At 58.8% G+C, this 57,671-nt stretch carries 45 protein-coding genes and 9 pseudogenes (1 of these 54 running past the window's edge); 37 read left to right on the top strand and 17 right to left on the bottom strand.

The window, feature by feature from the left end; all coding sequences use genetic code 11:
• From tnpC (NKI67_RS24360) to NKI67_RS24350, 3 genes and pseudogenes are all read right to left on the bottom strand, one after another.
• A pseudogene (gene tnpC / locus NKI67_RS24360) lies at nucleotides 1-549 on the bottom strand (IS66 family transposase) (it extends 1,034 nt beyond the left edge of the window).
• 73 nt (nucleotides 550-622) lie between these two features.
• Nucleotides 623-967 (bottom strand): IS66 family insertion sequence element accessory protein TnpB, encoded by a 345-nt coding sequence (gene tnpB, locus NKI67_RS24355; RefSeq protein ID WP_096453731.1) that lies wholly within the window; start codon nucleotides 965-967, stop codon nucleotides 623-625.
• The gene (locus NKI67_RS24350) at nucleotides 964-1,344 is read right to left on the bottom strand and encodes a transposase (protein ID WP_352647310.1); all 381 of its coding nucleotides are present in this window, start codon (nucleotides 1,342-1,344) and stop codon (nucleotides 964-966) included. Before NKI67_RS24350 ends, tnpB begins: the two co-directional genes overlap by 4 nt.
• A gap of 133 nt (nucleotides 1,345-1,477) precedes the next feature.
• Here NKI67_RS24350 and tnpC (NKI67_RS24345) point away from each other — a divergent pair.
• Together tnpC (NKI67_RS24345) and NKI67_RS24340 are read left to right on the top strand one after the other, a co-directional pair.
• A pseudogene (tnpC, locus tag NKI67_RS24345) lies at nucleotides 1,478-2,189 on the top strand (IS66 family transposase); the annotation flags it as partial.
• Nucleotides 2,190-2,237: 48 nt separating this feature from the next.
• A complete protein-coding gene (locus tag NKI67_RS24340) occupies nucleotides 2,238-2,597 on the top strand; it encodes a hypothetical protein (protein ID WP_352647309.1) in 360 nt (119 codons plus the stop codon).
• Between the two features lie 68 nt (nucleotides 2,598-2,665).
• Here NKI67_RS24340 and NKI67_RS24335 read toward each other — a convergent pair whose 3' ends face one another.
• Nucleotides 2,666-4,786 carry a glycoside hydrolase family protein gene (locus NKI67_RS24335; protein ID WP_352647307.1) on the bottom strand — a complete coding sequence of 707 codons (2,121 nt, stop codon included), beginning with the start codon at nucleotides 4,784-4,786 and terminating at the stop codon, nucleotides 2,666-2,668.
• Nucleotides 4,787-5,173: 387 nt separating this feature from the next.
• On the opposite strand from NKI67_RS24335, the gene NKI67_RS24330 reads away from it, so the two are divergent.
• The 10 genes from NKI67_RS24330 (at nucleotide 5,174) to cysQ (ending at nucleotide 17,406) form a co-directional block, all read left to right on the top strand.
• Nucleotides 5,174-5,644, top strand: coding sequence for a hypothetical protein (locus NKI67_RS24330; protein WP_352647305.1), 471 nt, complete (start codon nucleotides 5,174-5,176; stop codon nucleotides 5,642-5,644).
• Nucleotides 5,645-5,925: 281 nt separating this feature from the next.
• Nucleotides 5,926-6,408 carry a hypothetical protein gene (locus NKI67_RS24325; RefSeq protein ID WP_352647303.1) on the top strand — a complete coding sequence of 161 codons (483 nt, stop codon included), beginning with the start codon at nucleotides 5,926-5,928 and terminating at the stop codon, nucleotides 6,406-6,408.
• A 515-nt stretch (nucleotides 6,409-6,923) separates the two neighbouring features.
• The gene (locus NKI67_RS24320) at nucleotides 6,924-7,733 is read left to right on the top strand and encodes a tyrosine-protein phosphatase (RefSeq protein WP_352647301.1); all 810 of its coding nucleotides are present in this window, start codon (nucleotides 6,924-6,926) and stop codon (nucleotides 7,731-7,733) included.
• Nucleotides 7,733-8,524, top strand: a complete 792-nt coding sequence (locus tag NKI67_RS24315) for a polysaccharide biosynthesis/export family protein (protein ID WP_352647298.1) — start codon at nucleotides 7,733-7,735, stop codon at nucleotides 8,522-8,524. The genes NKI67_RS24320 and NKI67_RS24315 overlap by 1 nt, the downstream gene beginning before the upstream one ends.
• A gap of 49 nt (nucleotides 8,525-8,573) precedes the next feature.
• Nucleotides 8,574-10,958, top strand: a complete 2,385-nt coding sequence (locus NKI67_RS24310) for a GumC family protein (protein WP_352647296.1) — start codon at nucleotides 8,574-8,576, stop codon at nucleotides 10,956-10,958.
• Nucleotides 10,924-12,105: a tetratricopeptide repeat protein gene (locus NKI67_RS24305; protein ID WP_352647294.1), complete on the top strand. Its 1,182-nt coding sequence runs from the start codon at nucleotides 10,924-10,926 to the stop codon at nucleotides 12,103-12,105. The genes NKI67_RS24310 and NKI67_RS24305 overlap by 35 nt, the downstream gene beginning before the upstream one ends.
• Nucleotides 12,102-13,418, top strand: a complete 1,317-nt coding sequence (locus tag NKI67_RS24300) for an O-antigen ligase family protein (protein WP_352647292.1) — start codon at nucleotides 12,102-12,104, stop codon at nucleotides 13,416-13,418. Before NKI67_RS24305 ends, NKI67_RS24300 begins: the two co-directional genes overlap by 4 nt.
• Before the next feature lie 343 nt (nucleotides 13,419-13,761).
• Nucleotides 13,762-14,667, top strand: coding sequence for a sulfate adenylyltransferase subunit CysD (cysD, locus tag NKI67_RS24295; protein WP_352451750.1), 906 nt, complete (start codon nucleotides 13,762-13,764; stop codon nucleotides 14,665-14,667).
• Nucleotides 14,668-14,669: 2 nt separating this feature from the next.
• Complete coding sequence (gene cysN / locus NKI67_RS24290; protein WP_352647290.1) at nucleotides 14,670-16,607, top strand: sulfate adenylyltransferase subunit CysN; 1,938 nt, start codon at nucleotides 14,670-14,672, stop codon at nucleotides 16,605-16,607.
• Between the two features lie 10 nt (nucleotides 16,608-16,617).
• The gene (gene cysQ, locus NKI67_RS24285) at nucleotides 16,618-17,406 is read left to right on the top strand and encodes a 3'(2'),5'-bisphosphate nucleotidase CysQ (RefSeq protein WP_352647368.1); all 789 of its coding nucleotides are present in this window, start codon (nucleotides 16,618-16,620) and stop codon (nucleotides 17,404-17,406) included.
• 272 nt (nucleotides 17,407-17,678) lie between these two features.
• On the opposite strand, the gene NKI67_RS24280 is transcribed toward cysQ, so the two are convergent.
• On the bottom strand, nucleotides 17,679-18,500 hold the full coding sequence (locus NKI67_RS24280) for a class I SAM-dependent methyltransferase (RefSeq protein ID WP_352647288.1): 822 nt from the start codon (nucleotides 18,498-18,500) through the stop codon (nucleotides 17,679-17,681).
• A gap of 445 nt (nucleotides 18,501-18,945) precedes the next feature.
• Between NKI67_RS24280 and NKI67_RS24275 the strand changes: the two genes are divergently transcribed.
• Nucleotides 18,946-19,191: a type II toxin-antitoxin system VapB family antitoxin gene (locus NKI67_RS24275; RefSeq protein WP_254820584.1), complete on the top strand. Its 246-nt coding sequence runs from the start codon at nucleotides 18,946-18,948 to the stop codon at nucleotides 19,189-19,191.
• Between the two features lie 147 nt (nucleotides 19,192-19,338).
• Here the strand turns inward: NKI67_RS24275 and NKI67_RS24270 are convergent, their stop codons facing one another.
• Entirely contained in the window at nucleotides 19,339-20,925 is a 1,587-nt protein-coding gene (locus NKI67_RS24270; RefSeq protein WP_352570795.1) for an adenylate/guanylate cyclase domain-containing protein, read from the bottom strand.
• Between the two features lie 323 nt (nucleotides 20,926-21,248).
• Between NKI67_RS24270 and NKI67_RS24265 the strand changes: the two are divergent.
• Together NKI67_RS24265 and NKI67_RS24260 are read left to right on the top strand one after the other, a co-directional pair.
• Nucleotides 21,249-21,484, top strand: a pseudogene (locus NKI67_RS24265) (hypothetical protein); the annotation flags it as partial.
• 117 nt (nucleotides 21,485-21,601) lie between these two features.
• A complete protein-coding gene (locus NKI67_RS24260) occupies nucleotides 21,602-21,835 on the top strand; it encodes a DUF6429 family protein (RefSeq protein WP_352647286.1) in 234 nt (77 codons plus the stop codon).
• A gap of 341 nt (nucleotides 21,836-22,176) precedes the next feature.
• Here the strand turns inward: NKI67_RS24260 and NKI67_RS24255 are convergent, their stop codons facing one another.
• From NKI67_RS24255 to NKI67_RS24230, 6 genes and pseudogenes are all read right to left on the bottom strand, one after another.
• Nucleotides 22,177-22,725, bottom strand: a complete 549-nt coding sequence (locus NKI67_RS24255) for a class I SAM-dependent methyltransferase (protein ID WP_156948240.1) — start codon at nucleotides 22,723-22,725, stop codon at nucleotides 22,177-22,179.
• A 124-nt stretch (nucleotides 22,726-22,849) separates the two neighbouring features.
• A complete protein-coding gene (locus NKI67_RS24250; RefSeq protein WP_352647284.1) occupies nucleotides 22,850-23,680 on the bottom strand; it encodes a PA3715 family protein in 831 nt (276 codons plus the stop codon).
• Nucleotides 23,681-24,200: 520 nt separating this feature from the next.
• Nucleotides 24,201-24,536 carry a GYD domain-containing protein gene (locus NKI67_RS24245; RefSeq protein ID WP_352647281.1) on the bottom strand — a complete coding sequence of 112 codons (336 nt, stop codon included), beginning with the start codon at nucleotides 24,534-24,536 and terminating at the stop codon, nucleotides 24,201-24,203.
• A gap of 72 nt (nucleotides 24,537-24,608) precedes the next feature.
• Nucleotides 24,609-26,909 (bottom strand): AGE family epimerase/isomerase, encoded by a 2,301-nt coding sequence (locus NKI67_RS24240; RefSeq protein WP_352647279.1) that lies wholly within the window; start codon nucleotides 26,907-26,909, stop codon nucleotides 24,609-24,611.
• Between the two features lie 12 nt (nucleotides 26,910-26,921).
• A pseudogene (locus NKI67_RS24235) lies at nucleotides 26,922-27,173 on the bottom strand (phosphomannomutase/phosphoglucomutase); the annotation flags it as partial.
• A 595-nt stretch (nucleotides 27,174-27,768) separates the two neighbouring features.
• Nucleotides 27,769-28,688 (bottom strand): annotated as a pseudogene (locus tag NKI67_RS24230) (metallophosphoesterase).
• A gap of 328 nt (nucleotides 28,689-29,016) precedes the next feature.
• Between NKI67_RS24230 and NKI67_RS24225 the strand changes: the two are divergent.
• Nucleotides 29,017-29,487 carry a Ros/MucR family transcriptional regulator gene (locus NKI67_RS24225; protein ID WP_023679941.1) on the top strand — a complete coding sequence of 157 codons (471 nt, stop codon included), beginning with the start codon at nucleotides 29,017-29,019 and terminating at the stop codon, nucleotides 29,485-29,487.
• Between the two features lie 158 nt (nucleotides 29,488-29,645).
• On the top strand, nucleotides 29,646-29,813 hold the full coding sequence (locus tag NKI67_RS33905; protein WP_352875123.1) for a hypothetical protein: 168 nt from the start codon (nucleotides 29,646-29,648) through the stop codon (nucleotides 29,811-29,813).
• Between the two features lie 53 nt (nucleotides 29,814-29,866).
• Here NKI67_RS33905 and NKI67_RS24215 read toward each other — a convergent pair whose 3' ends face one another.
• Nucleotides 29,867-30,085, bottom strand: coding sequence for a hypothetical protein (locus tag NKI67_RS24215; protein ID WP_352647274.1), 219 nt, complete (start codon nucleotides 30,083-30,085; stop codon nucleotides 29,867-29,869).
• A gap of 768 nt (nucleotides 30,086-30,853) precedes the next feature.
• On the opposite strand from NKI67_RS24215, the gene NKI67_RS24210 reads away from it, so the two are divergent.
• The 15 genes and pseudogenes from NKI67_RS24210 to NKI67_RS24140 all read left to right on the top strand — a co-directional run bounded on the left by NKI67_RS24210 (nucleotide 30,854) and on the right by NKI67_RS24140 (nucleotide 49,605).
• Complete coding sequence (locus tag NKI67_RS24210) at nucleotides 30,854-32,305, top strand: exopolysaccharide biosynthesis polyprenyl glycosylphosphotransferase (RefSeq protein ID WP_352647271.1); 1,452 nt, start codon at nucleotides 30,854-30,856, stop codon at nucleotides 32,303-32,305.
• A 3-nt stretch (nucleotides 32,306-32,308) separates the two neighbouring features.
• Entirely contained in the window at nucleotides 32,309-32,935 is a 627-nt protein-coding gene (locus NKI67_RS24205; RefSeq protein ID WP_352647269.1) for a transcription termination/antitermination NusG family protein, read from the top strand.
• A gap of 104 nt (nucleotides 32,936-33,039) precedes the next feature.
• Entirely contained in the window at nucleotides 33,040-34,134 is a 1,095-nt protein-coding gene (gene gmd, locus NKI67_RS24200; protein WP_023679936.1) for a GDP-mannose 4,6-dehydratase, read from the top strand.
• A 346-nt stretch (nucleotides 34,135-34,480) separates the two neighbouring features.
• Complete coding sequence (locus tag NKI67_RS24195; protein WP_352647267.1) at nucleotides 34,481-35,479, top strand: GDP-L-fucose synthase family protein; 999 nt, start codon at nucleotides 34,481-34,483, stop codon at nucleotides 35,477-35,479.
• A gap of 163 nt (nucleotides 35,480-35,642) precedes the next feature.
• Nucleotides 35,643-36,851, top strand: coding sequence for an O-antigen ligase family protein (locus NKI67_RS24190; RefSeq protein ID WP_352647264.1), 1,209 nt, complete (start codon nucleotides 35,643-35,645; stop codon nucleotides 36,849-36,851).
• 53 nt (nucleotides 36,852-36,904) lie between these two features.
• Complete coding sequence (locus NKI67_RS24185; protein ID WP_198023641.1) at nucleotides 36,905-38,095, top strand: glycosyltransferase family 4 protein; 1,191 nt, start codon at nucleotides 36,905-36,907, stop codon at nucleotides 38,093-38,095.
• On the top strand, nucleotides 38,092-39,936 hold the full coding sequence (locus NKI67_RS24180) for an ABC transporter ATP-binding protein (RefSeq protein WP_352647262.1): 1,845 nt from the start codon (nucleotides 38,092-38,094) through the stop codon (nucleotides 39,934-39,936). Before NKI67_RS24185 ends, NKI67_RS24180 begins: the two co-directional genes overlap by 4 nt.
• A 272-nt stretch (nucleotides 39,937-40,208) precedes the next feature.
• Nucleotides 40,209-42,050, top strand: coding sequence for an ABC transporter ATP-binding protein (locus NKI67_RS24175; RefSeq protein WP_352647260.1), 1,842 nt, complete (start codon nucleotides 40,209-40,211; stop codon nucleotides 42,048-42,050).
• 194 nt (nucleotides 42,051-42,244) lie between these two features.
• A complete protein-coding gene (locus tag NKI67_RS24170; RefSeq protein ID WP_023678668.1) occupies nucleotides 42,245-43,228 on the top strand; it encodes a glycosyltransferase family 2 protein in 984 nt (327 codons plus the stop codon).
• 162 nt (nucleotides 43,229-43,390) lie between these two features.
• The gene (locus NKI67_RS24165) at nucleotides 43,391-43,861 is read left to right on the top strand and encodes a class I SAM-dependent methyltransferase (RefSeq protein WP_023678667.1); all 471 of its coding nucleotides are present in this window, start codon (nucleotides 43,391-43,393) and stop codon (nucleotides 43,859-43,861) included.
• A 34-nt stretch (nucleotides 43,862-43,895) separates the two neighbouring features.
• On the top strand, nucleotides 43,896-45,137 hold the full coding sequence (locus NKI67_RS24160; RefSeq protein WP_198023595.1) for a glycosyltransferase family 4 protein: 1,242 nt from the start codon (nucleotides 43,896-43,898) through the stop codon (nucleotides 45,135-45,137).
• Nucleotides 45,138-45,499: 362 nt separating this feature from the next.
• Nucleotides 45,500-45,865: an SGNH hydrolase domain-containing protein gene (locus tag NKI67_RS24155; RefSeq protein ID WP_352647257.1), complete on the top strand. Its 366-nt coding sequence runs from the start codon at nucleotides 45,500-45,502 to the stop codon at nucleotides 45,863-45,865.
• Between the two features lie 99 nt (nucleotides 45,866-45,964).
• A pseudogene (locus NKI67_RS24150) lies at nucleotides 45,965-46,285 on the top strand (SGNH hydrolase domain-containing protein); the annotation flags it as partial.
• A 91-nt stretch (nucleotides 46,286-46,376) separates the two neighbouring features.
• Nucleotides 46,377-47,681 (top strand): polysaccharide biosynthesis/export family protein, encoded by a 1,305-nt coding sequence (locus tag NKI67_RS24145; RefSeq protein WP_352647255.1) that lies wholly within the window; start codon nucleotides 46,377-46,379, stop codon nucleotides 47,679-47,681.
• Nucleotides 47,682-47,730: 49 nt separating this feature from the next.
• Entirely contained in the window at nucleotides 47,731-49,605 is a 1,875-nt protein-coding gene (locus NKI67_RS24140) for a Wzz/FepE/Etk N-terminal domain-containing protein (RefSeq protein WP_352647253.1), read from the top strand.
• An 88-nt stretch (nucleotides 49,606-49,693) separates the two neighbouring features.
• Here the strand turns inward: NKI67_RS24140 and NKI67_RS24135 are convergent, their stop codons facing one another.
• Both NKI67_RS24135 and NKI67_RS24130 read right to left on the bottom strand, forming a co-directional pair.
• On the bottom strand, nucleotides 49,694-50,503 hold the full coding sequence (locus tag NKI67_RS24135) for a hypothetical protein (RefSeq protein ID WP_023678660.1): 810 nt from the start codon (nucleotides 50,501-50,503) through the stop codon (nucleotides 49,694-49,696).
• 52 nt (nucleotides 50,504-50,555) lie between these two features.
• Nucleotides 50,556-50,777: pseudogene (locus tag NKI67_RS24130) on the bottom strand (hypothetical protein); the annotation flags it as partial.
• A 449-nt stretch (nucleotides 50,778-51,226) separates the two neighbouring features.
• Here NKI67_RS24130 and NKI67_RS24125 point away from each other — a divergent pair.
• Together NKI67_RS24125 and NKI67_RS24120 are read left to right on the top strand one after the other, a co-directional pair.
• On the top strand, nucleotides 51,227-52,579 hold the full coding sequence (locus NKI67_RS24125; RefSeq protein WP_352647251.1) for a hypothetical protein: 1,353 nt from the start codon (nucleotides 51,227-51,229) through the stop codon (nucleotides 52,577-52,579).
• A 55-nt stretch (nucleotides 52,580-52,634) separates the two neighbouring features.
• A pseudogene (locus tag NKI67_RS24120) lies at nucleotides 52,635-52,782 on the top strand (transposase); the annotation flags it as partial.
• A gap of 19 nt (nucleotides 52,783-52,801) precedes the next feature.
• Here the strand turns inward: NKI67_RS24120 and NKI67_RS24115 are convergent.
• Nucleotides 52,802-53,744 (bottom strand): IS630 family transposase gene (locus NKI67_RS24115; protein ID WP_352647249.1). Its coding sequence is split into 2 segments (ribosomal slippage): nucleotides 52,802-53,408 and nucleotides 53,407-53,744, totalling 945 coding nucleotides; the frame shifts between segments, so codons are not numbered across the junction.
• 92 nt (nucleotides 53,745-53,836) lie between these two features.
• Between NKI67_RS24115 and NKI67_RS24110 the strand changes: the two are divergent.
• Nucleotides 53,837-54,430, top strand: a pseudogene (locus NKI67_RS24110) (IS5 family transposase); the annotation flags it as partial.
• A 93-nt stretch (nucleotides 54,431-54,523) separates the two neighbouring features.
• The gene (locus NKI67_RS24105; RefSeq protein ID WP_023678654.1) at nucleotides 54,524-55,387 is read left to right on the top strand and encodes a WecB/TagA/CpsF family glycosyltransferase; all 864 of its coding nucleotides are present in this window, start codon (nucleotides 54,524-54,526) and stop codon (nucleotides 55,385-55,387) included.
• A gap of 225 nt (nucleotides 55,388-55,612) precedes the next feature.
• Here NKI67_RS24105 and NKI67_RS24100 read toward each other — a convergent pair whose 3' ends face one another.
• Nucleotides 55,613-55,885 (bottom strand): hypothetical protein, encoded by a 273-nt coding sequence (locus NKI67_RS24100; protein ID WP_023678653.1) that lies wholly within the window; start codon nucleotides 55,883-55,885, stop codon nucleotides 55,613-55,615.
• Nucleotides 55,886-56,467: 582 nt separating this feature from the next.
• Here NKI67_RS24100 and NKI67_RS24095 point away from each other — a divergent pair.
• Nucleotides 56,468-57,328 (top strand): ParB N-terminal domain-containing protein, encoded by an 861-nt coding sequence (locus NKI67_RS24095; RefSeq protein ID WP_352647247.1) that lies wholly within the window; start codon nucleotides 56,468-56,470, stop codon nucleotides 57,326-57,328.
• The last annotated feature ends 343 nt before the right edge of the window (nucleotides 57,329-57,671 follow it).

Genomic DNA, 57,671 nt, shown 5'->3' with positions numbered 1-57,671 from the left:
GGCGGGTGCGGCTGCCTGGATGACGCCGTCCCAACCCTTGTAGGCATATTTGGGGCGACGCGTGACGATCACCCGGAACTTCGCCGGGGTGACATCGAGCCGCTCGGAGACGTCCTCGCCAATCAGGATCTTTGCCAGCCTTTCGCAGCCAGCAGGCGTTTCGGGCTCGATAACCACCTCGACCCGTTCGAGATGGGCCGCAAAGCCTTTGCGAGGACGCGGAGCGCGCTTCGCTTTCGAGCCGCCCGCAGACTTCTCCATCTGCGCTTCGATGGCCGCCACGCCGGTTTCGATCTCGTCGAAGACCAGCGCATACTGCTCCTCGCTCAGCGCGCCGGTCCGCAACCTTTCGGAGCGGCTGCCGAAGCGCGCCCGCTCCAGCATCTTCACGACCGCCGTCAGCCGTGCGATCCGCTCATCGGCGCTCTTGTTGACCAGCTCGAGATGGAGATTGCGCTCCTCCAGAAGGGCGGCCTTTTCAGCCATGGCAATAACCATCGCCTTGGGCGTGTCAACGTCGTCCGGGAGCGCGAGTTCGGGTGCCGACATGGCCAAAATCAGAGCATATTCGCGGGCAATTTTCCCGTGTTTTCAGCTCCCTGATTCATCATGCCGCAGGGTTTTACCCAACCGATTGCGGCCGCCTGACGGTCTCCGTTCGAACCCGTTTCCAGTCCATTCCGTCAACCAGAGCCATGAGCTGAGCATGATTGAGCTGGACCCGGTGGTGGCCGATCCGCGGCCAGCAGAACTTCGCGTCGTCCAGTCGCTTGGCATAAAGACACACGCCGCTGCCGTCCCACCAGACGATCTTGATCCTGTCCGCTCGTTTGGCGCGGAAGACATAAAGCGCGCCGTTGAACGGATCCGAACCGGCATCGCGCACCAGTGCCAGAAGGCCGTCAGGACCTTTTCTAAAATCGACGGGATGACTGGCGACCAATACCTTCACGCCGGCCGGGATCATGCCTGGCGGACCGCCCGGATAATCTTGGTCAAATGATCCTGGCCGACGTCGGCGCCGGCCCGAATGACCACTTCGCCCAAACAGATCTCCACTGTCGAAGACGCCGCTTGGGTGACCTCGACAAAGCCAAGCCGATCCGCATCTCGCTGCGGCGTGACCGCACCGCTCTTGATCGCCTTGCTCCGCCAGCCGAACAGCTGGGCTGGCGCCATCCCCGCTTGTCTGGCGATGGCCGACACATTCGCGCCCGGCTTCAGTGTCGCCTCGATTAGCCGCGACTTCGCCTCCGCCGACCAGCGTCGCCGCGGACGTTGCGGGCTTGCCTCCAGCCGGTTCGGGACCGCCTCAAGGACATGGAAACTTCTATCATCAGGCATAGGCGCAGACATAGAAATTGACACTGCAAGCTCCTCGGCTCCTTGCTTCAGTGTCACTATCTCTCGCTCATCACCTCAAGCCGCGCCAGATGGGGTCAGCTTGGCGCTTACGGTCAGCTTGGCGCTTACGCAGGAACATCCCGAGCGCCATCTCAAATCGTTCACCGGCATTCTGCAGGCGGACGCGTATAGCGGCTACAATCCGCTCTTCAAGGCAGATCGTGGCTCTGGTCCGCTGACCCAAGCGCTGTGGTGGGTGCATGCGCGCCGCAAGTTCTTCGTGCTCGCCGGCATCGCCACCACTGCCAAGCGCGGCAAGGATGCCGCGCCGATCTCCCCGATCGCGTTCGAGGCTGTCAAACGAATGGACCTGCTGTTTGATATCGAGCGCGACATCAACGGTCTTGCCGCCGACGAACGCCTGCAACGACGCAGTAGGAAAGCCGGCCGATCGCAGAGGCGCTTGAGGAATGGATCCGGAGCGAGCGGGCAAAATTGTCCCGAAGCTCTCCGGTTGCTGAGCCAATCGACTATGTGCTGAAGCGCTGGGACGGCCCTTCCTAAGCGACAGCCGGATTTGTCTGACCAACAACGCCGCCGAACGTGCGCAGCGCGGCTTTGCCCTCGGCAGGAAAGCTTGGCTGTTCGCAGGCTCCGATCGCGGTGCCGATAGGGCCGCCTTCATGGCGACGCTGATCAACACCACCAAGCTCAACGACGTCGATCCGCAGGCCTGGCTGGCCGATGTCCTCGCCCGCGTCGCCGACACGCCGATCACACCGCTCAAGGGCTTGCTTCCCTGGAATTGGAGCCCATTGACGATCGCAGCAGCTAAAGCTGCCTGAGCTGGCCCATTGGGCTCAACATGCAAACCAGATCGTTGAGGCCGCCAGATGGGATATCGCAATTCCGCTCTTTACACTCTCAAACATGTGGCCGAGATGCTCGAAGAGGACGAAGGCTTTTTGCGCGATTGCTCGATTGTGATGTTCTCGGAAGACGGTTGCCTACGCGCCTACGACGGCTATCCCGCAATCGAATTAAACAAAACTATCGTCGTCTTCACCGAAGACGGCATCGACAACCTTCGGCAAATCGTCGACGAGCGCAGGGCTAAGGCCTCCGCCCAAACCTGCCGCGGGAAATCTCCTGAGACCGTAGCCACCGCGGCCCTCGCCGTGTGGATGCACTGCAACGGCGACGGTCGAGCGCCCACCCGTCGCTTTCGCTCACCGAACGAAAGCGCTCTTTGAAGCCTCGTGGGCGGCGCCGAACACTGGACCGTGATGTTTCTCGCCGAAACTTAGCCATTAATCAAAGTTCAAAACTCGACGTAATCCAGGCTCACTGTCAGCCCTTCCAGCATCAAGCCCGAGCCCTTGTGGTCTGAATTCATAGCGACTATGTCGCCTGGATCCAAATAGCTGCCCGCTTGGCTTGCCCTGATACCGGCATCTCGACTTACGAACGCCGCCAAGCCCTTTGATGCCGTGTCAATCGTGACGATGTTGGTTGATGGTCCATTCCGGTATCGATTTAGTGAAAGAGTGCGATAGTTCCTCTCATCGGCTTCCGCCTCCTCTGCAACCAAATAGCGCGCACGGGTTATCAACGTCCTGCGTCGCGCCACGAAGACGCTCTTGTTAACGGCACCTCTCGCTGCCAAATCGCCGACCTTCGCGTCTACGCATTCGCCGTGAATGTATTTTTGGGCGTCCCCCTCCAGGATAATGGTTCCTCCGACGCGATTTTTTCTACCCCACAGGACTGAGTAAGGGCAGTCGAGATGATGCCAGAGCAGAGGCCCGTTAATCGGTCGCCAGACGACGGTCCCGTCTAGAATTCTTTCGTCGGTTCCGGTCGGCCCCCTGGAAAATCCCGAAACGCCAGCTGTCATGCAGACGTAATAACGGTCTTGATTCCTGCAGAGGTCGTCAACCAAGTATTTGCTACCGCCTGTCCACGCAGAGATCGATTCGCTGCCATCATCAGGAATGGCAGTGCCGATCCCAGACGGACCGCCAGACCGTCCCGACATACCGTCGACGGCGGAACGATAGAATCGGCCGTTATTGATGACAAGAGAGTTCCTTTTGTAGAAGGTCTGCCCTTTCCAAGTTGCAGTGCCCCTACTGTCACCCGCGATCAATACGTCCCCTTCGATGTCGCAATTGTCTATGACGCAGCGGGCTGCACGTGTGTGCAGCGACGTGAGAACCAGATCGGGATCTTTCCCGCCCAACGTGTTGTTGCCACGAGTGATGAGGCCGTTCACAACAGCACGCGACGGAGCAGATACCCTTAAGGCTCCCCGTTGGGCATTTTCGATCCTCATTTTGTCGATTTGGACATCGAGGTCTGAAAAGCCAACCTGATCTGTATTGGCCCCGGCTGAGCGCATATCGACGGCAGAAAATCCAGGCGCAGATATCACTGATCGTAGAGTGATGTTCTTGAAAACGAGACCTGAACCTTCACGAACAAAGACAAATCCAGTATCTTCCAAGCATATATTCTCAATTGTGATGTCTCTGACCGGTCCAGACCCCGCGTGGTTTCCGGCGGCCCAATCCCATCCGATGAATATAGCGGGATTGTTCACTCCATCGCCAATTTGGCTTCCCGTGACGTTGCTTACAACTATACGCTTTCCAACCTGAAAATTCCGTACCGGCGAATTGAGGAGATATTCACTGTATGTATCTGGTGTCGTTGTTTTATAGTTTATGGTAATGATGTTGCCGACGTTGTTGACCGAAAAATCACCAATCGATGCGTCGACCTGATCGTTCACGTCTATACACTGTTGCTTGCGCTTTGTTCCTTGGAAGACGCCATTGCGAATGACCGCCCGTTTTGAAGTCCCATCCAAGTCAATAGCTTCGGAGAAATCGCTAAATACGAAGTCTGTGATGACGATGTTTTCGCAATACCGAAGGTTGAACCCCCCCGTCACTCTATCATGGCGATGACCAGTTACCTGGATGTTCCGACTGTTCTGAATATGGGCGAAATACCCGTTTCGATTCCCGCTAGAATGTCCGATCGTGTGCAAAAACCGCAAACCGTCGATGCCAACGCCATATAGGAAGCGTTGGTTTGAATTAGCTGGGGAGGCGACGTTTGCGGGGTCGAACGCGATGTCTTTGAATGTCACATCCTTGATTGTTCCAACTGTCAAGTTCTTGTCCGTGGCGAAAATTGGCTGAACATCCGTGACTGCTACTCCGGGCCTGTTGACGCCGTGGAAAACGACTCCGTGGCCGGAAACCGTAAAATTGCTCTGGGTTAACGCGACCGCTCTGTAGACTTTGTTTCGAAGATTGCTGAGCGTAAACGGCGATTCGGATCCGGGGACCATTTGGTAAACCCCAGCTGGCAAGGAAACGCCTCCAAGCGCCATGTCGAGCTCTAGCTGAATCGCGGATGCGTCATTTGCCATGTTGAATTCCCGGGACCGCTTTCGTACCGGGCCAAATCAGAGCAAAAATGGACTTTTGTTGGACGGCTGCCTGAGATGCCCGGAAGCGATGCAGCCGTCGTCAACCGTGCTCCAAGCTTAATTCTATCCCGAGAAAAATCACTGGTTCCAGGTAAACCCAAGAAAATCACTGGTTTCCAGCTAAATTGCAGCGCTCCTGTAAACGGGTGAATGGTCCCACAGGGCGTCCGCCGTCGGCCGAATCTGTGATCGATCTGAGGCGCAAAGCTAACGGCGCTCGTGCTGATAATGCACAAGCGGCAAGTTGACAGCCGCCCTTAAGTGTTCCCACTAAAAGCGACAGCGCGGGATCGAGTGGGGTAAAATCAAAAGTGGTCGGAGGAGGCTATGTCGATCAAAAAGGTAGGGCTGCTTGGTCTGATCACGCTGGTGTTCGCTGCCGGCTTTCTTGGTCTCGTGACGGTTCAGAGAGATAGTTCGAGAGCGCCGCCTAAGGCTTCAATAACACCTGAGCGGCTTGAAGGGACGTTTTCCATCCAGACAATCGATGACCTCCGTATCGGCGGCCATAAGATATTGCTGTGCGGCGTTGCATTCAGCAGGCCCCAATTCATGCGGGCAATGCTAACGGATGCAGCGCGCCGGGACTATCAGGGGCTTGCCTTGACCTGTAAGCCTGTCGGCACAGGAACCCCCTGCGATGGCAATACCGCGCCAAGGCTGGGCGATGCCACAGTTGTACAATGTTTTACGCCAGATGGCTCGGACCTAGCCGCGAAACTAGTGGAGGGCGGTGTGCTGTGTGGGCAGCCAGCCCAAGCGGGTTCAACCTACAAACCCTGTTCTCCGGCATTGTAGTGCCTTAGGTCGCGTCGTGACCTATGGCCCAGAGTTGCCCCTATGCTGTGTCGATCATTTTGAGAGCGTCGACAGCTGTTTCGAAATCGCCAGTCGCGGTCGGTGCGGAAAAGGGTACATTCCAACCTGCTTATGGTGTGTTCAATCAACCACACCGAAACCAAAAATTATCTCGCATATGCGAAACGGGTTGGAATTGGCGCAGAAAGCTGTTACGCGCTTTTGAGTACCTTAGCGGTTGGGTGGGCCTCAGGTAACGTGGGACAGAAGGATTGATGCGGATGAACCTAGTTTTGAAAAGTGCGTTGGCCGGAGTTGTTGTGTTGGCCGGCTTCGCCCCGGTGTCCTCTTTTGCGCAGGATGGGTCGTGCACCTGTGCAACCGCCTATAACGGCGTAAATCCGATTGGATCGCTCGGCAGCGTCAATGGCGACGTGATGATCTCGCAGGTGGCTGGCTATGGCCCGGCGCAAGCGGGCGGCGCGCTTGATTTCGGCAGCCGTGTCGTGGTTGGCTCCAAGGGCTCGGCTTCGGTTCAGGTCGGTGGCTGTAATCTGAGCGTCCCGGCGAATTCGACCCTCGATATTTCGCGTGTCGAGAACAAGATCTGCCTCAATGTCCTTGGTTCTGAGAAGACCGCCCAGACGGGCAATACCAACAGCACCAACTACACGCCGGCCCTTATTTTTGGCGGCATGGCTCTTGGGGCTGGTGTTCTGGCTGCAACGGCGGACAAAGATCACGGCCACGCCGTTAGCGACTAAGTTGACCGCGTAGTAAATAAGGCAACGGCAGCAGAGGCGTATGGCGCGTCTGCTGTGTCTCTGTTGTTGGCGGTGGAGCGCACTTGGCGTGTATGCTGGTGTCGCGTCGGTCGGGTCGCCTAAGCCAAGGCGGCATGCGGATGTCTGAGGCTGGCGAACATGCCGGGATGAGGGGCGAAGTGCCGGTCTATCCAGGCAAGATGGTCGAATCGCAATCTGTTGCTGCTGCGTGTTGGTGCAAGTTTCGGATACGGCAAACGCGACGATCAAGGTCAATCCTGCGGAAGGGCGGCATGTGTGTAGCGCTCGAAACATCAGGCGCAGCTTTTGCCGCCGGTGCGGCGCTGATCATCGGCCTGCATAATGACGACGACTCTGTCCGCCAGTAGCCGGGACCTAGCATCCATCGTATCGCATGAACTTGACAAATGCGTCATTCGCTGTCTTGCGGATGACGCATTTATACTTTTTGGGGATGACGTCGCCACGTTGCTTCGATGCAGTCACAAACGCCCATGATCGATCTACATTCCCATATCTTGCCCGGCCTCGACGACGGCTCGCCCAGTCTTGCCGAATCACTGGAAATGGCTCGACTGGCGGTGGCCGACGGAACGACCCACATGGCGTGCACGCCGCACGTGACGCCCGGCGTATACGAAAACGGAACATCGAACATCGTTCGGGCGGTTCAAGAGTTGCACCAGGCGTTGCGCGGCGCCGCAATACCACTTGCTCTTTACGTCGGTGCAGACGTTCACATAGCGCCGGATCTTCCGGACCAATTGGCGGCGGGCAGCGTGCCAACCCTAAATGGGTCGCGCTATTTTCTGTTCGAACCGCCGCATCATGTTCTACCTCCACGGATGGAGGATCTTGCTCTACGCCTAATAAACGCCGGTTTCATCCCAATTCTTACTCATCCTGAGCGTTTGACCTGGATCAAAACGAATTACGACGTTATCGAGAGGTTGAATGCGGTGGGTTGTCTTATCCAGCTTACCGCAGACTCGATTGTTGGTGCTTTTGGACGCACGGCGCTTTATTATTCGGAAAAGCTGATTGACGAGGGCAGGGTGGACATCATCGCATCGGACACTCATAGCGCTACGCGCCGACGTCCTGGGCTTTCACAGGCGGTTGCTGCTGCCGCAAAGCGATGTGGCGAAGACGAGGCCCGCAATATGGTTTTGAAACGCCCAGGCGAAATATTGGCGAACCGACCCCTCGAGCCGGTCGGAAAAGTAAGCGCAAAAAAGCCAAGCACCGGCAATGGCAGCCGCTTTGGAGGGTTCGGCCGCTTGTTCAGAGGCGGGACAGTGTGATGGCCGTTTTTGGTTTAGGAAAAAAACCCGTAGGCGCGATATTCGTGATGCTTATGTCGCTCGCTGCGTCGGCATGCACGAGCACCTCGTCTGGGACGACGTCTTCGTCGAGCTCGGTCGATGCGCTGCAATTGGCATCATCATCGTCATCGACCCCGCTTTCGAGCGGCGGGGCTCTAAAGGTGGTAAAGGACCTCCCTGCGCCGCAAAACACCCAGAATGGCAGTGAGCAACCTTTGTCAGCGAACGATGTGCTCGAGGTAAATGTGTTTCAGGTCGACAATTTGAACAGAACGGTTCAAGTCGACTCCAGTGGTCAGATTTCTCTTCCGCTTATCGGCACTGTTACCGCAGCGGGGAAAACCGTCCGTCAGTTGGAGCAGGAAATAGAGACCGCTTACGGCGCCAAATACCTGCAGTCCCCTGACGTTTCGATTTTCGTCAAGGAATCCATCGGACAGCGAATAACCGTCGATGGCGAAGTCAATAAGGCTGGTATTTATCCGGTATCCAGCAATTCTTCTCTCATCGATGCGATTGCCCTAGCGGGAGGGTTCAATAACGTTGGGGATGCAAAAAAGGTATTCGTCTACCGTAATATCGGCCCAAACACGTTGGTTGCCAACTACAACGTCGAGGAAATCCGTGGTGGCAAAACCCGCAACCCGCGCATCTATGGTGGCGACAAGATTGTGGTCTTCGCCTCAAAATCGAAAATTGCGATGAACAATCTCAAGGACGCCCTCGGTGTCGCCTCAAGTGCAGCCCGAATTGGCGTGCTGGTTCCATAGATGCTTTCCCTTCAGCCAATACACAAGCAACCTAGGATAATCTAGCGCTATGCTCGATCGTAACAGGCAGCACCAAATTGCGGGACCCGGGCATAGCCAGGCGTTGTCCGCGGACCTCTATTATGACGGTGCGCAAAACTATAGCCCGTACGGCCGTGATACCTTGGAGTCGGATCATCGTTTCAGTCCGCTAAAGCTGCTCTTTTACGCTGTCCAGTATCGCTGGCTGATCGTCATCATGGCGGTCGCTGGGCTTGTCGCCGGCGTCATTATTACCATGATGCAGACTCCAAAGTATCAGGCAACAACGCAGTTGGAGGTGCTAGTTCCATCGGCCAAGGTGTTCCAGGACATCGAGGTGGTTTCCGAAAACAGCGACGTGCGCGCCTTTCTTACGGCCCGAGAAAAGCTGAGAAGCCGTGCACTGGCCCAGCGCGTTGTGTTTCAATTGGGGCTTAGTGAAAAACCAGACTTCTTGTTTCCGGTACCCGATTTCTCACCCATCAACATCTTCTATCGCGCCTTCGGAATTTCCAAGGCGCCTTCCATGGACGGGAAGACACCAGAGCAACGTGAGGCGATTGCGATTGATCGCGTGCTTAATGGCCTTACAGTCAACCTGGTTCCTAACACCAGTCTATTGTCCATTACCTTTATCGATCAGAAACCGAAGTACGCAAGCGATGTAGCCAATCAGGTTGCTCAAAGCTTCATCGATCAGCGTCTCGATCAGACCGGTGAAACCTCTGACCTGGCCCGGCAGTTCATCCAGGAACAGGTCTTGCAAGTGAAGCAAAAACTTCAGAAATCGGAAGAGGAGCTGGTCGCCTATGCTAAGGATGCTGGCATTACGGTAACCGGCGACGACAAGTCATTGATAGGCTCGAATATCGAGGCCCTGAACACTGCTCTCGCAACTGCGATTCAGGACCGTCTCGATGCCGGCCGAATCGTGGACCAGATCGATAAAGGTCGCGGATCAAGCCTCGCTCCCGTCCTGGAAAGCGAGGGTCTGCAGAAGCTCAGCGAGAAGTTGGCGGATCTGACCAGCCAATACCAGCAGAAGTTGGGCATTCTGAAGCCTGGTTTCCCCGAAATGCAGCAGCTTCAGTCGCAGATCAAGGAATTGCAAAGGCTCTACAACAATGGTGTCCTCGCGATAACCGATTCGCTGCGCCTAAAATATCAAGAGGCACAAAGCAAGGAGGCGGACCTTAAGAGCAAGCTTGCGGAGATGGAGAAGCAGCAAGCTATCTTCAACGACAAGAATATTAAATATACTATTCTAAAGCGTGAAGTCGATTCCAACCGATCACAATACGACAGTCTTATAGCTAAGCTGAACGAAGTTGGAGTGAGTTCTGAGCTTAAGACACAGAGCGCTGCCATCGTTGATTTCGCAGCCCTTCCTGAGTTGCCTTATTCACCGCGTCTCAGTCTAAATCTTGCTATTGCCTTGGCTCTGTTTATGACGTTATGCGCGTCGGTTATCTATGTGATCGAGTTGTTGAACAACACCTTCACCAGTCCCGAGCAGATTGAGAGAGAATTGGGGTTGGCAATGCTCGGTATCTTGCCGTACGTGGACGACCGGGAACTCACAGCCAGTATTGCCGATCAGAAGTCCGGACTGTCGGAGGCCTATCGGTCGCTTCGAACATCGCTGCAGTTTTCCGGGGCGGAAGGCGCGCCACGATCGCTGGTCGTCACGAGTTCGGAGCCTTCGGAAGGCAAGTCGACCACGTCGTTCAAACTCGGCCAGGATTTTGCTGCACTCGGCGCAAGGGTTCTCATTGTCGACGGGGATCTCCGCAAACCGAACCTTCATCGACTGTTTGGTCTCGACAATACGATCGGGCTGAGCAATCTGCTGACAAACACCGTTCGCAAGGAGGATCTCGCCAGCATCTTCAGGGCGACGAAATACCCCAATGTGACCGCTCTAACTTCTGGAACGATCCCTCCAAATCCTGCGGATCTGCTCTCTTCACCGAAGATGGCTCTGATCATAACCAATCTCGGCAAGCGCTTCGATCTTGTTATTATCGACGCGCCGCCGATCGTGGGCCTTTCGGATGCTCCCATTCTCAGCCGGCTCGCTGAGGGTACATTGATGGTCATCTCTACAAATCAGGTGACACGCAAGTCGGCCAAGACCGCGCTGAAGCGCCTGCGAGCCGCTGGCGCTAACGTGGTCGGAGCCGCGATGTCAAAGTTTGCGGTGAACAAGTTCGACTATAATTACGCCTACAAATATATGAACTATCAGTATTACAACTACGGAACAGACTCGAGTACTCCGAGGATTGAGGGCAAAGTCGATGATGGAGCAAGCCAGCCCGCTTATGCGAAGTCTCCGACATTCAGTCGTTTGGTTCGTCGCATCCGTTCTCGTATTGGTGGCTTCCTCGATCGGGCTAAGTCGATTTCTTGAAGCAGAAACACCAGCTGTTTCTCTTGCCCTGGATCCGCTCAATATCGACGCATTGATAGCTGAAATCAGCAGTGACCTGAACGACACGACTAAGGCTGCCGATCTTGATGCCTTGCTTGCCAAGGCCAAGCGCGCGCTAACGTTCGATTTGGCTGACGCACGTCTCTACAGCCTGATCGGCGAGATCAAATACCGGCAAGGCGAAAAAGACGAGGCCTACCAGCTTTTCGACCAAGCCCGAAAATTGTCCAAGACAGAGATCCATGCGCTGCAGAGGTCCATTGGCCGCAAGATAGAAACTGGTGATTTGTCGAAGGCCGTTGCTGAGATGGACATATTGCTGCGGCGATGGCCGGACCAATTTTCGGCGATTGCTGATGGCATACCAGCGATCCTCTCAAATCCCGAGGGCTACCAAGCCGTGCTGGCGTCCATCGGAGCAGAGGCGCCTTGGAGAGGCAGTCTATTTCTCTCTCTTAACAAAACCCCCGAAGGACTCGATTTAGCAAATCGGCTGCTTCTAGATTTGACTGGATCAAGCGCACCGCCGACGTCGAGCGAATTGGCTGCTGTGATGGCCGGCTATATCCGTCAGAAAGAATACGAGCCGGCATACCGGCTGTTTCTTTTCAGCCTTACTGACGAGGAACGAAAGTTAGGTGGATACATTTTCAACAGCACCTTCGAACCTACGTCCGGTGGCAAGCCCTTCGATTGGCAGCTACAGGATCAATCAGGCTTGGAAGTCACTTTCGCAACATCCCAGGACGCGGTGGAGGGCGAGGGCGGAGCGACTGTCCGGTTCTTGAACACACCGGTCAAGAACACTGCCCTTCAGCAATATGTTGCGCTCCCTCCAGGCTCGTACAAAATTTCCCTGGTTGCATCTGCACGAAACTTGAAGCTTCCAAAGGATTTGTTCTGGTCGATCAGATGCGTTGATCCGGCGGGAGAAATAGCACGATTCAATATCCCGGAAGGCACCTATAATCGTCAGAATCTTAGCGAGGAATTTTCAGTTGGGCCGACGGCATGTCCTCTGCAGTTGCTAAGGCTACAGACTGCCGCCATTGCCGAGAGCTGGCGGTTTCGATATGTCGGTACGTTGGTAATGCACAAATTGACCATTGAGAGACTTCCATCTTGAACGATCGGCCGTCGGAATGGGATAAATATGTTCTCGGCTCGGTCCTGTTTGTGTCGCTGCTGATCGGTGGCGGCACCGCAAGCGGCCTTTATACGGACACCTTGATCGAGGTCGCGGCGATTGTCTCGGCAGCGGCCGTTTTCACGCAGACCGCTGGGCAAAGAATCTCCCAGTCCGCTTTGTGGCTGCTGATCTTCGCGGTGGCTTTGATCGTTTTGCAAATCGTCCCACTGCCGGCGGCCATGTTCAACGGGTTGCGGCCGGAACTGCTGCTCGGAGATCCCTGGGTTGGAGAAAGCCGATTTCGCTTCATCAGCGTTGGGGTCGGCCGCACGGTCGAATGTTTGCTTTATCTTTTGGCCGCAGCCGCGTTTTTTTTAGCCGTATTGCGTTTGCGTGCCGAACAGGTCAGCGCGCTTCTTCCCTTTTTCTTCATGGGCGTTATCTGCAACGGCTTGGCCGGAACGATTCAATATTCGCTTTCCAACGACATCGCCATTGTCGGGCTCTTGCCTTTTACGATTAACGCAGGGCTTTTTGCCAACGCGAATCACTTTTCTGCTTTGCTTTTCGTTTCGATTCCCTTCATCGTCCACTACGGCCTGTTCCGCGGGCATCTTTTGTCCGGATCCTTCGGCTTAATCGCGCTTTTGCTGCTGCTTTTGGCAGCCGGTTCCCGAGCCGGTGCTCTGATTGGGTTGGCCATCACGGTGTTGTCCGTCATCTTCCTTTCAGCCCGCTCAAGGGCGAGTGGATTTAGCGTGCTCCTGGCTTTTGTTGGACTCTCGATTTACACGATAGGCGCCTGGACTAAGATAGATACACAGGTGCTCGATCCGGCCTTCGGGCGAGGAGAATTCACCCGAACCACCATCGAGGGGATCAAGGACAATTGGGCGACGGGTGTCGGATTCGGGAATTTTCAAAACGCCTACCAGATATACGAACGGGAGAGCATGATTTTCAAACAATACGTGAACCATGCCCACAATGACTACCTTGAAATGGCGTTCGAAGGCGGAATTCCCGCTATTTCACTTATGGTAGGCTATTTTGCACTGCTTTTTGCTGCATTGGCCAGGGTTCGCCGCGACCCGCTTCAGAAGGCCGCATTCCTCTCGGTATCGTTTCTTCTCATTCATTCTCTGGTCGACTATCCGCTGCGAACCGAGGCGTTGGCGATGACCTTTGCTTATATGAACGCCATCATCTTTCACAAAGGATTTGCGGAACGCTTGGGCCGCAAGAGCGAGATGATCGAGATCGATCACAACGGTGACAAGCTACTTGTTCCCATCGGAACTTCGTCTTAGCCATGCTCGTCGCCGCTGCTGGCCGTTGGCTGAATGAGGAGGACGACTGTCAGGCGAGCCGGCTCCTGGCTCTCAGCTTCCCAGCCCAGGGCAATATTTTCCTACCCCTTCCAAGCGCAATCGGTCGCTGAGCAGAAATTTCCCGATTTTCCCGGCTGTATGGAAAATTCATTCCCGAACCATTCAGCCGCAGGCTTGTCTTGCATTGTTCTGGACCGGAACGATCTGCTAGAACGCCCGCACGAGAATAGATTGTCCGGAAGTGCAGTTTGAATCGGGCGGCTGAAGGTCGCCTCCGATGCAGGCCCTTCCGTGGATCGGTACGAAAGAACGCTCGCAGTCCATGAACATCGCACTTACGCACCTTCAGCGGCTTGAGGCCGAATCCATCCATATTTTTCGCGAGGTGGCCGCGGCCTTCGCCAAGCCGGTGATGCTCTATTCGGTCGGCAAGGATTCGTCCGTGCTCATGCACCTGGCCATGAAGGCATTCTATCCGGCCAAGCCGCCCTTTCCCTTTCTCCATGTCGACACGACCTGGAAATTCCGCGAGATGATCGCCTTTCGCGACCAGATGCAGCAAAAGCTCGGTTTCGACCTCCTGGTCCATGTCAATGAAGACGGCGTGCGTGACAACATCAATCCGTTCGAGCATGGCTCCAACACCCATACACATGTGATGAAGACGGTGGCGCTGCGGCAGGCGCTCGACAAATACGGGTTTGACGCAGCCTTCGGCGGCGCCCGTCGCGACGAGGAGAAGTCGCGCGCCAAGGAGCGCATCTTCTCGTTCCGCAACGCCCAGCATGTCTGGGATCCGAAGAACCAGCGGCCGGAGATGTGGAAGATTTTCAACACCCGCATCGCTGCCGGTGAATCGATCAGGGTGTTCCCGTTGTCGAACTGGACCGAGCTCGACATCTGGCAGTACATTCTCCAGGAAGACATCCCGATCGTGCCGCTGTATCTGGCCAAGGAGCGGCCGGTCGTCGAGCGCGATGGCATGCTTATCCTGAGGGATGATGAGCGCATGCAGCTGCGGCCCGGCGAAACAGTGGAGAACCGGATGGTGCGGTTCCGCACGCTCGGCTGCTATCCGCTGACCGGCGCGATCGACTCGGAAGCCGACACTCTGGAGGCGATAGTCGGCGAAATGCTCACGGCGCGCACGTCCGAGCGGCAAGGTCGCCTGATCGACCGTGATGAAGCCGGCTCGATGGAAAAGAAGAAGCGCGAGGGGTATTTCTGAGCATGCGCCACATCATGGCCAAGAGCCTCGCCCCGACCGACGGTGTCCGCGACTATCTGGCGGCGCAGGAACGAAAGTCGCTGCTGCGCTTCCTGACCTGCGGCTCGGTCGACGACGGCAAGTCGACGCTGATCGGGCGCCTGCTTTCCGACACCAAGCAGATTTTCGAGGACCAACTGGCCACGCTCGAGCGCGATTCGCGCAAGCACGGCACCACCGGCGACGATATCGATTTCGCGCTGCTGGTCGACGGCCTCGAGGCCGAGCGCGAGCAAGGCATCACCATCGATGTCGCCTATCGCTTCTTCGCCACGCCAAAGCGCAAGTTCATCGTCGCCGACACGCCCGGCCACGAACAGTATACGCGTAACATGGCGACGGGTGCTTCGACCGCCGATCTCGCAATCGTACTGATCGATGCCCGCCAGGGCGTGCTGCGTCAGACCAGGCGGCATTCGATCATTGCCTCGCTGCTTGGCATCCGCCACATTGTGCTCGCCGTCAACAAGATCGATCTTGTCGGCTTCGACCAGGCGGTTTTTGAACGGATCGTCGCGGATTACGGGCAATTCTCACGTGAGCTCGGCTTCCAGACGATCGTGCCCATCCCTATGTCGGCCCGCTACGGCGACAACGTTACCGGCCGTTCCGACAGGACGGACTGGTATTCCGGCCCGACGCTGATCGAACATCTCGAAACCGTCTCGGTCGACGAGGCCGCGGTCGAATTGCCGTTCCGGTTTCCGGTCCAATATGTGAACCGTCCCAACCTCGATTTTCGCGGTTTCGCCGGCACCATCGCCTCCGGCTCGGTTGCGCCGGGCGACGAGGTGGTCGTCGCCAAATCCGGCAAATCCTCGCACGTCAGGCGTATCGTCTCGCATGGCGGCGATCTTCAGCAGGCTATCGCCGGCCAGGCCATCACCCTTGTCCTCGACGACGAGGTGGAAGTCTCGCGCGGCAATATGCTGGTGTCGCCGGCAGCGCGGCCGCAGGTCGCCGACCAGTTCGCCGCCAATATCGTCTGGTTCGACGAACACGCGCTGCTGCCTGGCCGCTCCTACATCCTGCGCACCGAGACCGACCAGACCAGCGCCACCGTCACCGACCTGAAATACCGCGTCAACGTCAACGACTTTGCCCATGAGGCGGCCAAGTCGCTTGAGATGAACGAAGTCGGCATATGCAACATCTCGACGCGGTCGCCGATCGCCTTCGATCCGTTTGCCGAAAACCGCACCACCGGCGCCTTCATCCTGATCGACCGCATCACCAACGCCACGGTCGGCGCCGGCATGATCCTGCATTCGCTGCGCCGCGCCGAAAACATCCACTGGCAGTCGCTCGATGTCGGCAAGCGCGCCCGCGCCGATATGAAGAACCAGCGGCCGGCCGTGTTCTGGTTCACCGGGCTTTCGGGCTCGGGCAAGTCGACCATCGCCAATCTGTTTGAAAAAAAGCTCTTCGCCACGGGGCGCCATACCTACATTCTGGATGGCGACAACGTCCGTCACGGCCTCAACCGGGATCTCGGGTTCACCGACGCCGATCGTGTCGAAAACATTCGCCGCGTCGCCGAAGTGGCGCGCCTGATGGCCGACGCCGGGCTGATCGTCATCGTATCGTTCATTTCGCCGTTCAGCGCCGAGCGGCGCATGGCACGCGAATTGATGGCCGACGGCGAATTCGTCGAGGTGTTTGTCGACACACCCTTCGAGGAATGCGCCAGGCGCGATCCGAAGGGCCTTTATGCCCGGGCGTTGAATGGCGAGATCAAGAATTTCACCGGCGTCGATTCACCGTATGAGGTGCCGGAAAAGCCCGAAATCCATCTCAAGACCCTCGGCAAATCCGCCGAGGAGATGGTGGACGCCCTGGAACACTGGCTGATAGAGCGCGACATTGCCGAAGACCAATATGATAGCGGCGGCGGTATCTGACGACGAAGCGATGCTCGCCGTCTTCGAGCACCTTGCCTTGGCGGCAGGGCGCGAGGTGATGCGTGTCTTTCGTGTCGGCTGTGCGGTCGACAGCAAGTCGGACAGTTCGCCAGTGACGGAGGCGGATCGCGAGAGCGAAAAGATCATCCTTGCCGGGCTACGCGCCGCATTTCCAGAGATTCCATGCGTGGCAGAGGAGGAAGCCTCTGCCGGCATCATGGCGCCGGATCTCGGCGACGCCTTTTTCCTGATCGATCCGCTCGACGGCACCAAGGAATTCGTCAACCGCCGCACCGATTTCACTGTCAACATCGCGCTGGTTCGCCATGGCGTGCCCGAGATCGGCGTCGTCTTCGCGCCTTGCACCGGCCGCTTCTTTTCCGGCCGGCCGGGCAAAGCGGAAACGATCGAGATCAATGACGACTACGAGATCGTCGATCGCCAGCCGATTTCGGCAAGGGCCGGTATGGTGCCGCTGACCGTCGTTGCCAGCCGCTCCCACAACACGCCGGAAACCGACGCCTATATCCGCGCGCTTGGCGCCGCCGAGATCGTCTCGGTCGGCTCGTCGCTGAAATTCTGTCTCGTCGCCGGCGCCGAGGCGGACGTGTATCCACGCTTCGGCCGCACCATGGAGTGGGATACGGCCGCGGGCGATGCGGTGCTACGCGCTGCCGGCGGCATGACGCGCACGCTGGATGGCGAGCCGCTCGCTTACGGCAAGCGCAACCAGAGCGATGACGAGGATTTCGCCAATCCGCATTTTATCGCCAGCGGCAAGGCTGCTCAATCCCCATAGACCTTGGTTGCGCAAATCAAAGGACCGCGTCAGACCTGACCGGCGTTCTTCGGATGCACGACCTATCGCCTCCGGTAAGCGCAGTTCCAGACCGGTGTGAAAGCGCAGGTGTGACGGTGTGACACTAACTGCTGGCCGCGATCAGAGCTTCTCGGATCGATGATCGAATAGGGAAATTGGCTGTCGGAATGTGCAGCGTGACGCGATCCGCGATGCGCTTGCCCACAGTAGCGATGATCGCCACCAAGGATGGCGTCGGGAACTTCGCGCTCTCAATCCGAATTGTGTTGCTCCGGCCGTTCGGCGATAAAGAGAGTATCGGGGAGAAGCCCAAGACGCTCGCGATCGGCGGCAGGTATACGGTCTGAATGTATTCGAGCGACCGTAAAACCCACGTCCTCGATACGCTCCTTGATATCGGGTCCGTAGGCTCGCGCGTGATCTGATCCGCCGAAGCGCTCGTCGCGCTCGCTCCGTGACATGGATGGCGTCGCTTCGAGCGTTTGACGATAGATAAGCGGTACTTGGATCCAGACCTGTCCTCGAGGCTTAAGGGATGACCAAACTTGCCGAAAAACATGCCGATCGTCAGGGACGTGCTCCATGACATGACACAAGACGACAATATCGAGATCGCTGGTGCCGTTCATGTTCATTAGGTCAACCTGCACGGTATCGGGGCCGTACCGTCCGGGCTCGATATCGCCTTTAATGAGGTTGCCCGCCTGAGATAGTCTCTTTGAAAGCCCCTTCTCGCTCGGCGCAATCTGGAGAATTCTAAGCGGTCCCGCCGGAAGCCCGAGAAGCTTACGGTCTAGAGCACAAATCAAAAACCGCTCACGATCCAGGGCATGACAAAGCGGGCAAATAAGCGTGTATCGCCCGAAACGGTAAAAAGCCGCCACACCGCGATCGCAAGCATTGCAGTGATGAGCCTTCCTCGTCGGGAGGAGTGTCAGGGTGAGGGCTCTCAGCCAATCTCCGTACGAATCAAGTTTGCGTGTGACCCGCCGCGTTGTGATACGATCAGCATAGCTGCGAAAAAGAGATAGAAGTCGGCTTCCTCGAGCGTTGTTCCACGATGGTTTCAGCATGTCGGCCTTCTAAGGTTTTTGACCCGAGGACCGATAATTAGCGCCCCCTGATATAACGTCGAGTCAGCGGAGCAGCAGGAGATTCGCCCCGTCATGGCATCGACCGTGATATCGAGCAGACCGGCGATCTCAGCCAGCGGCTCGTCAAGCACCGGTCAAGTCCAGACCCAAGCCGATCTCCAATCCCAATACAGGATCGGCAACCTCACAGATCGCGGCCACTCCCGAAAGGTATCCGGAAACGATCGCTTACCGATCAGATATGCTCGGGGTCTGTAAACAACAGGGTTACGGTCCCCATCCAGCCTGCGGCAAGCGAGGCGCAGCCGCCAACTCGGTCGGTTGGCGTGGCCGATTCCGTTGGTGACCCTTCCGGTCGACGCTCCCCGGACCTTCACACGGTGTGCTATATACCGATGCACTTGAACGGCTATACGAGCGAGTCATGGCGTTCCACATCAAAAATCCCGAGACCGACGCACTGGCCCGCCGGGTCGCCGCACTTAAAAGGACTGGTCTGACAGAGGCCGTCCATGCCGCGCTCAAGCATGAGCTTGAGCGCGAACAGGCTAGACCGTCCCTGGTGGAGATCGGCGTCAGGTTCTGCCGTGATCTGCGAGCCCGGGGCAAGCCTGATCACGGCAGGCCCGCCGACAAGGCGTTTCGCGACAGCCTGTACGAGAATGACTGATGTTCATCGACGCCTCGGCCCTGACGGCGCTGATGACCAACGAGGATGATGCGCGCGAACTCCTGGCCGGGACCCGGCGCGGCTGAACGGTGTTGAACCGGACTTTACTTGGCTGGCCACGGTCCAGATTGGATCACGTTCAAGAGCCTAAAATGCGGCGGGCTTGCTTCGGATGGTTAAGGCCAGGAGCGCCTCCGAAAGTCGTTTCTTCGCCCGCTCCACCCCGTTCTCGTCGATTGCCTCAACATCGAGGAACAAGTCGAGACCAGTCGCATGCTCGCTGATGACCTGAGGGCGCTGGGCGAGTTCACCCAGGAGGCCCTCGACTTCGTAGGGGACAACCTCCCGGCTGATCCCCTTCATGGCAATCGGTGCTAATGGACGCGCCCGGACAAGGTCGCGCACGAGCGCGTAAGTCTCATAGCTGAGGCAGATGCCGCCGGGCTCGGCAATCGACTGCAGCCGGGCCGCCAAGTTCGCCTCGGCTCCAATGATCGTGTAGTCCATCCGATCGTCGGAACCGAAGTTCCCAACATTGCAATAGCCCGTGTTGATGCCCATGCGAGCTCGGAAGGGCCGTTCAACTCCGCGGTCATGCCACACCCTGTTCAACTGCTCCAGCCGACGCTGCATGTCGACAGCCATGCGCAAGCAGGCTCTCGCGTCTTCCTCGACGCCTTGCGTCTCGGGGTCTCCGAAGAACACAAGAAGCGCGTCGCCGATGAACTTGTCGACGGTGCCGCCGTGTTTGAGCGCGATCGTCGACATCTCGGTGAAGTACTCGTTGAGGAGAAGCGTCAGGTCCTCAGGCTGGAGCCGTTCCACGATCGCGGTGAAATCCTTGACGTCGGAGAAAAAGATCGTGAGCTTCTTGCGCTCGGTCGCGATGGTGACGTCCTTCTGGCCGCTGAAGATGCTTTTGTAAATTTGAGGCGAAAGGTATTTGGCGATCTTCAATGAAATCGCGGCCAGGAAGTCGTTTGCCTCGGAAAGCTCCTTGTTGATGCCCTGAATCAACGCGGACTGCCGACGCTGCAGGAGAATGAACGTCAGGCCCGCCGCCGCCGCGAAACCGAAATATAGGAGCAGATACTTGAAGGTCAGCACATTCGCGGCGATAGGCTGATTGACTGATATCTCCTGGATCCCTCGGACATCCCCTACCTTCCAGTCCGTCTTGGGGCTGTCCGGGTGTGAGTTATGGCAGGTCACGCACACTTGTCCCATTATGACAGGGGCCGCGGCGCGGACCTGCCGGTCAAACAGTGAACCCGAGACCTCGATGATCGGCTCCTTCGGGTTGGCGCGCAAAGCCAAGATTGCATTCCGCTCGAACGCATCGAGCTGGTGGGGCGCGCGACCTTTGAAAGGCAGATCCGAGACGAACCGATATTTGACCGACCCGTCATGAGCGCTGATGCGCTTGCCGAGTTCGATCGAGAGGGTTGCTGGAATAGGGATCGCGCCTGGCACGTCCCGGTAGTTGTGCGTCGCAGTCACGGCGCCGTTAGCTTGCAGCACGCGTCCCACGACGTCGCTGCCGTAGAATCCGCGCATTTCGTCGATGATGCGGCTGATTTCGCTGGCTTGCCTGCGCAGCATCCGTTCCGACAGGTCTCGGAGGTCGAGCCAGGCTGCGACGGGCAGACCGATAAGGCCGATGACCACTGCCGCCACCAGGAGCGGTCCCATGGTGCGCTGCTGACGCGCAATCTGTTCTCCCAGTCCAGCCATTGTGCAGGCGCCCGGCCGTCTTATTATCTGAACTATAGCTCATTCCCGGCACGGTACCAGAGTCAGTCTTGGCTCGATGAAAACACATCAGCCCTGCAACGTCGGACCGACCTTGAGCGGTTGTTGCGAAGCCCCGACCCTCACAGCGGATTTCGCATTCTGGCGCCTGACGGACAGTGAATCAGTGAAGGGATGTCGCAACGTCGGTTATGGCCCGGAATGCGCTCCGCGATAACCGCTCAGGGGTCAAAAATTCACCTCTGGCAAGGTTGAGACTTCTGCGGTCGTAGAGCGGGTCGGAAAAGAAAGCGTCCCGCAAAACGTATCCGCGCTTCGGCCGCACTATGGAAAGGGACCCTGCGGCGGGTGACGCGGTACTGCGCGATGCCGGCAGCATGACGCGCACCTGAATGGTGCGCCGCTCGCCTGCGGTAAGCGCAACCAGAGCGACGACGAGGATTTCGCCAATTCGCATTTCATTGCCAGCAGCAAGGGCTGCCACGGCCGCTTAGGCACCATGATGAACTCGGATCCCATCCCGGCTCGTCCCCCCAAATGACGCCGTCGCGCATGCGACGCCTAGGTGAAGCATTTATTTTCAGGCGAACCGTTGCGCGAGGAATAACCCTACGGTGTGGATCGTGGCAGCGGCGCTTTCGCGTGTTAAACTGCTTGCATGGAGATCGACACCGACAAGATCGACGATGCCGTTATGGGCCTGCTTTGGCTGACGCTGCATGAAGAGAGGCGCGCCTGGAAGGGGTTGGATTGGAATGCTCTGGATCGCTTGCATGAGAAGGGGTTGATCGCGAATCCGGCAAACAAGGCGAAGTCAGTGGTTCTGACAGATGAAGGACTGCGGCGTGCGGAGGAGCAATTCCGAGCCCTGTTCACCCGCCCGGCGCCATGAGCCATGAGCGCTGGGCGTGCCTAAGAAATGATGGCGCACGTGGTTGAATTTCGATACCGGCGGCGCTGACGGCAGGCGGGACGGGCAGTGCCCTTGCCGTGGCGGCCAAACTCGTCTTCGTCACCTAGGCCAACGGGGGCATCCTGTCTGTTAAGGCAGTGGCAGAGAACACCGCAGTCGCGACGCTAAATCTCAACGGCATTGGCGCGAGGTCCATCCGCAAGATGCTTTCTGCCGGCGAATCGGCGCTTCCCGGGCCGAGTTGCAGGCAGGCAGCGGGTCTGCGCCCGCTGCTGGTACATGGGATGTTGAAGAGGCAGATTACCACAAGCAATGTGTCATCATGGCTGCGGATTTCCGAAGGCAGGTTTCTCAAGCACGAGCACATGACTACCAAGAGGCGATGTGTGAGTGCTCTTGACCTGGAACCCCTCGTCAGAGAGCGTTTCAATGAATTCGCCATCCGTTCCAGGCGGAACGCGGGCAACGACGTTTGATGTGCGCCTCACAATATTGGAAAGCACCCTTCGCGCCTTGCCTGGGCCGATGTTGCGCTGCATGTGCTGATAGACGGCCAGCAGCAGGACGATATCGTATTTCGGCAGAAGGATGTTGCCGAGGCGTCGGCTGCCGAGGTTTAGGCGATCGAACCGGGCATGCACCGGGGAGCCACTCAACAACATCTTTGCAGTCTCGATATGCGGCTTGGCAATGTCGATCCCGTGGATCGAACTGGGTTTCAGCTTGGATATCTCATAGGCGACAACACCCATATTGCAGCCAACATCGAGAATGGATTTTCCGGCGTAGTCGACCTTTGCGGAGAATAGCCCGTCAAGTCTGTCGTCCCACGTTCCTGCAAAACCCCTTTTGAATCTTGACCACCACAAATCATCAGCTCCTTTGGGAAGAGCCCCCTTGAGCGCCTCCTACCACGAGAGAATTAATGGTCGATACCCATTCAACTGGAATTGATCACATTGACGAACCAAGGCAGGGACGTGTGCGGCGGCATCACAACCCCATCACCCTGAGTGCCGCGGGAACCGGATAGCGGTTGCCGTCATAGCGCAGCCGGTAGGTCCGCTTCACAGACTTGGCGGGATGGGACTGGCATTCGCCATCTTTGTCGGGGGAGGGATTGTCGGTATCCGTCCGCTCGACCGCAATGATGTCACGATAGCCGTGATGGCGCGCCGGGCTCATCGCCAGGCTGACCTGGCTGGAATGAAACGATCCAGCGCAACTGGCATCGCCTTCGCCGCCATGGCCGGCCACCACGAGGCCGTCGAGTACCAAGCGCAGCGCATCGCTGGCGACGGCATAGAGCCGCAGGTCGGTTTCAGTGAAGGGAGTAGCCTGCGAATGGTTTGCCATTTCGATGCGCAGGCCGAAGGCGGTGACCTCAGGGGCCAGTGCATAGCGGCCGGTGTCGAATTCGACCATGCGGATGGGGATGGCATCATCGGTCATCAGTCCAGGCTGGAGCAGGCGCTGGCGCACCCGCAGGCTCTTTCTATCGACGACCAGTAGCTCGATGTCGCCGACATGCAGGTGGTCGCTGTTAGCGCTGTCGATCAGCGGTACCGCGACCAAAAGCAGGTCGTCATGTGCCGGCCAGATCTTGCAGATCAGGCCGAATGGCGCATCGCTCTCCGGGAGCGTTGAGGCGATGCTCGTGTGGGGTGCAAGCGTGAATGAGGCGCCGTCGGCGCTCTTTCGGGCCTCGGGATAGGCCTGCTGCACCAGCGCGGCGGCATCGCCGCAATCGCCGGCCGCTGCCCGGGCGGGCGACGGGCTGGCGAGGGCGGCGCCGAGCAACAGAATAGGCAACACTATTCGCATGGAGTTCTCGCGTCGCGGGGCCGGGTTCGGCCAGGGCCCTTCTACGCGAGATTGGTGGCGGCGCACAGGGAGTAGGGAAGTGACGGCTAGCTCCACCCGCTGCGTCAGGACCATAGGTATCCTGGAAAGTCGTAAAGTCCGAGCTCGCTTAGGGACGGTGATCGTGAGAACGCCGCCCGAGCGGCCAATTTTGCCAATGCTGTTCGAGCTACCTGAAAAACTGATACTGACAATGTGATCTCGATTGCCTTGTCGCGCTCCGATTAGATAAAGAAGCGCTCCGACAAGAAACCTCTACAAAACCGGACCTCGCCGATCCGTCAAGCGCACCTTCTAGGGTGTACATTCCAAAATTAACTCGGCATGACCTCCGTTTCTGACCGCCTGAGCCGGGCGCGTTCGCTGTCGGCGCGGTATTGAAGCAGAACCAGTGCCGCGCCTGCTTCGGCTTTCCGAAACCCCAGCTTGTCTTTCCTTGAGACTTGGCAGCACGGCGCGTTCAATCGGAACCGTGCTGCCTTCAATGTACAGCCAGTCCAATCAGCCGGCGAGCTTTGTCAACGCCAGCAGCCTTTTTGGCAGCTGCGAGCACCGCATTCATGTCGAGTTCTTCGAGGACAACGAGGTCGTTCACCCAGCCGCTTGCCCGCACCGCCAATGCTAGGTCCATGCCATCGGCCTGGTCCGGAACCTCAGCATTGATGACAATATCATAGGCGCCGCGAGTAAACATCATACCGGACACCTTGCCACCAACGCTTTCCAAAACCGCCTTGATTGCAGCTTCCCGGTCTGAGCCTTGTATCAATCCCTTGTAGGCATGAGGCGGACAGTTTCCCAGGATTGTCACTTTCATGGGTATTCCTCCCGATCTTGTACTAGTTTCGTTATTGATCGTTCCAACACGGAGCTAAGGCGGACAGTTGGGTCAGCCGTAACCCTGCATCGCAACGCTCTTGCTCGTATCCAAAGCTGGCAGCGGGAAAGGTTCGACCTGCCCTGCGGTCTTGTCCAGATACTGCATCAAGGCCGTCACGAGGTGGTAGAAAATGCTCGCGGGAACCTCCGTTGCCAGTGACCTTCCGCGCTCGTCAATCCTGTCGATCCACAAGCCAAGCGGTGCGGGATCGATATGCCATTTGAAGAGGCGGGCGACACGAGCTTCGATCTCGGGTTTCAGATCAGGCCCGCCGATGCCGTCCAGGGCGACGGCCGCCTTGACGGCTTCGCATTGTGGCCAGCTGCGGGAGAGCCGGTCGAAGGGAATTCCCTGCCGCGACACGGCTGCATAAGCCAGGCCCGTGGCCCGGTTCAATCCGCTGGCGATCGCCGACGAATAGAGCTTCCTGGCGTAGGCCGCCAAGTCTTTCTGCCCGCTTGCCCGCGCGAACTCGACGAGGAGCGAGGCCCATTCGAAATGGTGCCCTGGTTCGGTCCACTGTCCCTCCTCTCCCGGCAACGGTAGCCAATCGACGTCGAAATGTTCCCCAAGCGTCCAGCTCTCCTGATCGAAGAAATGGCACCGGAAGAGATCGATGACGCGTGCCGCCCGACGGAGATATGCACGCTCGCCGGTGACGCGATGCCAGGCAAGGAAGGATTCCAGCATGTGCATGTGCGGGTTCGAGAACCGCACCCCCTTCCAGCCGGGGGTCTCGAGGAAGCCGTTCAGGCTGACGTCCTCGAGATGGGTGTCGATGAAATGGAACGTCTCTTGTGCCAGCTGCAGGGCATCCTGATGGCCGCATCGGTGAGCATGGGCAAGCGCCAGGAGCACGCAGGAATGGTCGTAGGCGTCCTCCGTCGGGTCAGCCACGCTGCCGTCGGAATTGAGGGTGCGCACCCAGCCACCGCGTTCGGTGCGGCCGTGTTTGGCGATGAACTCGATGCCGTGGTCGATGAGCTTGTCGGCCGGTCCAACCCAGCCGCGTTCTTTGGCCACCGCGAACGCGTAAATCTGGCGAGCCATCGTGCGCATGCGCTTGGGTTTGCCCAAGGGCCTTGCATCGAAACCGAGAGCCTCGTGGAAGCCGCCATACGCATCGTCGACACCTGCAGTGGACCACAGCGGCAGGGTTTCGTTGAAGAGCCAGTGCTCGACCCGCTTGCGCCATGACCCGCTGATGATGACCCGGTCGTCCGACCCCGTGAACTTCGTTTCAAGGCGTCCGCTCTTCTCGAGTTGTTCGACCACTTTCTTCACGTTCTGGCTGCAGCTGACAGGAGCGACGAAAACCGCGTCCGGTGTCGTCACCACCGCCACATTTTTCATTCCGATGACTGTCAGCAGTCTGCCCTGGCTTCTGAGGTAGGAGTTGCCGCAATCCATGGCGACAACGTCGCCCATTACGACATTGCCGTCGGGGTCCGTCGGGCTGGCTTCCAGCAGCGATTGCCACGATCCAAGGTCGTTCCAGCGGAAGGAAGCCGTAACCATCGCAATACCGCGTGCATGCTCCATGACTGCGTAGTCAATCGACGTCGACGGGACAGCCGAATAGAAGCCCTGGGGCAGGTAGATGCCCAAGCCGTCAGTCCGTGCAGCCTTATAGGCCCGTTCCGCGGTGTCCCAGATGTCTGGCCGGAAGTCGAGAAATGCCTTCCGCATCGTGTCGGCACGAAACAGGAAGATGCCGGCGTTCCAGTAGAATCTTCCCGAAGACACATAGCTGCGGGCCGTCTCGGCATTGGGCTTTTCGACAAAGTGCGAAACGGCGGCCACTCCGTCACCAGTTGCCGCAATCTCGATGTAACCGTACCCGGTTTCGGGGTGCGTCGGCTTGATGCCGAACACGACAATGCTGCCTGAATCGGCGGCAGGCATGCCCGCCTCGACGGTTTCCCAGAATTGCGTTTCGGTCGATATCTGATGGTCGGAGGGGACCACGAGCACCAGCGCGTCCCCGCCATATTCGGAGATCGTGTGCAAGGTGGCTATGGCCACCGCAGCGGCGGTATTGCGGCCGACGGGTTCGAAAATCGGGCTGCCGCCGTTCAGGCCGAGCGGACCGATGTCCGAGATAACGCGGTCGGCATGCCGTTCGGAGGCTATCAGATAGATCGGCGTCTCGCCGTCCGACCGCGCCTTGAGGCGTCGGACAGTCTTAGCGAGCATGGAGCCGTCGCCCGAAAGGTCGTGGAATTGCTTGGGATTGTCTTCGCGCGAGAGCGGCCACAGCCGTGACCCGACGCCCCCGCTCATGACAAAACTTACGATCCGCTCCGGCATGGCCCAGTCCTCTCAAAATGTCTGGTTGTAGGCTCCGACCTCTGGATTGCGGCGCAGCACGGCATCGACAGCCTCGAACATCTCGCGACGTCGTTCCGGCGAGACTTTCCACGACGACAACAATTTCCGCCTTGTTCGACGAGGCCCTGACCAGACCCCACGTGCCGTCTTGGGCAACGACACGCACTCCATTCATGTGACGAGCTTGGCCAGCGGCTGGCCAGCGAACTCGATCCCGTCCGCCTTCATTGTCGTGAATTCCGCGTCTCTGCACCCATTCGGCGGGTCAAGGTGCCAAGCACAATGCCGATCTCTTACACGCCCATCAGGTTGAGTTCGGGCACTTCTCCGTGTCTGGATGGCCGAACCACCAGCGCGCCTCGCATTCCCGAAAGCCAGTGGCTTTGATGAGAGCACTGTTTCCGAAAAGGAATGTGTTCGGCTGGCCTGGTCGACTATACTCAGAGTCCCGGTTCTTCGATCCGCTATTCGCAACAGTTCTAGCACGCTGCCCGACGCAGGCCCCTTCAGCAATTGGAGTAGTCCTAACACGCTGGGTCGCGCCGCCTCGTCCAATAGGAGTATGCCCGCCGATGGCCGAAAGGAGGGCTCGTCCAAGCATGGCCGTCCCGAGAATGTCGAAGAAAGGTGTTTCGGACGCTTGGCTCGACTTCTCAAAGGCATTCTGGTGGAAATCGAGAGCTATCAGCCGGCCTCCGAAAAAGGATGATGGACTGTGCCGCGTTCGCCTTGTAGGCGATGGGAACTCGGCCAAACCCCGACCGCATGTACACGACGATCGATACCCTCACACGGAACGGTCAACCGCGAACGGCAGGTCTCTCTGCAACGGCAGATGTCATCCGTCGACAGGAAGAGAGAACGTTTTCGGGCCGATATCGACGACCATGATCTCCGGCGACACGCCGAAGCGCACCGGCAGCCACGATACGCCCAAACCCCCGGATACGATCATGTGCCGCCCACCCTCGACGATATGCCCATAGGCGAAGCGCTGTCCGTAGGCTGAATTGATGATGGGGGGCCGATGAATGGCAAGCGCACCTGTCCGCCATGTGTACGGCCGCATAACGTCAGGCTGACACGGTCAGGGACAGTAATGAAGATGTCCGGTTCATGCGCAAGGAGCAATATCGGATTGCCGTCGTCGGGTATTCCAGCCATTGTTCCAGGCAGATCGTCGACGCCCTGGTACACGCCGCGAGAAAACTTCTTGGCCCACTGGTCGCCAAGACCCGCGAGCCAGAACGCTGGGCCATCCTGCGGCCGAATAAGCGTGGCGGTGTTCTCGAGGACCGGAATGCCATTGTCGACGAGGGCTGCGCGGACGCTATCGACACCGTGCCACCAGTCGTGGTTGCCGAGAATGGCGTGGCAGCCGAGTGGCGCGGAAAGTTTCGAAAGTGAATTGCCCCAAACAGTGTCGGGCACGATCCCGGTGGCATAGCGAGGCAGCACGCCCATCACATAGTCGCCAAGGAGAAGGATGATGTCGGGCTGCAGGCTATTGGAAACAGCGACGATCTCATCGATCCTGGAAACCGGCATCCAAGGCTCGCAGGCGTGGATGTCAGCGACCACGACGATGCGCAAGGGCCTGGCAGTCGTCGGCCAGCGCGGCGGAAGGAGCTTGTAGTGAGTGACACGCAGTCGAAACCGAGGCTCAATCGCGAGGGCATAACTCGCCAGACCGAATGTCGCGAGCGACACGGCGCCAAAGAGCTTCAGGAATGAGCGCCGCGACGTCAGCACTTGTATTTCCCAGCAGAACGAGGTCGGTTTTAGGGAGCGCCACGAATTCAGCTGCGGCAGCCCGATCTCATATGCGCGGCGCCGGATGCGTTCGTGTTTGTCCTCTGACATGGTCGTTCCTCCTGTCGGTTTACCCAACGCGAAGGAGCGTCGGAACGATCCGATCCTACACGCCGATTTCGGACAAAAGAGGAACAAACCCCGGCAGCCTGGCTTCCGGAGGACCTGCGCAGCGGCCGGCCAATGATCCCGAGTATTTCGTTCTGTGGACCTGCTTCTTGCGCAATCCGACTTTCCCCCATACGAAAGCGGAATAGCAATAGGAGTTTGATGAATGACCGAAGAGAACAATCGCCAGAATGCAGAATTGATGGAATTGACCGCGGATATTGTTGCGGCGTTTGTCCAAAATAACGCAGTGCCAGTAGCAGACCTGCCCGATCTTATTTCTTCGGTGAACTCCGCTCTCGTTAGCTTAGTCAAGCCATCTGTGGTTGAGCAGCCAAAACAGACCCCGGCGGTCAATCCCAAAAAATCTGTGTTTCCCGACCACATCATTTCTTTAGAAGACGGGCGCAAGTTCAAGTCGATGAAACGGCACTTGGGCTTGCTTGGGATGACGCCTGACGAGTATCGAGCCAAGTGGGGGTTGGCGCGGGACTATCCTATGGTAGCACCAAGCTACGCAGCACAGCGATCGGAGCTAGCAAAAGCTAGTGGGTTGGGTCGTAAGGTGAGTGCAAAAATGCCCACCAACAAGAAGGCGCCAACCAAGAAGGCACCAGCCAAGCGGGTGAGTGCCTAAGAACACCCTGCCTCAGGCAAGCGGACTAATGCGATGACACGCCAATCCATTGCCGAAGAGCTTGAAAGCGCTGCTGGTCGCATCGCAGACATTTCGCGTGCGGATTTGCAGATCATTCTGCGTCGCGCCGCATTGATGCTATAGGAACGTCGCCGGCGTTGCCGCTGGAGCCAGCAACCGAGGACGCTCTCAACTCCATTGCTGCCGAAATGAAAATCGGCCGGGCGGACCTCATTCAGATCGTGCTGCGGGAATGGCTGCAAACGAACGCCTATTTGCCCGTGCGCGAAATCGATGAGGAGAGTGAAACGGACGGGAGCGCGTAAATGCAAACTTCCGCGATCACGCTGTGCACGGCGAAGCTGCGACTCAACTATCGCTAAGGCGCGGCGGACCTGATGGCTCGTCCGGGCTGGCGCCTTTCAGGCAACCTCCCACTGAAAGGCGCCGGCCTGTCGTATTCGTCGACGGCCATGGTACGAGCGATAGGAACCATTGGCAGTTCCAGCTTCTTGGCCGTCTGTCGCACTTTGAGGTCGACGATCTCGTCATCCCGCCTGGCGATGCGGCTTTCGAGATTGGCGATGCGCTCCGTCAAAAAGTAGCGCCCGACCAGGAAGCCTCCGCCTCCAAAAAGGACCGCGAACGAAGCAAAGGGGCCTGGGTTGGCTAGCACCAGGGCCGAGTTGGTTTGTAGAAATCGATCAAGTCCTGCATCTTTCCAGCTTCCTCGGCAGCCTGTGAATCTCCAGCCGAACCGGCCCGCCCCTGTCGCAACTCGTACAGAGCAGCGCCCTCTCGACCGTGCCGAACAGCGCGCCTTTGCCATACCTGCGGATGAGTGCGGCCGACTTTACCTCGGCATGATGCGAGCAATTTCTGCACCATGCCCGCAGCGTATGCCACTCCCGCTGTCGCTTGGCAGTTGAACGTAAGAATGCGCCGGTTTTGCTAAGGGTTGGCATTTAAACGTAAGAATCTTGGGCGGTGGATTCTCAAATTAAGTGCATCCGGCTGCTTCAGCGCCTTCGCCAGCGGCATGCGGAATACCCTCCCACGGAACCACCGCATTCAGCGTTTCCAGCGGCGAACCTTCTCCGTAAGTAGTAGACGTATACGCAATTCGGCTGCGAACGAATCAATTGACAAGCAGACAATGTTAACCAACAATAACCATGAAATGTAATACGTTTTTTACGTTCGCGAAATTAAGATGTTATTTTTTTTAATAGCTTGACGCCATGTGAGTCAGTTTGTTTGGCCGTACGTACAAAAGACCTTGTTTATTCCAAGATCGACCAAAGAAATCTTTAAGAAGCGGATATCCGCTCGCGCAGGCACGGGCTTATCATTGGAATTGCGTCGGATGACAGAGATTATCCAAACCATTCCCAAGAAGTCGGTAGTTTATGGGCGTGCCGCATTTCATTTTCCGCAAGCCCTTCTAGTGGGGGTCTGCATGGTCGCTGATTTCGTTATTGTTGGGCTGAGTGTGCATGCGGTCATTCTTTTTTATCAGCCGCATATCCTTTACGATTTGCGCGACCCCCAGGTCCTGATGGTGACCTCCCTTGCTGCAACGTTCTTTGTGGTTTTCGAGAGCCTTTCTGGCGCATACACAACCGGGTTATATCTTGAGCCGATGGCCAGCGCTCGAAACGCGCTATTGAGCTGGCTCATGGTGGCCTTCGTGTTTGCCTGGATCGGCCTCCTGGTCGAAACGATAGGTGAGCTGTCGCACGAGCTGCTAATCACTTCGTTTGCAGTCGGTGCGGCAGCGATTGTGCTTGTCCGGGTGGGGACGGTGAAGGCCTTGCGCGTCTGGCTTGGACGCGGTGCCATTGCGATTCGGAGAGCCCACCTCATCTGCTTTGGAGACCAAGCATCAGCCGGAGTGCTCAGCGAAGCGCAGAACCGCGGCATACAGATTGTTGGCGTGTCGATCCTTCCGGCGGACAAGGTGACCGGTCGGGCGTTCGCTAGAATGTGTGAGGACCTAGTGCGGGAGCTCCGTGACGCCCTCCAAAGGGTACCGTTTGACGAGATTTACCTGTTTTTCCCTTGGGACAAGCGCAGGCAGCTCCGCAACCTAGCGACCGCACTGGGACGCCTTCCGCTGCCCGTGTTTCTGTTTGCGGATGCAGCAATGGAACGGCTGCTGCAGACATCGGCGCTACGTTTCGGCCCCTTCAAGGGCTTCGAGCTCCAGCGGGCCCCGCTGTCGTGGGCCGAACGCGCAATGAAGCGATCCCTCGACGTGAGCATCGCGCTCGCGGGACTCGTCTTGCTGGCGCCTTTGCTGATCGCCGTCAGCATCGCCATCCGCGCTACGTCCGGCAGCCCGGTTATCTTTCGCCAGGAGCGCCAGGGCCTCTGTGGCAGGCGTTTCCAGATCTACAAATTCCGTACGATGCGGGTATGCGAAGACGGCCCGACGATCGCGCAGGCCACGGCTGACGATCCGCGCGTTACGCCCTTCGGGTCGCTGCTAAGGCGCACGAGCATAGACGAGTTACCGCAACTGTTGAACGTGTTAAGGGGCGAGATGTCGATTGTAGGACCTCGTCCGCATGCAGTCGCGCATGACGAATACTACTCCGCACTTATTGCTTTTTACGCGCGTCGTCAGAATGTAAAGCCAGGGCTCACGGGATGGGCGCAGATAAATGGTTTTCGTGGCGAAACACGAGAATTGAACGCGATGGCCGCACGCGTTAATCATGATTTATGGTACATTAATAACTGGAGCATTTGGCTTGATATCTATCTTATATGCCGAACTGCAGTGAAAATACTTACTGACAGAAAGGCTCATTGAACTATGGTGGGGCACGTGTCGGAATCATCTGTTCCTTTGACGTCCCGGCTGGGCATGGACGCGGCCCGACATAATCCGATGCGGGCCGGTTGCAGCCAGGCACCAGAAGGCACTACTGCGGCCGCCGAGTCGAGAACGGCACGCTGGTTCGCCGTCTTCTGCCTTCCCAATCAAGAGGCAAGGGCGGAATGCGAACTTGGGAATCAGTCGTTCTCCACGTTCCTGCCAAGGTTGCAAAGAACCATACGACACGCCCGCCAGATGAAAGTCGTAATGGGGCCGCTGTTCCCGTGCTACCTGTTCGTGAGACTCGATCTGCGCCGGGACCGCTGGCTCAGCATCGATGGAACATATGGCGTGGCCCACCTTGTTCGGTTCGGAGAAATGCCAGCGCAGGTTCCTGAAGGTGTTGTTGAAGCACTCATCGAGGCGACTGACAGGCACGGCGTAATACATCTCGACAATCTGCTTCGGCCTGGTCAGGTCGTGCGTCTAGTGTCGGGGCCATTTGCAGAACAACTTGGCAGGTTAGATCGGCTGGACGGTACCCAGTCTGTTCGCATCCTGCTCGAGATCATGGGTCGATGCGTCGAGGTGAAGACGCATCGGAGGAGCGTGCTGCCGGCCTAGGCGTCGCAGCACCGTCGAGCCGGTTCACTGGGTTTGATTTCACCCAGACTGCGGTAGCGTGGGCGAATTCCTGCTCCATGCGATTGCACCGCAGTCGCACAAGCATGGGAACAAACATGACACGACAAAAAACCGCTCTGATAACCGGGGTGACCGGACAGGATGGCGCGTACCTTGCTAAGTTTTTGATCGGCCAAGGATATCTGGTCCACGGCATAAAGCGGCGCTCATCGTCTTTCAATACCGGCCGCATTGAGCATCTGTACCAGGATCCCCACGAGGACAACCCCAGACTCATCCTGCACTATGGCGACGTGAGCGACTCTACCAACCTCATCCGCGTCGTTTCGGAGGTTCAACCCGACGAGATATACAATCTCGCTGCGCAAAGCCACGTGCAGGTAAGTTTCGAGACACCGGAATACACCGCCAATACGGATGGCTTGGGGACGCTCCGCTTGCTGGAGGCGATCCGACTGCTGGGGCTTACTGAAAAGACGCGCTTCTACCAAGCATCCACGTCCGAACTTTACGGCCTAGTACAAGAAGTCCCGCAGCGCGAGACCACCCCGTTTTATCCCAGGAGCCCATACGCGGCCGCGAAGCTGTATGCATACTGGATCACCGTAAACTACCGCCAAGCGTATGGCATTCATGCTTCAAACGGCATCCTTTTCAATCACGAGAGCCCCATCCGCGGCGAGACGTTCGTGACTCGCAAGGTGACCCGAGCTGTTGCGGCTATTCATCATGGGCTGCAGGACAGGCTCTACCTAGGTAACCTCGATGCAGGGCGTGATTGGGGCCACGCGCGCGACTACGTCCGAGGCATGTGGATGATCGTCCAGCACCCGGAACCGGACGATTTCGTGCTTGCCACGGGCGAGGTTCGGACGGTGCGCGAGTTCGTTGAGAAGGCATTTTCCTGCGTGGAGATGCAAATCGAGTGGCATGGAAAGGGGTTGGAAGAGAAGGGTCGGGATGCGCGTTCGGGTCGAATCCTGGTAGAGATTGACAACCGGTATTTCCGGCCGACCGAGGTCGAACTCTTGGTCGGCGACCCGAGCAAGGCTCGGGTGCGCCTGGGGTGGCAGCATGAGACGAGCTTCGATTCTCTGGTTGAGGAAATGGTGCTTGGGGATCTGAAGGCGATCCCGATGGAGCCGCATTGGCAGAACGCTCGCGCGGCGATCTGGTAGCGGCGAACGGCACAGACGGACATGGCGGTTATCACGACAAGGTGGTCTCAGGCGGCAGCACAAGGCCCGGTCGGTCTTGCGCAGAGCGCCCGAGGCAGTGCCCTAGCCATGCCGAGCAAGATGTCATCATCTCAAGAGGCGGCATCTTGGAAAGCTACCAGTTCGATCTGACGGACCGGGGAATTGACGCATGCCCCAGACGATACGGCGCACGTTGTACCATCCGGTCCGGCTACCGCTTGAACCGATCGAGGTTCAGGCCACGAGCTGTCGCCCGGAAGCGATACGACCAAGCACATACAACCGCTCAACCGCTTGATAGGGCACCCTTACCGGAGGGACATTCATGGGACGGGAAATCTTTTCTCTCGACGGCAAGCGGGTTTGGGTCGCCGGTCATCGAGGTATGGTGGGCCAAGCACTGACGCAATGCCTTAGGCAGGAGGGCTGTCACCTCGTATCGACCGGCACCCAGAGGGTGGACCTGCGTCGCCAGCAGGATGTAGAGCAATGCTTGGAGCAGATGCGCCCGCACGTTATCTTCCTCGCGGCGGCCCGCGTGGGCGGGATTCTTGCCAACGCTTCCTTTCCGGCGACCTTCCTCTATGACAATCTGATTATCGCGGCGAACGTCATGGAGGCGGCCCGCGTTCAGGGTGTTGAGAAGCTCCTGTTTCTCGGTTCAAGCTGCATCTATCCCAGGATGGCACCACAGCCCATCCCGGAGGAGGCACTTCTGTCGGGCCCGCTCGAGCCGACGAACGAATGGTACGCACTCGCCAAGATTGCCGGAATCAAGATGGCACAGGCCTTCCGCCGACAGTACCGCGCGGATTTCATCTCCGTTCAGCCCGCCAACCTCTACGGTCCCGGAGATAATTTCCATCCCCTGCACTCGCATGTTCCGGCCGCGCTTGTTCGGCGTTTCCATGAGGCAAAGGTGGAAGGAAGGACCTCGGTGACGGTGTGGGGGACCGGCGCGGCGAAGCGCGAGTTCCTCTACCTCGACGACTTGGCGGATGCATGTGTTTTCCTGATGAAGAGGTACTCGGACGACCTGCCGATCAACGTTGGCACCGGTGAGGACATAACAATCGCGGATTTTGCCGAAGCGGTGGCACAGACCGTCGGGTTCAAGGGCCGCATCTGCTTCGACTCTTCAAAACCGGACGGGGCGCCGCGCAAGCTCGTCGATGTCGGCAGGATGGCAGCCCTGGGCTGGCGGGCCCGCACCGGGCTGCGTCAGGGGCTGAAGCGCTTCTACGAGGCCCACCTTGCCGCAGAGGGAGGCTCGGGTGCGCGCTCGGCGCCCGTCGGCGTGGAGATCGCCACGACGGCTGAGTGACTTCTGGTTCCGACCGTCGCACAGATGTATTCGGCAGGGCTGACGCTTAATGTCTTCGACGACGAATGAACGCGACTGGCACGGAAGATGGCTGACGGGACCAACTGCTCTTCTCCATCCGCGGCGGCAGCGTCCCGCAGCCGGGAGCTGGGCGTTCACCATATTGCTTCTCGCCATCTGCCTGCTGGGCGGTGCGGGACTGAAGGCGCTCGGTGCACCTCTTCTTGCCTTCATCCTTCTACTTTCGCTTGCCTACGCCGGACGGACTCTCCTATCGCCGCAGAACATTCCCGCTCTGCTTCTTACATGCTGGGGGCTACTTTACGTCGGCCTGTCCTATCTGGAGCTTCTTCCCGATGGCTGGACCCGATATCACCAAGCCGGCATCATCGTCCAGCAGTCCTCCTTTGTGTTCCTTCTGCTTCCCGTCATAGCCGCATCGCAAAAGTGGTGGGAAGACAAGGGCATCGATCGGCACCGTGACGCGATCCTCGTCGGCACCGTCATTCTGGTGTTCATTGTCAGCATTCCCGCGCGCTTGTACGTCTTTGGCGACATAGAGACGCCTCTGGACCCGCCGAAGGCCTTTGTCACCTTGCAGAACGATGTGATGATCGCTCTGGTGGGAATAACCTACCTCGCCATGGTTCGAATGAATCCAATCGTGGGCGGCTTTCTTTTGATGCTCGTATTTATCCTATCCGCTACGATAGAGTTCAGACTTCAGAACGTCCTGGCCTATTTCGTGGCCATGGCTGCTTCTTTTCTTTGCATGATCGGTTTGCATTTGGAACGAACGCTGGCCAACATCCTTATGCTAGGTTTGGTGGGTTTGGCGATCTTCGGAATACTCGACCCGATCAGCTTGTTTGTTTTAGATCCTAACACCGGATGGCGCGTCACATTCTGGCGGGATGCCTTGGAGGCGCTGGCAGAGACCTGGGGGATCGGCGTCGGCTTCGGCACCGAGGCGCTGCGGAATGAATATACCATGGTCATTGGCCGCCTCTTCTTCTTGCCGGAGGAGGACACATCCTTCCTGCTGATCGGCACCCACAATGCTTTTTTCGACATCATCCTTCGTTTGGGAATGGTCGGGCTCGTGCTTTGGAGCGCCGTTATCATTGGCTGTTATCCGAGCTCCAAAATGCCCGTACGCGTGCGGGCGCATGCGGCGGTGGCGTTCTTCACCCTCTTCATCTGCGTCTTCTCGAACGTGGCGCTGCAGAGTCCGCTCTATGTGATCGGCGTCGCCTTCACGATTGGTTATCTGCAGTCGCTACGGGGCGCTGCGAATCTCGTCTACCTCCGGAAGTCAGGGCCCGCCAGCCGCCATGCGACTGCCTTGGGCGAAATAGCCGCTGCAGAATGAACCGGAGCGACCAGGACGCGTCAGCAAAACGTTGCCGGAAGGAGCAGGAGATCATGCCGAAACATGCCGTCCTAATGATGGTGCAGCTACCACCGCCAGCACATGGCGCGGCCATTACCAACCAGCGGCTTGCCTCCTCCCGGCGAATCCGCGACGAGTTCGACCTGAACGTACTGCCTGTTCAACTTGCGCGGTCCATCGACGATACAAACAGGTTCGCACTAAGCAAGATCATTCGACTTTCCGGTCATGTTGTACGCCTGCTGTTTGCTCTCGTCTTCCGCCCCCCCGGCGTCGTCCTCTACACGTTGCCGTCGACGGGGTACGCGTATCTGGGAGGCATCGTGCTGCTCGGCGTGGTCAAGGGGCTCGGCTTTCCGCATATTCTGCAGATGCGCTGCCGCGGCATCCGCCGCACTGCCGAGCGAAGCGCCCTCCACCGGGCCCTGTGCCGTTGGGCCTTCTCCAAGGCCTGGGTGATACTGCTGTCCCCCCGCGTCTTCGACGACGTATCGGAGTTCGTGCGGGACGAGCAGGTCTACTATCTTCCGGATGCGCTCCCCGACCCTTGTCGGGAAATCCGGCTACCTGACCGCCCGGCTCGCCGAATCCCACACATACTGTTCCTGTCTCACCTGTTTGAGACCAAAGGTCCGCTGGTGTTGCTGAGTGCGCTCGAAATACTGAAACGCCGGGGTGTGCCTTTCCGGGCCACCTTCGTCGGAGAACCGGGCGACATCGCCTTGCAAGTGTTTCGGGAGCGGATCGACGCTCTCGGCCTGTCGGAGGAAGTGCGCTACGCCGGCCCCGCTTACGGAGCTCGAAAAGCAGAGTTCATGCTGGATGCCGATATCTTCGCGTTCCCGACCTTTTATCCTCAGGAAGTCTTTCCCGGTGTCCTCCTCGAAGCGATGGCATACAGCCTGCCGCTCGTGACGACCGGCGAAGCGGCGATTCCGGAGATCGTGGATGAGGGCTCGAGCGGGTACATGGTCGCGGCCCGCGATGCCGGTGCGTTGGCCGACGCGCTGGAGAAGCTCGCGCGCAACCCGGATTTGCGCCAACGGCTCGGGCGGGCGGCCCGTGCGCGTTTCCTGGCGAGGTTCCAGTTCGATCGGTGCGAAAGCTGCCTGGCGGAAATTCTCCGCGACGTGCTGCTACGCGCCGCGACCGCCCCTGTCGAGCGAACAACGCTGAATCAGGCCGGCGGCATCTCCATCACGCGGCACAAGGCCGATACATGAGCATCGCCCACACACTTCGAGACATCACCGGGCTACTGGAGCCATCAGAACGCATCCGAGCAGCGCGGCTGGTCGGTCTGTTGGCCGTTCTGGCAGCCGTGGAGGTGGCTGGCGTCGCTTCCATCGCTCCCCTGCTGCTGATATTGGGCGATCCCCAAATAATTACGACAAACAAAATCATTAATAAACTGTTTGTCGATCTAGGATTCAGTTCTTATAATTCCTTTATCATATTCTTTGCCATAGGGACGCTTGTTTTTATATGCTTGATTGCCGTATTCAGAGCTGTCCTACACTATGTAAAGTTTCTATATGCAAATGAGCACCGCCACCGAATCGCGACACGACTTCTGAACGCCAGCCTGGATCGCGACTACCGGTATTTTCTAGACAAGAATGTGGCCGAACTGACAAAAACAATACTGGTCGAGGTCGATGAGCTTGTTGAGAATGCCGTCGTACCTGCCTTAGTATTGGTCGCGCAGGGCCTGATGGCCCTGGCGGTTGTATTGTTTCTGTTGGCCATAGACCCGCTTCTGGCGCTGCTGCTCACGGCGAGCGCGGGCGGTATGTTCGCGCTGATTTATGTCTTCACGCGCGAGGTGCTGGGACGCATCGGTCGTGAGCGGCTGAAAGCCAATGGAGAGCGTTTCAAGGCTTCGACGGACGTGTTGGGCGGGATCAAGGAACTGAAGGTGCTAGGACGGGAGGGGACGTTCCTGGCGGCTTACTCTCGCCCATCGAAGCGGTATTGTGCTTATCGGACCCTGAGCGGCGTGTTGGCGGAAACGCCAAAATACGTGATCGAGGCTGTTGGGTTCGCCTCAATTCTCCTGATTTCCATCTACTTGGTGGTGCAGCAGGAGCACCTTGCGAGCGCACTGCCTGTGATAGGGCTATATGCCTTTGCGGGGTTCCGGCTGCTGCCGGCGTTCCACAAGGTCTATTCCTCGGTGGCGCTGCTGCGCTTTGCCGCGCCTGCGGTGGGCGCGATCGCAGAGGAACTGCGGCAGGCCCCTGGAGGCGGGGGACGGCACGGGATCGGTACGCGTGGCGAGGAGCGCCTGTGCCTGCGCCGGTCGATCGAGCTTGAACATGTCAGCTTCCGTTATGATGGCGCCAGGCCCGCGGCCATATGCGATCTCAGTCTGACCATCGCCGCCGGCAGCGTGACCGGCATCGTCGGTCCGAGTGGGGTCGGCAAGAGCACCCTGGTCGATCTGCTGCTGGGCCTGCTGCGCCCCGACGAGGGGCGCATCCTGATCGACGGGACGCCCCTCACGGAGGCCAATGTCCGGGCCTGGCAGAACAATATCGGCTACGTGCCGCAACACATTTTCCTCGCCGACGACACGGTGGCGCGCAACATCGCCTTCGGCATCGAGGCCGAGGCAATCGACCGGCAGGCGGTGGAGCGGGCGGCAAGGCTGGCGCAGATCCACGACTTCATCGTGCAGCTGCCGGACGGCTACGCCACCTGCGTCGGCGAGCGTGGGGTGCGCCTGTCGGGCGGCCAGCGCCAGCGCCTCGGCATCGCCCGCGCGCTCTATCATGAACCCGACATCGTGATCTTCGACGAGGCCACCAACGCGCTCGACCATGAAACCGAAGCCAACCTCCTCGCCGCCGTCGAAGGCCTGGCCGGGCAGAAGACAATCATCATGATCACCCACCGCCTGGCCACTCTCCACAAGCGAGCTCGCATCGTCGAGCTCTACCGCGGACGGCTGCGCAAAGCGGATACCGTCCCGGTTGAGCATGCGGAGGCGGTGCTGGCAGTGCGCGAGGCTCCTCAAGCTGCCGCGGTGGGCGCTGTGCACTCTGTCGCCCCTGGCCGCTAGGACTTTCGACGGCTAACCAGGCTCGTGCTGGTCCGCAACCTAATCACTTGATCCCGGCAAGCTGCTTACACAGCGGGGACTCGCATCATCCGCATACACAGCCACGCACCACATGTAACGGCGCTAGGCAGCGGGTGTCGAACTCGCCAAGCTTCGAGGTTCATGAGGGTGCTTCTGTTTCGTACGGGCGGCTTCTCCAAGAATGCTCCGGACTAGCTCGCCCGTCCAGTCGGACCGCCAAGCGTACTGTTGAACACGCGAAAGCACAGGATATGCTCAACAAGACTCTCCGCGCGCTGATCGCAATCCTCACTCCGTCTGACCTCGTCCGCGGAGGCCTGCTGATCATCTTGCTGGCGGCCACGGCCGCTGTCGAGGCGGCGGGAGTAGCTTCGGTGGCGCCGTTTCTGGCCGTGCTCGCTAACCCCGACGTCGTCCATAGCAATGCCTACCTCAGGGCCGCATACGACGAGCTCGGGTTTGTCGACAGTTGGAGCTTCCTGCTTGCGCTCGCCATCTTCACGCTCGTCATCGTCCTCTTGGTCTCCGCCCTGCGAGCGGTGGTGCTCTATGTAGAGCTCAAGTTCATAAACACACGGCGACATCAGATTGGCGTCGAACTGGTGTCGCATTACCTGTCGCAGCCTTATCGGTTCTTCCTCGACCGGAATACATCGGAAATGTCCAAGACGGTGGTGTCAGAGGTCGACGAGGTCATACGGTGCGGCGTCGCTCCAGCTTTGGCCTTGGCGGCGAGCCTCAGTCTGGTGGCAGCCATATTCGCTCTGTTGCTGGCGATAGATCCCATTGTTACCTTGAGCGTACTTTCTGCGGTGGCTGCACTCTATTCCGTCGTCTACGTCAGCGTGAGCGGGTTCCTTGGACGCAGCGGCGAAGGTCGCCTTCAGGCAAATCGCGAAAGATATCAGGCGATGTCCGAGGTTCTCGGCGGGATCAAGGAACTGAAGGTGCTCGGGAAGTCGAGCGCCTATCTTGCCGCCTTCGAGAGCCCGTCCAGACGATTCTCTCTTCACAGCGCAGCCGGCGAGGTCGTCTCGCAGCTGCCGAAGTTCCTGGCCGAAGCGGTAGGTTTCGCGGCCGTCTGCCTGATCTCGGTCTACATCCTGATGAGAAGCGGCAGCATCGGCAGCGCACTGCCTGTGATAGGGCTATATGCCTTTGCGGGGTTCCGGCTGCTGCCGGCGTTCCACAAGGTCTATTCCTCGGTGGCGCTGCTGCGCTTTGCCGCGCCTGCGGTGGGCGCGATCGCAGAGGAACTGCGGCAGGCCCCTGGAGGCGGGGGACGGCACGGGATCGGTACGCGTGGCGAGGAGCGCCTGTGCCTGCGCCGGTCGATCGAGCTTGAACATGTCAGCTTCCGTTATGATGGCGCCAGGCCCGCGGCCATATGCGATCTCAGTCTGACCATCGCCGCCGGCAGCGTGACCGGCATCGTCGGTCCGAGTGGGGTCGGCAAGAGCACCCTGGTCGATCTGCTGCTGGGCCTGCTGCGCCCCGACGAGGGGCGCATCCTGATCGACGGGACGCCCCTCACGGAGGCCAATGTCCGGGCCTGGCAGAACAATATCGGCTACGTGCCGCAACACATTTTCCTCGCCGACGACACGGTGGCGCGCAACATCGCCTTCGGCATCGAGGCCGAGGCAATCGACCGGCAGGCGGTGGAGCGGGCGGCAAGGCTGGCGCAGATCCACGACTTCATCGTGCAGCTGCCGGACGGCTACGCCACCTGCGTCGGCGAGCGTGGGGTGCGCCTGTCGGGCGGCCAGCGCCAGCGCCTCGGCATCGCCCGCGCGCTCTATCATGAACCCGACATCGTGATCTTCGACGAGGCCACCAACGCGCTCGACCATGAAACCGAAGCCAACCTCCTCGCCGCCGTCGAAGGCCTGGCCGGGCAGAAGACAATCATCATGATCACCCACCGCCTGGCCACTCTCCACAAGCGAGCTCGCATCGTCGAGCTCTACCGCGGACGGCTGCGCAAAGCGGATACCGTCCCGGTTGAGCATGCGGAGGCGGTGCTGGCAGTGCGCGAGGCTCCTCAAGCTGCCGCGGTGGGCGCTGTGCACTCTGTCGCCCCTGGCCGCTAGGACTTTCGACGGCTAACCAGGCTCGTGCTGGTCCGCAACCTAATCACTTGATCCCGGCAAGCTGCTTACACAGCGGGGACTCGCATCATCCGCATACACAGCCACGCACCACATGTAACGGCGCTAGGCAGCGGGTGGATCACGCACCCTGTCTTGAGCCGATACGTCAATCATGCACCAAAGGAGAAGGCGCCGTGAATATATCAGTTGAAGTCATTGATAAGTCATTTCCGCCTCAAGAGGCCACCGACGAGCTTACCGTCGGAGTGATCATAACGACTTTCAATCATGCTCATTTCCTCGATGACGCCATCGGCAGCGTTCTGGCACAGATTCGCCTGGCGGACGAAGTGATCGTCGTCGATGACGGTTCGACCGACGATCCCTCGCAAGTCGTCCAGCGCTACCCGTCCGTGCGGCTTATCCGGCAGGACAACAAGGGGCTCGCAGCAGCCCGCAACTTCGGGTGGAAGAACTGCAGGACGACACATGTGGTCTTCCTTGATGCGGACGACCTTCTCCTGCCACACGCCCTAGAATGCGGCGTGAATTTCTGGAAGAGGCAGCCACACTGCGCTCTGGTCTACGGAGGGCATCAATACGTAACGGAAAGCTTGGCACCAATGGGCGGTGACATCTTCATCAACATAGGCGAAGACGCCCATCATGACTTCATCCTCAGCAACTGCATCGGGATGCACGCTACCGTTCTCTATCAGCGCAAGTGCCTGGAGGAGATCGGTGGCTTCGATGAGGCGCTTCAGCGCTGTGAGGATTACGACCTCTACCTACGTGTCGCAAGCAGGTTCCCTGTTGCCGGATATCCCGTCACAGTCGCCCAATACCGCCGGCATGCAAACAGCATGACAGCAGACCGGGACCGGATGCTTCGGGCCGTGCTTTCAGTGCTGGATCGGCACGAGGAGCGCCTCGGAAACGATCCGTCCAGGCGCGCCGCCATGAGGGAGAGCAGAGCGAAATGGCGCGCGCTATATGCAAAGGAAATGCTCGTCGCCGCGCGCGCGGACTGGCAGTCCGGCAAGCGTTTCGCTCCGGTTGTGGGTCAAGTCGCGCGGGCAGTCGCATGGTCGCCTGGAGGCACGACGAGAGCCGTGACGCGCGAGTTCGGGCGGCATCTGCGGGAGGGGATGGTTTGGATGCGAAGGGAGAATAAGTAGAGCGCGCCTCGGTCCACCCGCGGCGGGTGGGGGTTTGATCGCGGAACGCCGATTGATCGCCACTACATTGAAGGCTTCCTCGCCAGGAATTCCGGAGACATCGGCGGCCGTGTACTGGAAGTCGGAGACAACCACTACACGTTACGCTTCGGCGGACCCGCCGTGGAGAAAAGCGACATCCTCTTCGTCGACGACAGCAACCCCAATGCCACGATAATCGGTGATCTGGCCGATCCTGAAACCCTCCGGGAACTGCAGTTCGACTGCATTGTCCTGACACAGACACTGCACCTGCTGTTCGACATGCGAGCCGCCCTTGCAACCCTGCACCGGGCACTGAAGCCCGGCGGTATCCTGTTACTTACCGTACCCGGGATCAGTCCAGTGGGTCGGGAAAGCGACTGGGGCCATACTTGGTGCTGGTCGCTTACGGCTGTGTCCGTCCGGCGCCTTGTCCAAGAGCAGTTCGAGCCGGGCAGTATCCATGTGGAAGCACATGGCAATCTCGAAGCCGCCATTGCATTTCTTCAGCAACGCGTGCTCGACGACGTCACTCGAGATGCGCTCGACCAGCATGACCCCTCCTATCCCGTCATCGTCGCCGCGCGGGCGAAAAAGTCTGCGGTTAAATGACTGCGGAATGATCTACCAACGGGGTCTAAGACTCATGGACGATACTGCCTCTTCGCTGCTGAAGAAATCCGCGCGCAGCCCGCAGCAGGCGCCTGCGCCTGCGCCCGGCCCAACCCTGCGTGCGTCCGGAGAGATCTCTCCCTCGAAGGAGGAACTGAGGGTCGTTATCTTCTCTCCATTATTTCCGGAGTATGCGGCGCGTCTGGCTGCGTCCCTCGCCAATCATGGCTCCGTCCGACTGATTACGGATAGGACGGGTTACGAGAAGGAATGCGGACTGCATCTTGGCAGCCCAGAGCCTTCCAAACTGCAGACCCGCTTGTACCAGCTCTTTCTGCGAAGGTCCGGGATGTTCGCCTATATCCGCGACCTTCTGCGCGCGTTGATCGACATGTGGGCATTCAAGCCGCACATCGTGCATTTCCAGGAGTGCCCGAACTTCGCCCACTATATTATGGTCCTTCTGATGAAAGGCTCCGCAAGGATAGTCGTCACTGTGCACGACCCACTGCCGCATTCAGGAAGCGATTCCAAGGTCGATCGTCCCAGGATCCGCAGCCGGATAAGAGCCGCAGCAAACCTTCTCCTTGGTCATGGTCACCACTGCTGCACGGAGCTTGCCCGACTCACCCGCGCGAATGGAACCGAAGTCCGCGAGACGACGCATGGCGTGCTGTTGTGCCCACCTGCAGCACTGCAGCGTGAGCCCATACCAGGACGTGTGCTTCTGTTCGGACGAATGGAACAATACAAGGGGCTGGCCGTCCTGCTCGATGCAGTGGAGCTCCTGGGTCGACGCGGCCTCCCGTTGTCGCTGCATCTGGCTGGGCGGGGCTCTGAACTGGATCGCCTGGCCGGACGCTGCCGGGGTGCTACCAATATTACGGTCAGGGACAGCTTTCTCACGTCGCTGGAAGCCGTTCAGGAGTTTCAGGAGGCGTGCATCGTCGCCTTGCCCTATCTGGACGCCTCGCAAAGCGGGGTGGCTTCTGCGGCGTTCGCAAACGGGCGGCCGGTCGTGGCCAGTCGGGTCGGCGGACTGACGGACGTGGTGATCGATGGCGTGAACGGGCTGTTATGCGAGCCGGGGCAACCGGAGTCTCTGGCCGACGCACTGGGGATGGCATTGAGCTCGCCGCGCCTTGTGAGGCGCCTGCGGCAAGGCGCCATGAACACTGCCGCCACCAGTATGGATTGGGGCACAATCGCTTCGCGAACGGCCCAATACTACGGAGAACTACTCAAGAGACCGCGCGTCAGCTTGCCTAAAGCTTAGCTCGAACAACAGGAGAGCCTGGGCCGCGCCGGCGCAGGCACCCGCACGCCGGCCGAAAGTCTCCTTTGCCGGACGAGGTCCGGTGGACGGTGTCCCGAAATCTTCAAGCCCGTGATCCACGAACCAGGACGCTTGCAACATGCTCTCATTACCCATCGTGCCTACTCGGGCTTGAGAACTCGGGATCGGGGCGGCACTCGCACTTACCGCTACCAAATGGAATCACGTGGGCGGAGGGGCGACACAGGCAGCCTCGGTCTCGGGGATTGTCATGATGTTCTATGCCGTCTTCACGTTCGACGAGACAGTGCCCTTTCCCAGCTTTTGGGCTCTCGTTCCAGTGCTTGGGACCGCCCTTGTGATTGCGTTCGCGAGACCCGAAAACTTGGTCGGAAGGCTCCTCAGCGCTCGGCGACAGCCACGCTATGTCGCTTAGCCATGCCCTCGCTGGCGCTCTCTCGTGTGTCGGTCATGGCCTGAGAGAACTAAGCGTCGGCCGCTGCCCGCCATTTGTGGGTTCTTACCGTTCTGACCGTGAGGACGAGTGCGCGACCTACAACAAACTGGTGCAGGAGTATCTTGTGGCCAGCGCGGAACTCAAGACGGTCGTCGTGGTTGCCCGCTGGACTTTCTACTTTGACGGGAACCGTTTCAACAAAGGAGGGCGGTTTGGAACACGGCAAGCCCGTTCTCTATCTTCCCATTGGACAGGCACGGGAGTCCAATGAGCATCCCTCCCGGATCGACAAGCTTGGCGCCCTTAATCGCGCTTCGATCCAGCATCTGCTGGACAGCGGAAAGCAGGTCCTCCTCGTCTATATGATCCCCGATGTCGGCTGGGACGTGCCGCGGCATTTGCAAAGGAGTGGCACTTCGGGATCCAACGGGAAGAGTGGCTGCCGACGAGCTACAGCGTCTTCGAAGAGAGGGTTGAAGGCATACACCGCCAACTGGACGCGATCCCCGACCATCCGAACTTGGTGCGAATCAGGCCGGAAAGGATTTTCTGCAGCTCCTTCACCCCGGCCCGCTGCGTAGCCCTGCTTGGGCAGGATCCGCTCTATTTCGATGACAATCACCTCAACAGTATCGGTGCAGCCATGCTGGCGGAAGCGATCGTCAACGCAATGGCTGTGCAAGGCCGCTGATCTGCTCCCCGACGCACATCGTCTGCCGGTTTGACTCTTTTGGGCGCGGGGAGTCCGCGATCGCACAAGCGCTAAGTGGAGTGTGAATGATATGTCGAAGAGCTTGGGAGTTTTTCTGACGAGGTGCCTGAAGCCAACAGTAGCTGGGCTGGTCCTTCTGATCTGCTTCGGCAACACGGCAGTGGCAGAGGAGTACCTGTTGGCAAAGGGTGACGTGCTTGAGTTTCAGGTGCTTGGAATTCCCGATCTGCGCCAGCGGTCGCCTATTGGCATGGACGGGACGGTTCTTTTACCGCTCGTCGGCGCGGTGCAGGCTGCCGGACGAACTGTCAGCGCGGTTCGGGACGCGGTCGTGGCCCAGGCGCCGCAGAAGGGTTACCCGGTCCAAGGCGTCGGGGGAGACGTCTGGCAGTTCGTGCATCCCGAGGCGGTGGTGCTGCAGGTGGTGGAGTATCGTCCCATCTACCTGACCGGCGATGTTGCAAATCCTGGCGAACAGCCCTTCCGCAGCGGAATGACGGTACGCCAGGCAATCGCCGTCGCGGGCGGCTACGATTTGGTCAGGCTACGGATCGACAATCCCATCTTGGAGCTGACGGACCTCAAAACTCAGTACAACACGACCTGGCCTCGTTTGGCGGCGGCGCAGATCCGCGTGGCAAGGCTCAGAGCCGAACTCGAGGGCCGCGATGAAACCAGCCTGGCCGTTTCCGCTGACGGGGGCCTTTCGGCGGGCCTGCTGCCGGAAATCGAGCAGGTCCAGGGCGAGCTCCTCGCCAACAGGGTCGATGACCACAGCAAGGAGAAGCAGGCCGTCCGCGTTTCTCTCCAGCACATCGAGCGACGGCTTGATCTATTGAGCCGGCGTCAAGAGAACGAGCAGACCGCCAAGGAAGAAGACACCATTGAGCTTGAGCGGGTCAGACGACTCCATGAGAAAGGACTGGCCTCGGTAGCCCTTCTGAACGACGCGCGCAGGGCCGTGCTTCTGTGGTCAACGCGGGCATTGGAATCATTCGCGGAGGCTTCCCGGATGGAGCGAGAGCGCAATGATCTGCAACGCAATCTCGTCAGGATTGAAGATTCCCGTCGCATCGAGCTTCTTGGCGAGCTGACGGCTGCGATGTTGGACGTGGCTGACCTGAAGGCGCAGCTGCAAGGCAATGCGGAGAAGCTCGTCTATGTCGGAGGACTGCGCTCGGAACTCGCACGCGGCGGCCGGCAGTCGCCGCCGGAGATCACCGTCGTCAGAAAATCTGCCGACGCCGTCGACCGGATCAGCGCCAATGAAGAAACCGACTTGTGGCCCGGAGATGTCGTGGAGATCACCCTCAACGTCGACTGGATACTCGCTCCCTCTCTCCGCCCCTCGATTGCTGCGGAAAAGAGCCGCTGAACGAAACCTCAACGACGGCTTTGCAGCCGCATCACCTGCGGAGATCCATATGCTGCAGCGCAATTCCCAATCTCCCGCTACATATACGGACGAACGGTGGCCTACTTCGATCGAAGACAGCACGCTTGACCTGGACAAGTTGCTGGCGGCCGCGGGCAGACAGTTCCGCGTAATCATTGCCGTCGGGGCCGCTGCACTGGCCTTGGGCACGGCGTTCGCGCTGACGGAAACCCCGCAGTACACGGCCTCGGCTGAACTGCTCATCGAATATCGTCAAATCAGCTTTCTGGGGGACAGTTATCTTCCCAATCCTCTTGCGGCTTTCGACGGAATCGTCAGCAGCGAAATGGAGGTATTGAGGTCGGAATCGGTTGCCCGTCATGTGATCGACGCACTGCAGCTGATGGATGATCCGCGCTTTCTTTCTGAGGCGACGTCACCAACTTGGAAGCTGGTGTCGTTCGTTCGTGAGCAACTTGCCCGTCCTCCGGCTCCGCAGGAGACGGAGGACGGAAGGATCAAGGCGGGCATTGCGAAGTTGAAGTCCATGGTGCGGGTATTGCGGGTCGGCCCAGCCTTCATTCTCCGCATCGAATCCACCGCGCCCGATCCCTCCCTTGCTGCAGACATCGCCAATGCGTTTGCAGAAGGCTACCTGCATGACCAACGGGAAAGAACGCACGAGTCGATGCGCCAGGCGGGCGAATGGCTCCGGGTTCAGGTTGTCGACCTGAGGCAGAAGCTGGCCGACGCGGAACTCGCTGTCATCAGGTCCAGAAGGACTGCGGCGGATGCGTCGGCCCTGGTCGCGCTGAATGCTCTGGAACGAGAAGCCGAGACCTACCGGAACCTGCACGCCTCCTCCCTGCAACGTTATCAAGAGGCGCTCCATCAGCAGACCACGCCATCTGCCGACGCCCGCATCATCAACCGGGCGGATACCCCGTCCTGGACGAGCTATCCTCCCAAGACCATAATCTTGGTGTTGTCGCTCTTGGCTGGCGGCGTTCTGGGGGTCGGTCTAGGGGCGCTGTTCGAGTTCAGAGACCAAGGTTTCCGAAGAGGTGCTCAGGTTCGAGATTTGCTTCATCTGGATTTCCTCGGCATGCTTCCGAAGGTTCGGCGCAGCAGCTGGTCTCCGCGGCCGTGGCCGAGACAAGTTGCTAAGGCGGAGGGAAACACCTTGCCGGGGCCGCTGGCCAAGGGGGCGGATGACCTCCTACGTGACGTGATCGATAAGCCGACCTCGAGGTTCGCCGAATGTCTGCGCAGCGCGACGGTCGCAGCCGACCTCAAACTTCCGGACCAGAAGATGAGGGTTATCGGGGTTACTTCGGTGCTGAACGGAGAGGGGAGATCAACTGCAGCGAAGAACTTGGCCTCCCTTCTTGCCGCGCGCGGATCGAAGACCCTGCTGATTGACGCCGATCTCACCAATCCGGGCTTGAGCGAAGCCCTGGCTCCTGCCGCCGAAGTGACACTTGCCGACGTTGTGATGAATGGCCGCAGCCTTCGAGACGCGCTTTTCTTCTTTGAAGGGGAGACGGGACTGGCATTTCTTCCAGCATCCAAGCGTGGCTCTCTTCCGCAAACCAGCGATATGGTGGCATCGCCTGGCTTCACCACCTTGCTTCGGGAAGCGGAGGTTACGTTCAAATACGTCATCGTCGACTTGCCGCCTATGGCGGAAGGCATAGAGGCCCGTGCGGCGGCCATCCGCATCGACGCCTTCATCTGCGTAATCGAGTGGGCGCGTACCTCCCGCAAACTGGTGCAGAAGGCCATGTCCTTGGATCACGGCATTAGGGAGAAATGCCTAGGTGTCATCTACAGCAAGGTCAACCTTAGGCGGTTGCGCAAGTATGAACGCTACAGTTCCAAGCGTCACTTCGGGCAGCGGCAGAAGACCGGTTTCCGCGTCTAATGGCAGCGACTACCGTCTCGGTGAATGGTGGCCGTTGCCGAAATCAGAACACAGGGCCCCGGAGTGGGGCATCGCGATCCGGTCCCAGTCAAACCATGTTTGCAGGACGTGCGCTGCCATACGTCCAATCACCTTCAGGCGCGGTTGCATGAGCAGTGATGTCAATGCCGGGCCGCCGCAGTGCCTCTGCTTCGTCGATTAAGCCGCGGCATAAACTGTCCATGATGACATATGGCTGGGTCAATGCGTCACGAAAGCGGAAGCGGTGGCTTCCGGGCTGTCCGCGCCTGACCAACAGGCGCCCACGCTCGTCAGAGGCAAGGTCGGCCAGATGGCGCTGGAAGCTTGCTGGTTTCATCTGGCGGCGAAGCATGCGCGACAGGGGCGCCGCCACCGATTTCGCGCTGAAATAGCCATCGTCGTCCGCGTCCGCCAGCGCGCTTGCAAGGACGACCTCGGGAAAGATGCTGCCGCGGCTTCCAGCCAACATATTCGTGACGCCGTCACAGAAGGTTTGCCGCAGTTCGTCAATGACCTGTTCGATCGCCGCATTCACCTGCGCCACGCCAATGCGTCGGGACGCGCTGCGCGCAGCAGCGAGGCAACCAAGCTTGGCGATCGTGTGAACGTAGAAGGGCAGTCCCCGAGACAAGCGCAGTATCTTGAGCTTTGCTGGTCCCTCAATCTCCAGAGAGGCGCGGTCAAGCCGAGACTCAATGAGTTCCGAGAACTCGTCATCGCGCATCCGTTGCAAGGGTATGCAGGTAAGTAAACGGCGCAGCGATTCGTGGTTCCTGACCAGGTCGCCCAGAGATTCGGCAACGCCGACAATGATCACTGTGCAGTTTATGTTGTAGTCGGAAAGGTACTTGATGGTATCGGCAGGTGAGCTCGGCATCGCGAGTGCTCTGCAGCCGGTCGAACTCGTCAATTATCAAAGCCGTATTTCTGACGCAGCAACGCTGCAGATGCCGCCTGACAGAATCTGGTTTAAGCGGTCGGTCAGTAGGGAGCGGCGTTGCCGCAAAAGCGTGACCCGAGGCTGGGTCGATGCTGCTAAGCTCACTCAGCGCCTTGCGCCATAGAGAGGAATAGTCGTCAGAGGGATCCGCCTGCACCCGAGCGACGACCGTGAACTGAGGAAGCCCCCGTCGCCTCTGCCACAAGAACATATTGACGAGTGAAGTCTTGCCGACGCCCCGCTCACCATAAACTATGGCATGCTTGGATGGCTCCGCGTCTCAACAAGGCGGTCGACCTGTTGTCGCCGCCCGGCGAACAGCGACTCCTCCTGAACGGGGCCGGACGGCGTGAAAAGCTGCGCAACGTCCATTTCGGTTGCATTGGCTGGTGCCACAGGATCAACGTTCGTCTGCGGCTTTGGGGACGTTCCTTTTCCCGCACTTTCGCTACGACTGCGAGACGATAGCAGGATCCAGCAGAGCGCGCGAATTATCAAGCCGGGGACTGGCCTATCGCTGAACTTCCCAAATGGCGCGTTGGAATCGGACACATGCGCTCACTTCAATGCTTCAGGCGAAATGGGACTGCTATTTCGTTTCCCAACAGGGGCTTTGGCCAAGCACCGCGGAACGCGCTTTCCTGCAACCCGGAGACGACCATGCTGAAACCGATCACTCTGCTGGCAACTGTTTTACTGTTCGGCATAGGCGGGGCAGTGTCGCCCCCTGTGCCGCGCCTTCCGTTGTTGCTTGGCAACAAGGCCACCAGCCCCGTCCCCATGCAGGCAAACCTCGATCATGCGGGGAGCTTGATCATTACCGCTGGAGGCACCTACAGCGGCCGCTGGCATTCGGACGATCCGGACGTCCCGGCGGTCACTATTCGAACGACCGAGCCGGTTACAATTGAGAACTGTGTCGTCAGCGGGGTCGGAACCCTGATCAGCACCCGCTACGGCGAGGCCGAGCACCGAAGCGACGGGGTAAACCCCAGGAACACCCATTATGCCGACGTGACAGTTCGGAATTGCAGGGCGATTGGGCAACAGCCTGAGCTGCGCGATAGAGCCCCGCCACGGTTCATTGTGGCTCTGAATCCTCGGCGCATCGATGTACAGCACAACTCGGTCGAGGGAAGCCGCGGAATCTGGGTCTATGCGGATCCCGCGAGAATGCCGGCACGTGAGATCACAGTTCGGTTCAACCACGCATTGAACATTGCCGGGCTTTGTCGCGACCAATGCTCTACGGAGAATGTGGGCGCCTGGGTTGGCAGGACGGGGATTGCCGTTGCCAATTTCGTGCAGCTTGCAGACATCCGTGAAGCGGGCACTGTCGACATCTCCTGGAATTATGTGCGCAACGAGCCCGGCAAGAGCGCCGTCGAGGACGTGATCAGCCTGTTCCGCGTCAGGGGTAGGAAGGATCGACCGGTGACGATAGCCAACAACCTGTTGATCGGAGCTTTTCCGGGCCGCCAGCCGTTCACAGGGCGCTACTCGGGGTCCGGCATCATGATCGACGGAGTTAACACGGATGCGTCGACCGGCTCAGCTTGGATAAAAATCTTTGCCAACCGTATCCTCTACGCCTCCAATGCTGGGATTGGGCTAGCGGCAGGAAATAACAACGAAGTATTCGAGAACTTTGTCGTGCGGCCCGCCCGGTATATCGACGGCAACGAGATAACAACGAAGACAGTCGGGATTTACGTCTGGAAATGCTGCGGCGAAGGCGGGATCGACGAATCCTACTTCGCCAATGTCGCTCATTCGAATTCAATATTCGTCGAGTCGTATCGGAAGGGCGTATTTGAGGCCAACAATCTTTGGATACCTGATTGCGCCGTCGATGCAGCCGGGGCGACGCTGTGCACCGGAAACGAGAGCTTGGCACCGTTACCAGTGGATCAGTTCGAGCAGCAGCTTCTCTCTGATTGGTCCCGCACCTATCAGGCGAGCTTCGATAGAACGTCTCCGGTTCAATATCCGAACGAGGGTCCGGACCCATAAAGGGGTTCCCCTGACGGCGGGATTGTGATTCAGGGATCTCTGAGGGGGACCACTCATGAATCGCGAATATTTCTGGCTCAGTGATGAGCAGTTTGGGCTGCTTGAACCGCATCTGCCGACCGACACCCGAGGCAAGCCGCGCGTTGATGATCGCCGTGATCAGCGGCATCATCCATGTGGTGAAGAGCGGCGGACGCTGGTCGACGCTAGAGCACGTCCTGTTTAATCTGGGTCATATCCGGCCGCTTTGAAGTAGTTTGCGCATTCGGCTGGGGTGAAGAGGTCGAGGACCGAACCGACCGTGTTCCACAGTGCGGTGATGGTTCTTTCGGCCTTTGCTCGCAGCAGCGCCTTGAGCTTGGCGAAGGCGTTCTCGATCGGATTGAAGTCGGGACTGTAGGGCGGCAGGTAGAGCAGGCTCGCGCCTGCGGCCTCAATCGCGTCGCGCACGCCGGCGGCCTTGTGGGCGGGCAGGTTGTCCATGACGACTACGTCGCCCTCCGACAATGTAGGGACCAGCACCTGCTCGACATAGGCCAGGAACACGTTGCCGTTCATGGCGCCATCGTAGACGAAGGGCGCTGTCATGCCCGTCAGCCGCAAGGCGCCGGTGAAGGTCGTGGTTTTCCAATGGCCATGCGGCACGCCGGCCCGGCAGCGCTCGCCGCGTGGCGCTCTTCCACGCAGGCGCGCCATCTTCGTCGACAATCCCGTCTCGTCGATGAACACGAGCTTCGCAGGGTCGAGATCGAGCTGGCCTTCGAACCAGGCCCGCCGCCGCTTCAGGATGTCGGGGCGATCCTGCTCCAGTGCATGTGCGGACTTTTTTGAAAGTCCAGCCTCGGCCGCGAAGCCAGGCACTCAAGGCGCTGCGGCTGATCCGCACCGACTGTTCGGCCAAGAGCCGCTCCACCATCTCGTTCAGCGTGATGTCCTTGCGCTCCTCGATCAGCCCGCCGATGAAGGCTTCATGCGCATCGAGGCTGGAGGCGCGGCGACGGCCCTGCGGGCGGGGCGCCAACTCGCCGATCTTCGCCCGCGCAATCCAGCGGATCGCGCTGGATACTCCCACGCCGAACCGCGCCGCCGCCTGCCGTGCCGACATGCCTTCCGCCGAAGCCTTCAAGACCCGCAACCGAAGATCCCCGCTCAGTGCTCTTCCCATAATCCACCTCCATCGAGGTGGATGTTGAATCACTTCCGAACGCCATCGTCACATCACAATCGATTCATCCATCATGGGACGTGCTCTAGTCGGTCTATGGACCGCGCAAGACCCTCTACAACCGTTTCCAGCGCTGGTCGGCCAAGGGCGTTTGGAGCGCCATTTTCCATGCTCTCGCCATCGCAGGCGGGCCTCCGGCCGAGCTTCTCATCGACCCATCGGCGGTAAGGGCGCATCGCTGTGCGGCCGGCGGCAAAGGGGGGAGCAAAATCAGGCCATCGGTCGCTCGAGAGGCGGATGGACCACCAAAATCCATGCCCTGACGGATGGATTCTGCCGGCCGGTCGCCTTTCTCCTGACCGGCGGCCAGGTCGCCGATTGCACTGCCGGGGCGCTGCTGATCGAGCAGATGCCGGCGGCGCCAATCCTGCATGCCGACAAAGGCTATGACAGCGATGCCATCCGGGAGCAGGTTCGCGGACGGCGCGTTCGCCAATATCCCGCCCAAGGCGAACCGGAAATGGAAGAACTGCTTCTCGCCCTTCCTCTACAGAGACCGCAATGCGATTGAGCGCATGTTCTGCCGCATCAAGGACTTCCGCCGCATCGCAACCCGCTACGATCGACTCGCCCGGAACTTCCTCGCCGCCGTCTGCATCGCCGCAACCGTCAGCTACTGGTTATGAGTCTTGGCCCTGGGATTCACGAGACCTCGGACGCTGCCGCCTATACCAGTCGCTTCGAAGTTTCGTGAAGTACGTCAACTTGAGGATAATATTATGACTAAACCGCTTAAAGATGTGACCACGCAACACCGCCAAGCGCGCCTGTCAATCGCTCATGCGCGCGAGCCTGCGGAAAGGCTGCCGCCTGTTGAAGCTGTTGAGATCCTGACGACTTCAGTTGCCGTGGTCGAAGAGCAGTCTTTCCTGCTGAGGGTGGACGAGTGGCTTGCCCGGCGCACGGCCAACACCGCTGGTGTCTACGTCGTGTTTCGCGATGTACATGGGGTGGTGCGCGCGCTCGACGAGCCGGCCTTGGCCGATGCGCATCGAGGCGCATTCATGAACGTGCCCGACGGGGCGCCCCTGGTGTGGGTTTGTCGGTTCAGGGGCCGTCGCGCAGGCCGGGTGACAGGTACCGACACACTCGAAGCGGTTTGCCGGGCGGGGCTGGCCAAAGGCTGGCGGCATGCCTTCTACGGAGCAACACCGGAGGTCCTAAGGTCCTTGGTGGCTGCGCTCGAGGCATCCTATCCCGGCATCGAAATAGCAGACGCGGTCTCGCCGCCCTTTCGCCCGCTGACCGACGTCGAGATGGAGGAGCAGATTCGCCGCCTTGCAGTCGCCAAGCCCGACATCATCTGGGTCGGCCTGGGCTGCCCGAAGCAGGAGATTTGGATGGCGCGGTATGCACGGCACATCCCCGGCGCAATCTCGATGGGGGTCGGTGCCGCCTTTGATTTTCGCGCCGGGGCAATAAAGCGCGCCCCTCCCTTTATCCGCCAGTTCGGACTGGAATTCCTCTACCGCATATCACAGGAGCCGGGGCGGCTTGCGGGGCGCTATTTCCGCGTCATCCCCAGATTCATGCTGGGAATCTTTCGGCAGGAAGCGAGGCGTCTCTTCCGATCCCAAGGGTGAAGATGGTGAACCTACTGATCTGCCCAGAATGCATCAAATGCGCAGACGCTGCCGCTACTACTAGGATTGCTGGCCGCCTGTTGATGCGGTGAGCAGATGGATGCGCTCGTCACTCTCCTTGTTTGCGGGCCGCAACGACGAGGGGTTACTGATCGCCTGGCAGTTGTCGAGGCCAAGTAGAGGAAATGAAGGAGAATTTGAGTCCACCCGAAACGTGTCCATCCACTAGCCGTCGGCGCCTCCGTTGTGACGCCAGCAAAGCGGCTTTGTCTGCTCGCGACGGTGAACAAGGATGCTCCGCACCAAGAGTGCGATAAAGTATCCGAGCTGTAGCAAACTCAGTGCGGCCGCAGCGAGAAGAGTGCTACGCACGGTGCCCTGTCCCGCGCCGATCACCAGCGCGCACAGCGCTACCGCCACAAGCGCCAGCTGTTTGGAATTGATCCAAAACCCAAGCAGCATTCCGAGAGCCAAGTAGAAAGATCCCGCGATCAACATGTGCCACCGCCTCTGCCATTAAGCCGAGATTGCCGGCCTCTAATTTCTATAAATCAATTCGGTATGAATTCTATGTTAAGTTCCGCAGCTTGTGCTATTTCATGGGGGGTGTCTGTTCTGCGCATTCTTCCGATACCAACTCTTCGCGTGCACGGCGTCTGCCAGGAACCGCGCGAGATCAAAGGTGACGTGCCCCAGTAATGTCCTCGCATTGAGATTGTTCCGGTCTTTGAGAGGAGACTGGCAATGAAGTGAACGAAACGCGCGCCTGAGGAAGCTTGTCGCTGGCAAGAAACTTCTGACGCCCGGTTAGGAGAGGTTGGACTTGGCCGTGCTGCGCATGCACCTCAAAGCTCTGCCCGCCCGAAAATCATTGGGGCATTGATGACGCCTGGATTTCCGTCGTATCGCCACGACGTCACGCCAAGCTCTCGCGAGGTGGTATCCCTCCGCGGTCACCCTCGAATTCTTGTAGTATTGCGGTCCTGCATGGTCTCAACACCGCGAACCCGCTAAACCCTTGCCGAATTGCGACTTCGAAAGTTAACTTGACGGCAATACTTGCTTCCTAGGAGATCGCCTATGTATTCTTGGTCGCGGGAATATACAAGTTCCTTGATTGACAGAGCGCTATGGATCGCGGGTCTTTATTTGGTACGCGTCGCGGATTTTGATACGGTCTTAGGCTCGCAATTCAGAGTGCCGATCAATAAATGTCTTAACGGTTATGCCATCGATTTTGATGCCAATGGCTCCAATCCGCAGGTTGCATTCCTTAGGCAATACATCAGCGATCCAAGTGTGAGATATGAGGAATCCTTGATAAGGAGGTTCATGGCAGATTTTCGCCCCCGGAACTTGCAGGAAGTGCTATTTGGGCAGCAAACGGACTATGAGGATGACTGCAAGGCTTCTCAGCTCCAACACTATGTCTCCTCCCTGGACATCACCAGGCCGTTCCTGCCCATGCCGTGGAGTACGCCTTCCGAGATCTCAAGATACAGACAAGGTTTGAAAGCTCTTAATGGTAGCTTGGCGCCGGACCTAAGCCCGAGCATCGTGGAGCAGGAAAGCAGGAAGGAATACGAGCGCTTAATAGCAACCTACGAAAGTATAAAGAAAATCGGCTATAAGCCGAATATTGCCTCAGACGGCGCGCTTGACAGCAGATTCATACAGGTCGTCATGCTGCGAGATCACGAAGATGAAAGGTTCATCGTGATGAGCGGCCACCATCGGCTGGCGGCCTTGTCCGCACTGGGCTGGACGCAAGTCCCGGCGATCCTCGTCGCGAACGGTTTGCCTATAGTGGATTTGGCCAATGTGGAGAACTGGCCCGTGGTTAGCGAGGGCGTCTACGATCTCCATGTGGCGCGACGTGTCTTCAAGCGTTACTTCGCAACACAGACATCCATTCCAAGACCTGCACCCATTCCGAGTTAGGCTTTGCCAGCAATTGCCTGGTGGGTATCCAATTATTGGAGCAGGAACCCTCTCGCAATGATGGTTGAGGTGGTGCCCGGTTTCTGAGACAGGGGCATAAGGTGGATCGCCCGATGAGAAGGACGATCCAGCATGAAGACACGCAGACGGTTCTCGGCCGAGTTCAAGGCCAAGGTCGCGCTTGAGGCGACCAGGCTGGACCACCTCAGGTGGTGGACTTGCCGTGCAATTTTGCAAAGTGTTGACATGCGGTCGATAGGTAAGCGCTATTTTCGCTGCACGTTGACGCGAGCGCTTTCGACGGATGGCCTTCGAGTCGGGAACGGTATCTGGTCTGATCAGG

The organism is Mesorhizobium sp. M0408 (assembly GCF_040321495.1).
Taxonomy (GTDB): domain Bacteria; phylum Pseudomonadota; class Alphaproteobacteria; order Rhizobiales; family Rhizobiaceae; genus Mesorhizobium.
Note: the sequence above shows the minus strand (reverse complement) of the source record. Positions and strands in the feature narration are given on the sequence as shown.

What these genes read in the sequence shown, in the direction of transcription:
- tnpB (WP_096453731.1), bottom strand. Translation starts at nt 967, where the DNA reads ATGATCCCGGCCGGCGTGAAGGTATTGGTCGCCAGTCATCCCGTCGAT.
- NKI67_RS24350 (WP_352647310.1), bottom strand. Translation starts at nt 1,344, where the DNA reads ATGCCTGATGATAGAAGTTTCCATGTCCTTGAGGCGGTCCCGAACCGG.
- NKI67_RS24340 (WP_352647309.1), top strand. Translation starts at nt 2,238, where the DNA reads ATGGGATATCGCAATTCCGCTCTTTACACTCTCAAACATGTGGCCGAG.
- NKI67_RS24335 (WP_352647307.1), bottom strand. Translation starts at nt 4,786, where the DNA reads ATGGCAAATGACGCATCCGCGATTCAGCTAGAGCTCGACATGGCGCTT.
- NKI67_RS24330 (WP_352647305.1), top strand. Translation starts at nt 5,174, where the DNA reads ATGTCGATCAAAAAGGTAGGGCTGCTTGGTCTGATCACGCTGGTGTTC.
- NKI67_RS24325 (WP_352647303.1), top strand. Translation starts at nt 5,926, where the DNA reads ATGAACCTAGTTTTGAAAAGTGCGTTGGCCGGAGTTGTTGTGTTGGCC.
- NKI67_RS24320 (WP_352647301.1), top strand. Translation starts at nt 6,924, where the DNA reads ATGATCGATCTACATTCCCATATCTTGCCCGGCCTCGACGACGGCTCG.
- NKI67_RS24315 (WP_352647298.1), top strand. Translation starts at nt 7,733, where the DNA reads ATGGCCGTTTTTGGTTTAGGAAAAAAACCCGTAGGCGCGATATTCGTG.
- NKI67_RS24310 (WP_352647296.1), top strand. Translation starts at nt 8,574, where the DNA reads ATGCTCGATCGTAACAGGCAGCACCAAATTGCGGGACCCGGGCATAGC.
- cysD (WP_352451750.1), top strand. Translation starts at nt 13,762, where the DNA reads ATGAACATCGCACTTACGCACCTTCAGCGGCTTGAGGCCGAATCCATC.
- cysN (WP_352647290.1), top strand. Translation starts at nt 14,670, where the DNA reads ATGCGCCACATCATGGCCAAGAGCCTCGCCCCGACCGACGGTGTCCGC.
- cysQ (WP_352647368.1), top strand. Translation starts at nt 16,618, where the DNA reads ATGCTCGCCGTCTTCGAGCACCTTGCCTTGGCGGCAGGGCGCGAGGTG.
- NKI67_RS24280 (WP_352647288.1), bottom strand. Translation starts at nt 18,500, where the DNA reads ATGCTGAAACCATCGTGGAACAACGCTCGAGGAAGCCGACTTCTATCT.
- NKI67_RS24275 (WP_254820584.1), top strand. Translation starts at nt 18,946, where the DNA reads ATGGCGTTCCACATCAAAAATCCCGAGACCGACGCACTGGCCCGCCGG.
- NKI67_RS24270 (WP_352570795.1), bottom strand. Translation starts at nt 20,925, where the DNA reads ATGGCTGGACTGGGAGAACAGATTGCGCGTCAGCAGCGCACCATGGGA.
- NKI67_RS24260 (WP_352647286.1), top strand. Translation starts at nt 21,602, where the DNA reads ATGGAGATCGACACCGACAAGATCGACGATGCCGTTATGGGCCTGCTT.
- NKI67_RS24250 (WP_352647284.1), bottom strand. Translation starts at nt 23,680, where the DNA reads ATGCGAATAGTGTTGCCTATTCTGTTGCTCGGCGCCGCCCTCGCCAGC.
- NKI67_RS24245 (WP_352647281.1), bottom strand. Translation starts at nt 24,536, where the DNA reads ATGAAAGTGACAATCCTGGGAAACTGTCCGCCTCATGCCTACAAGGGA.
- NKI67_RS24240 (WP_352647279.1), bottom strand. Translation starts at nt 26,909, where the DNA reads ATGCCGGAGCGGATCGTAAGTTTTGTCATGAGCGGGGGCGTCGGGTCA.
- NKI67_RS24225 (WP_023679941.1), top strand. Translation starts at nt 29,017, where the DNA reads ATGACCGAAGAGAACAATCGCCAGAATGCAGAATTGATGGAATTGACC.
- NKI67_RS24210 (WP_352647271.1), top strand. Translation starts at nt 30,854, where the DNA reads ATGACAGAGATTATCCAAACCATTCCCAAGAAGTCGGTAGTTTATGGG.
- NKI67_RS24205 (WP_352647269.1), top strand. Translation starts at nt 32,309, where the DNA reads ATGGTGGGGCACGTGTCGGAATCATCTGTTCCTTTGACGTCCCGGCTG.
- gmd (WP_023679936.1), top strand. Translation starts at nt 33,040, where the DNA reads ATGGGAACAAACATGACACGACAAAAAACCGCTCTGATAACCGGGGTG.
- NKI67_RS24195 (WP_352647267.1), top strand. Translation starts at nt 34,481, where the DNA reads ATGGGACGGGAAATCTTTTCTCTCGACGGCAAGCGGGTTTGGGTCGCC.
- NKI67_RS24185 (WP_198023641.1), top strand. Translation starts at nt 36,905, where the DNA reads ATGCCGAAACATGCCGTCCTAATGATGGTGCAGCTACCACCGCCAGCA.
- NKI67_RS24180 (WP_352647262.1), top strand. Translation starts at nt 38,092, where the DNA reads ATGAGCATCGCCCACACACTTCGAGACATCACCGGGCTACTGGAGCCA.
- NKI67_RS24175 (WP_352647260.1), top strand. Translation starts at nt 40,209, where the DNA reads ATGCTCAACAAGACTCTCCGCGCGCTGATCGCAATCCTCACTCCGTCT.
- NKI67_RS24160 (WP_198023595.1), top strand. Translation starts at nt 43,896, where the DNA reads ATGGACGATACTGCCTCTTCGCTGCTGAAGAAATCCGCGCGCAGCCCG.
- NKI67_RS24145 (WP_352647255.1), top strand. Translation starts at nt 46,377, where the DNA reads ATGTCGAAGAGCTTGGGAGTTTTTCTGACGAGGTGCCTGAAGCCAACA.
- NKI67_RS24140 (WP_352647253.1), top strand. Translation starts at nt 47,731, where the DNA reads ATGCTGCAGCGCAATTCCCAATCTCCCGCTACATATACGGACGAACGG.
- NKI67_RS24135 (WP_023678660.1), bottom strand. Translation starts at nt 50,503, where the DNA reads ATGCCGAGCTCACCTGCCGATACCATCAAGTACCTTTCCGACTACAAC.
- NKI67_RS24125 (WP_352647251.1), top strand. Translation starts at nt 51,227, where the DNA reads ATGCTGAAACCGATCACTCTGCTGGCAACTGTTTTACTGTTCGGCATA.
- NKI67_RS24105 (WP_023678654.1), top strand. Translation starts at nt 54,524, where the DNA reads ATGACTAAACCGCTTAAAGATGTGACCACGCAACACCGCCAAGCGCGC.
- NKI67_RS24100 (WP_023678653.1), bottom strand. Translation starts at nt 55,885, where the DNA reads ATGTTGATCGCGGGATCTTTCTACTTGGCTCTCGGAATGCTGCTTGGG.
- NKI67_RS24095 (WP_352647247.1), top strand. Translation starts at nt 56,468, where the DNA reads ATGTATTCTTGGTCGCGGGAATATACAAGTTCCTTGATTGACAGAGCG.